Here is a 57,671-nt window from a genome sequence, read left to right as displayed (position 1 = left end):
CCCAAACTTCTATATAAAATTTATGTTTAATTATTATTAAGTTTGTATACATATATATTTTCCTCATCTATATCGTAAGTAGAGCTAATAAAATTTCTAACCTCCATTGATTTTTTATCTGTTGAAGAATCTTGATTGTCTACTTGAACTGACTCATCACCGATTTGTACCTTTTTTACCCTTTCCACTGAACCATCATTAATTCCTATCTCAATTCTTTCAATAAGAAAAATGCTGTTTTCATTGTCATAAGCTGCATTTACCTTTGCACTATACCGATCTCCCTTAAAATTTTTCTCTAAATCAGCTACACATTGTTTTTCTAAATTGTTTTTAAATCTTTCTAATGTACTATTTATGTTAGCCTGTCTATATTCTTCATAATTTCTCTCACCTCTATCATTGAATACTAAGTCTGCAGATTCTTCAATTATTTTGTTCACTTGTAGCTCTTCATTAAATATTTTTAAAATAGGACTTAATATAACTACAAAAACAATTAATCCAAGAACAAAATTACAATACTTTTTTAATGAATTATCTGGTAATATCATTTGTACTGCTGTAGAAAAAAATATTGCCACACATATGGTTATTATCCACTTTCCTAAAGCTTCTATCATTCCATCACCTACTTTTAACATAAATTAATCTAATATCTACATTAGAATAAATCCCTTACCTGTAGCAGCTATTATAGTAATCATTATAAAAAACATTACACTGACACATATAATGCAAGAACCAAGTAGCATCAAAGATCCTCCTGCAGCATCTATAATATTAGTTACCTTATTATCACTTACTGGTTGTAATAATGCAGAAGTTAGTTTATACATGAATCCCATAACAAAAATCTTTATTATAGGAAGTAAAATTATAGATATAAGAATTACCACACCTAATAGACTAACTGAGTTTTTCAAAAGTAAGGTGTAGCTGGCTACTGTTGCAAAGGCATCAGATAAAGTTTTACCTACTACAGGTATAAAACTGTCCATGGCAAATTTAGCTGTTTTTGTGGTCACAACATCAAAACTATTTCCTACAATTCCCCTAATTGTTATAATCCCAACGAAAATTGTTAGAAAAATACCTTGAACCCATAGAGCAAACTTTTTAAGTAAACTAGTTAAATTCTTAACGTTATATTCATTAGATATGTTATTTACAAAGTCTAGGACAAAACTCATACAAATTATAGGTATGATTATAGAAGAATAAAGCTTAGTTCCTAAGGTGCATACACCCATAATAATGGGGTCCATTACCACAGCTTGACTTACACTTCCTACACTTGCCAGTAACATTATAAGCACCGGCATTAGCGCTACCATAAAATCACTTATACTATTTATAACCTGTTGGGTTAATTCCACTCCTATATAAAATCCTCGAGCAATCAGTATAATCATCACAGAGAAGCAAGCAAAATATGCTACATTACACAACTTTTCATTGCTAAAGGCATTTTGAAGATTATTTAATAATGCACAAACTATAGCTATTATGATAAGTTGTCCTATTATTTTAAAAGATACTACTATTTCTTTAAATAAGTATCCCAAAGCCATCTTTAATATTTCTTTTCTTTCTAAGGAGCCTTGTCCATCTTTCATGTAACTTTGCACAAATTCCTTAGGCGACATATCCTTTAGTAATTCAGTTCCAGTATCCAGATTACTTATATAATCATATAGTCCATTTATTTTGCTCATTTGCTCATCATCTATATTTACTTCATCATTACCATAAGCTTTTATAGGAATTAAAAATATGATCATAACTATTAAAACAAATATACTTTTCTTCATATTTACACCTACATTATCTTTAATATTGTTTGCATTACAGCCATTAGTATTGGTATTGCAAGAGTAAGAATTAATATTTTACCAGCAAATTCAACCTTTGATGCAATACTACTCTCACCAGCATCCCTGCAAATTTCACTACAAAAGGATGATAAATATGCAATACCTAAAATTTTAAATACTGTATCCAAGTACACTATGTCTATATTAGCTTTATTAGATAAGGTTTGAAGGAAATTTACTATTATAGTTAGCTTGCTAACTAAAAACATAAATACTATTATGCCTGCTATTAAGCTAATTAAAAGTGCAATATCTGGTCTTTCCCTTTTTACCATTATCACAATAAGAAGAGTTATTAGTGCAAAGGATACTATTTTGATAATATCCATAGTTTCCTCCTAAAAGTAAAATAAAGTTTGTATTGCATTGAATAGCTTTGAAACCAAACTAATCACCAATATTAGTATTATTACTATTCCTGCTAAATTACTAATAACTGCATATTCCTTTTTCCCTCCACTATCTAAAACCTTATCTAAAACTATCATTACAATTCCAACTATACCAATTTTCACTATTATACTTATATCTAACAAAATCCACACGCCTCCTTACATTAAAATAATTCCTATCATGGCACCGAAGGAAAACCCTAGGTACCTATACATTTTCACGTTTTTATCAATGTTATATTCGGCATTCTTAATTGCTTTTCCCAAATTTTCTAGAGTTAGTGCAAACATATCATTATGTCCTTCTATATCCATCTCACCTAGGCTTTTAGTAAAATCTAAAAATATGCCTAGATCATCTTTAGTTAAGGATAATTTGTCCACTCTTTTATCTAGGCTATGAATAAAACAACTATTTACATCACATTCTTCGCTACTAATAATTAATTCTGACGCTTCCTTAAAAATTCCAGCTATGGGTTCTTCACATTTTTCATATACCTTATTAAGAGCCTCTGGAAGTAATGCATGGGTAAAATTTATTTCATTCTTTAATACATATACGCCTCGCTGAAATTCCTTTAACTCCCTAACTCTTTTTTTAAATTTTTCTCCATAAGAAAATCCTAAAATAGTAGATGAAACTACTATAAGAATAAACCCTATTACTTTTATCATTTATTACCACCCCCTTACTTTCTCACCTTTTGTAAAATCATATATATATTCTATGGTTGCAATGCCACACTTATTACTTAAAATTACAGCTCTTTGAAAAACTTTATTTTCTAAAATTTCTTTGAATACTGGTCTATTATAGAGATCCTTTTCACTAAATCCGTGGATAGTCGTTATTACATTTACACCTGAATTTAATGCTGCCACAATACTCTCCATATCTTTATAGGTACCTATTTCGTCACATACTATAAGATGAGGAGCCATACTTCTAATGGCCATGATTATTCCTTGACTTTTCGGGCAGTTATCCAATATATCTGTCCTAATGCCTACATCCATTTGAGGAACCCCTCTATAACATGCTCCAATTTCACTTCTTTCATCAATAATAGCTACATTTTTGCCACTTAACCCATATCTTGATAATCCATTAGATATCTCTCTTGATAAATCTCTTAATATAGTTGTTTTCCCACATTTAGGTGGAGATATTATTATAGTATTTAATATAGAATTATCTTTAATAATAAAAGGTAAGATTCCATCACTACATCCCTTTACCTCTCTAGCAATACGTATATTAATTGAAGATATGTGTTTTATAGTCTTAAGAGAGTTTTCTTCTAAAACACAGGTACCACAAATTCCAACTCTGTGACCACCTTGAATAGTTATATATCCTTGTTTGATTTCTTCCTCAAAGGCGTATATGGAGTAGCTACTTATCTTTTGAATAATTATCTTTATGTCCTCTAGTTTTGTATTATAACTTGTTCTTATCTCCTTATTATTGCTTATAAATATAAGCGGTTTGTTAACTTTCAATCTAATTTCTTGTAGTTTTCCACCATGGTCATAGTTTATAACTTCAGTTCTAATAGAAGGAGATAGTATATCCAAAACATCTTTAGTAATCATGCAACTCACCCTTTCTTACTTAATTGTTATTACCTTTCATAGATAATTATTACTATAATATTTTTATTTTTTTATTTTTTGCAAAAAAATAAGTGCTTCCTATAACGAAATATAATATTTCATTATAGGAAGCACTTATTAAAAACAGTATGTTTTCATATATCTCTGCAACCTATTAAATATGTATTCATAGAGCAAATAAAAACTAGCCTTCAATTATGAAAGCTAGCTCAATATGGACTAAACTCTTTCCATATATTCTCCTGATCTAGTATCAACTCTAATTGTGTCTCCTTCATTTACAAATAGAGGAACTGGAACTATTGCCCCTGTTTCTACTGTAGCTGGTTTTAACACGTTAGTTGCAGTATTTCCTTTAACTGCTGGTTCAGTGTTTGTAATTAATAGTTCAACGAAGTTTGGAGCTTCTACTGAGAAAGCTTCACCCTTGTAGAATTTAATTATTGCAAACATGTTTTCTTTTAAGAACTTTATAGCTTCTTCTACTTTATCGTAGTTTAAAGGAATTTGCTCGAAAGTTTCTTGATCCATGAAGTAGTATAACTCTCCATCAGAATAAAGATACTGCATTTCTTTTCTCTCTATTACTGCTTCTTGGAATTTAGCAGTTGGGTTGAAAGTTGTTTCTGTAACCGCTCCAGTTATAGCATTTTTTAATTTAGTTCTAACGAAGGCAGCACCCTTACCTGGTTTAACATGTAAAAATTCTACAACAGTGTAAACTTGTCCACCATCTTCAAAAGTTGTTCCTTTTCTTAAATCTCCAGCTGATATCATAATGTAACCTCCCAATATATAATAGCCTTTGTTAATAAAATTATTATAACCTATTTAAAGCACTTTAATACCTTATGTAGTTATTAATATGCATACTAAATTTTAGTAATAAATTAATTACCTAATTTAATAATTATAATTACTTACATTTACATTAACAATGATATTTTATCAAAACTATGTATTCTTTGCAAACAAATTATACCTTCATATTAAGAAACTTGCAATAAAAGTTTAAATATATTATTAAAAATACATATTATATCCATATATTCATATCTATTATATACATTTTGATAGATTTAAAACCCTGGAACAATAGCTCCTTTATAATTATCTTCGATGTATTTTTTTACTTCTTCAGAAGTGGCTGCCTTTGTTAAAGCTTTTATTTTATCCTTTTCTTTATCTTCAGTTCTAACAGCAATGATATTAGCATATGGACTATCTGTACCTTCAATTGCTAAAGCATCTTTCAAAGGGTTAAGTCCCCCCTCTAAAGCATAGTTAGTATTTATTACTGCTAATTCTACATCTTTTAGAACCCTTGGTAACTGTTCTGCATCTAGCTCTGTAATCTTAACATTTTTCGGATTTGAAGTAATATCTTTTGCAGTTACTAGATCCCCCTCTGAAATTTCAATTACTCCATTTTTAGCTAAAAGTTTTAAAGCTCTTGCTCCATTAGATGGATCATTAGGAATTGCTATTTCCGCACCATCTTTAATAGCCCCCATACCATCTAATTTTTCTGAATATACTCCCATTGGTTCTAGGTGTACCTTTGTTGTATAAGAAAGTTCATAAGATTTTTCCTTAACTGTAGCTTCTAAAAAAGGTACATGCTGAAAATAGTTTGCATCTATTTCACCTTCTTCAAGGGCAGTATTAGGTAGTACATAATCTGAAAACTCTACTACTTCTACTTTATATCCTTGATTCTCCAATAGTGGCTTTATAGCATTTTCCACTATAGCTTTATGCGGCTCTGGAGATACTCCTATAGCTATAACCTTATCTTCACCCTTAGCCCCTGAGCCTGCTTTCCCCTTAGAACCACAGCCTACTAAAGTCACCCCTAAAGCTAATGTTAACGTTAAACTTAATAATTTCTTTACTGATTTTTTCATGTATATATTCCTCCTTGATTATAAATTTCTAAACTTAAATTTTGAATACTAGCTTAGTTTCTTATATATGTAGTTTCCTAAGCTTTGAATAAGTTGAACAAATATAATTAAAACTACCACTGTAAATATCATAATTGGAGTATTAAATCTATTATATCCATAGGTTATAGCTGCTGCTCCAAGACCGCCTCCACCAATAGATCCAGCCATGGCAGAATAGCCTATAATGCTTATAATAGTTAAAGTAAGACCTGACGCAATAGATGGTAAGGCTTCTTTTATCATTATTTTAAATATTATTTGAGTCTTAGTAGCTCCTAAGGATTGAGCTGCTTCTATAACTCCTTTATCTACTTCCTTTAAAGAAGTTTCAATAATTCTTGCAACAAAAGGAGCTGCAGCTATAGTCAAAGGTACTATGGCCGCTGTAGTTCCTATGGATTTACCTACAATAACTCTAGTAACAGGAACTACTACCACCATCAATATTACGAAAGGTAAACTTCTTAAAGTATTTATAACCCCATCTAATATTTTATATATATATTTATTTTCCATTGGACCTTCTTTGGTTGTTAGTATTAAAGCTATGGCTAAAACCATACCAATAATTACTGCAAAGATCGTAGATATCACTACCATTATTAAAGTTTCTATTAGTGCACTACTAAGGATCCCTATAATTGCTTCTGCTGTCATAACTATAACACCTCCCATTGGAATTTATTCTTTTCTAAGTAACTAGTAACAACTTCCTTCCACTGTTCATCAACTCTTATGACTAATGATCCCAATATATTTTCCCTAAATCTTTCTAACTTGCCCCACACAATAGAAAAATTTACATTCAAATCTCTAGCCATGTTGGTTATAAATGAATTTTCACTTTTATTTGCCGGAAAATATATCTTAATATTGACTCCATCTTGAAATAAAATTTCTTCTTCTTCTCCTAAGAATTTTCTTAGAGAATATCCTGGTCTTAAGAACAGTTCATCTACATTTCCTTCAGCTTTAACTTCTCCTCCTTCTACAAGCACTATTCGCTGGCATATAGACTTTACTACTTCCATCTGATGAGTAACCATTACTATGGTAATCCCCATTTCTTTATTAATTTTAGATAACAGCTCTAATATGTCCTTTGTAGTTTTAGGATCCAGTGCTGAGGTTGCTTCATCACAAAGTAATATTTTAGGTTCTAAAGCCAAAGCTCTTGCAATTGCTACTCTTTGCTTTTCTCCGCCACTTAACTCTTTAGGCATAGACTTTATCTTGTGGAATAATCCAACAATTTTCAACAATTCTTCTACCTTTTTTTCTATATACTCTTTATCATATCCCCATAGTTGTAATGGTAATGCCACATTATTATATACATTAGACCTTTTAAGTAAGTTAAAATTTTGAAATATCATTCCAACATTTTTTCTAAACTCTCTAATATCTCTTTCTGTCATAGAGGAAACTTCTTTTCCCATAACTTTCAAACTGCCTTCATCATAACCTTCTAATCCATTTATACATCTTAACATGGTAGATTTTCCAGCTCCACTGTGACCTATGATTCCATATACTTGTCCCTCTTCTATGGTAAATGATACATTCTTTAGAACTTTTAAACTCTCAAAGCTCTTATTGATATGTGATACCTCTATCATTATCTAGCACCGCCCTTTACTGTAGATATCCTATTTACTTTAAATCTAGATTTAATTATTTGGGGTAAAAAGAAAAGCACTAGAGAATAAATCTCTAGTGCATAAAACTTCATGCATGCCAATTCATTCTCTTATCTTCCAGCTCAAAAAAGCTGCAGGATTTAGCACCATGACGCACATATAAAGATATATGATTCAATATATATACACAGGTTGCTGGGTTTCAAAGGGCCAGTCCCTCCACCGCTCGTGATAAGACAATATTTACTTTTACCTTGGCACTAATTATACATAACAATAAATAAATAGTCAACATAAAAATACCAAATTTTTTAGATTTTTTTGAATACAAGAATAAAGGTGCAAATATCTTCTTCCACCACCAAAGAGTTAATTTCTTTTATTTCATCCATCTTACCTAAATCACTAAGTAAATTTTTAAAAGTAGTAAAATCCCCCTTACACTTGATAGTTACTTCACCCCAAGAGTCATAAACAACAATGTTATTTAAAGAAATATCATTATAACTTCTTAATCTATTTAAAAATTCTCCAAGTTTAAACTCTTCCTTTTTATTTTCTTCTACAAGGTTACTTACAACTAAATTTCTATGATTTTTAGCATTATTTAAATTTATTTGTGTTTTACCATAGGCTATTAAGAGTATTATAGTTGCTATAACTATAGTAATATTAATTAATTTATATTTTCTAGTATCCATTAATCTTTACCCTAGCTGTAAAATATAGCTCTTCCTTCTCTTGAAGAATAGATGAAACTTCAACTATTGAAAACTTTTCTTCTAAAGTTTTAATACACATTGAATAATCTTCCTTATCTTTAATCTTTATATTAAATCCTATATTATTGTCATCTATATTCATAGAATTTATCTCAAGCTCTTCCTTTGAAATTATTTCATAAATATAGTTATATGCAAAGGTTGTAATACTTTTTCTGTCATTATTTAATTCTATGTTTTTGTTATACTTCACTTTACCTACAATATTTAATCTCTTATAATGATTCCCTAATATTCCCATGGAAATAATTATAAATAATATAGAGAAATATATCAAAGTCCTTATTATATTTTTCTTATAGATGTACCTTAAACTCTCTATATACCATTGAGGATAATATCCTTCTTTCATTGTCTCCCTCCCTTTCATAAATTAAGAATTTACAGGAAAACTCCTTTTCATCTCATATAAATTAGCGACCTTAACCTTTTCCTTTTTTTCATTTGTAATGATGTAAATTCCCTTATTATTATTATGTTCTTCTCCATTAATCTCTCTCAAAAATGCTAAGATTTCTATATTTACATTTTCTTTACTTCCATTTATAACTCTATTTGCTCTTATAGTCCCATTTTCTACTTCAATGATATAAACATATTTATTTCTATATATTATTAAAGTGAATTCTCCATTTTTAATCTTTTTGTTGTATTTATTTGTATATAACTGTTGTATAGGTATTATAGAGTTTATATTTGCTCCTAAAAACAATTCTCGATTCATTAAAAGTGAATCCTTTACATTTATGCAGTATATGGCTACCTCTAATTTTCCTCTTTTATTCCTAATAATTTCATAGTTAAATATTATATTTTCTATATCATAAAAAATTTTTATTACTTGATTTCTAACAATTAAATCTAGTTTATTTTTATTTACTTTAGGCACAAAAATATTATGTACAAATATCTCTTCTCCCTCTAAAATTATGTCCAAATTAAGCTTTCTTAAATTTTCCTCAACTGCTACATCAGTGTCTTTATAATTTTTCTTACAGCAATATGTGCAGTAAAAATTCTTATCCTTTTTTAAATCTTTAATCTTTTCTTTTACAAACTTTATTTCTTCTTCACTTATTTCAATCGTACACCTTTTCTTCATAACTCTCCCTTCTACTGTACTAAATTCCCCTTAAAAATATATTTAACTTCACTACCACTAATCTCCATAGCGAACCTATAAACTCTATTTAATCCATTGATTTGAAAATACTTATTACTTAAATCATAGGTTATATAACTATTATCATAGGTTATTAGTTTTTCACCAGCCTTCCTTTCAAAGTATTTCTCTGAAGTCTCTGCATTTATAGTTTCTATATTTTCTAGTACATAACTATTAAAATTAGCTATTAAGTGCTCCTTATAGCTATGGTCCTTATTTTCTTTCAAGTTATATTCCACATAATTTTTAATATAAGAATTTCTATTAATAAAGGACTTCATAGAATAACATATAGTTAGGGAAATAATCATTCCTACAATTACCACATAAGTTAATATCCATCCCCTATGAATTTTTCTATACTTGCTTAACCCTGTTTTATATTTTACCAATTGCTCTCTCTCCACTAATTCCTTTATTCGTAACTATTTTAATGAATAGAACCTTACCATTTTGCCTAACTTTAAATTCTCTCACATCATATAAAAGAGGCTGATTGGTGTGGCCTACTCCATGTTTATTCTTGAAAAAAAACCTAAGTTCATTCCCCTCTAAAGAAACATAACTTTCTCCTACAGATGTAGGTATAATTATATCCCCATCTTTTAAAAAACATCCTTCACCTCTATAATTAACATAATTTTCTATATACATAAGTGCTTCATAAATCCCTGTAATTTCACTAGAATAATATACGTTTTCCTTATAGCTTTTCATCCAAATACTATAACTGCTAATAATAACTGTAATTATTAAGGAGGAAATACTTAAGGCCGCTATTAATTCTAATATGGTAACCCCTTTAGCTTTTCTCATAATTACCCTTGTAAAATACATAATTTATTTCCTTTCCATCTTGAAACTTATATAAAACCTCTATTTTTATAATTTCTTTACCAGTTTCTTCAGTTCCCATTAACATTATAATTGGGTATTGCTTTACTTCATCCTTTATAATATATTTTATATTTATACTACCTAGAGCTTCCTCTGATAAATCACTAGTATTTATAAATCTAGTTTTTTCAACTATCTCTTTTTTAATATCACCATAATCCATATTGCATAAAATAAGCTTTTTAACTGCATCTATCTGAAAAGTGGCCTTCATTTCCTTTTGCTCTTCTTCTTCACACCTTCCCATTACACCATAAAAAGTAAGTGCTCCTATGAGAATAGTAGATATAACTAACATGCTTATTATAGTTTCTAACAGTGTAATTCCTTTATTTCTGCTTACTAACATAATCTGTTCCTACCTTTATGGTTATAACTTCTCTACGTCCATCTGGATCATATATATTTATAGACCTTCCCAAAGATGTATTTCCGTCAATATCTAATGGTATAGTTATACTAGCATCATTAGATATATGTATCCTTAGTGAATCTGGTAATAGATAACTGTGTACTTTTACAGTTCCATGATATAGGTTTAATTCTCTACTTTGGATAACTAATCTAAAGAGTTTCCTATTATCATAATTATTTCTTGCATACATCTTACAGCTATTTATAAATTCAATTGTGCCATTAACCCCATGTTCCATTTCCATGGCTAACTTCTTTTCATCATAGGAGTTTAAATGAGGATATATTATAAATGAACATATAGACAATATACCTAATACCACTATTAATTCTATTAGTGTAAATCCATTTTTCTTCATAGTTTTCTACCTTAATACCTTTTAAAACTTTGTATTGTACATATTAAACAATGGAATCATAATTGCAATAATGATAGATCCTATAAATAGACCTACAAAGACTATTAGTAGTGGCTCTATTAGGGATGTGATCCTATCTAATTTCCCTTCAAGTTCTTCTTCGAAAACTTCATTACAACATTGCAACACCTCTTCAACACTTCCATTAATTTCTCCTATATATATTGTTGATAGAAAATAATTTGAAAAAATATTGCACCTCTTAAGGCCCTCATAAAGGCTATCACCTCTTTCTAATCCTTCTATACATCTATTTAACCGCTCCTTAATGTAAATGGCATTTTCACAATTTCTCAGTAAGATTAAAGAAGATTTTATATCAATACCACTATCTATCATCATTGAAAGGGCCATAGTAAATTTACAACAAAATCTATTTTTCTCTAAATTTCTCGTTAGTGGATTTTTATATTTTAAATTATAGGTTATCCCTTTCCCCTTTAGATAGATATGTATAAAGCTTATGCCTATAAAAATCCCTATGCCTATTGGTACTACAAGTATACCTAGACTATTTATAACTCTAGATAATCCTAAATAAAATCTAGTTATATAAGGAAGTTTCATATTTTCTATATCCATAGAATTAAAAAATGTAGGTACTAACTTGTAAATAGCAATCATGCCCATAATTAATACAAATATAAATAATCCTATAGGATAAGTACTTACGCTAATAATTTTCTTTCGCCTTTTATATTCCTTCATATAGTACTTTTCCATGAAAGTTAGAATCTGCTGCAATCTACCACTTTCTTCTCCAAAATGAATTAATGTTATAAAAAATTCTGGGAATACACTTTTAAACTTCTCTAAGCTTTCTGAAAAAGATAAACCACTTTTTATATTATTTATAACTTTATTTAGAATTTCACATAACCTTTTATCCCCTAAATGCTCTTCTAATAGTTTCAAAGCATTAACTAAAGGAATTCCCGCCTTTAAATTATTCTTTAAATTTCTGCAAAAAGTAGATAAATTCTTTTCTGAAATCCTTCTTTTAAACAAATATGTATTTTCTTTATGCAACTCTTTGTAATTAATACAATATATTTCCTCCTCTTCTAATCTTTCCATTAAACTACAATGATCTTCTACTATAACTTTTCCTGATACAATTTTTCCCTTTACATTTATCCCCTTATACTTATACTCCATAATCCACTCCTAAGGCTTTTTCAATGTTATAAACCTGCATATTTCCATAATACTCTTCCACGGAAGTACTTCCCTCTACAACTAACTCCTTAAAATATTCATTCATAGTAACCATTCCCTCTTCAATCGCTATGTTTCTTAATATATCACTATCCCCACTATCCATAGACTCCTTTAATCTCTTTCCCATAATCATAATCTCATAGGCTACAGTTCTTCCTCTGTATCCAGTGCTATTACATTTAATACATCCAGTTCCTCTATAGCCTTCTTCAATCCTATCCATGGCTAGAAGCTTCTTTTCTTCCTTGGATAATTTATATTTCACCTTACACTTTTCACATATTAATCTTGTTAACCTTTGAGCAATTACAAGAACGAGAGAACTTTTAATTATATCTCCATCTATCCCCATGTTAGTTAGTCTATTTATAGCACTGCTAGCATCGTTAGTATGCAAGGTAGTTAAAACTAAGTGACCTGTTAAAGATGCTCTTATAGCTACTTCAGCAGTTTCCTTATCTATAATTTCACCCACCATTATTACATCAGGATCCTGTCTTAATACTGCCTTTAATATATTTCCATAGGTAGCACTACCATCTCCTATGGAAACTTGATTAATTCCCTCAACTTCACACTCCACCGGCTTTTCTACAGTGACTATATTCCTAGTTTCTTCGTTCAACTCATTTATCATAGAATATAAAGTAGTAGTTTTACCACTTCCTGTAGGACCTGTAATTATGATTAAACCTTGTTTGAACTTTAATATATTTTTTAAGAGTCGATAATCTTTAGGTGTAAAACCTAGCTTATTTATATCTAACAAAGGTGCATTTCTTTGTAATATTCTTATTACAAATTTTTCTCCATGAACAGTAGGCATTGTAGATATTCTTAAATCATAAATATTTTCCTTTACTTCAAGATTTATCTCTCCATCTTCTGGAGTATATTTATTAGTAATATCCATATTTGCCATAACCTTTATTCTTGTGGCTATAACCTCATAAAGATTTTTAGGTAAAGTACTAAAAATATTTAAAACTCCATCTATTCTATATCTTACAGTAATTGTATCCTTCCATGACTCTATATGTATATCACTTGCACCTTTTTCAATACCTTCTCTAAAAATCGAATCCACTAAAGAAATAATGGGTCCTTTTACTTCTTTATCACGCTCCTTTTTAGGATACTCTTCACCTTTAAGTCCCTTAACTATTTGCTTTCTATAAATTTCTTCATAATATTTATCTAAATAAATCTTAAATTGATCTATAGTACATAAGTTAAATACAATTTTTTTCTTTAAAATAAATCTTAATCTATTAATTTCTTCATTGGAATGCTCCGTAAAGGTAGCTAAATAAATCTCATTATTTTTTATGTCATAAGGTAAAATGCTATACTCTTCACACACTTCCTTGGAAAGCATAGACATAGCCTTAGTATTTATTGCTATTGAATCTAAATCTATTTTGTTGATCACCAGTTTATCTCCTTAAACATATTAAAAATATAGATTTCTTTTATCACAACTATAATTGTTACCATTTATTTCAAATATAATTCTATAAATAAATAAAAAAGGGTTTATATTAAAACAAATTTATAAATTGTTTAAATATAAACCCTTAATGTTCACTTATACTGCTATTTCACCCTTAAATACATTCTCCGCTGGCCCCGTCATCATTATTCCATCCTCAGTTATTTCTATAGTTAAAATACCTCCTGGAGCCATAACCTTCACAGATTTATCTACTAAATTTAATTTATTACAAACCACCACCGATGAACAACATCCTGTTCCACAGGCAAGGGTTGGCCCTGCTCCTCTTTCCCAGGTATTAACCTTTATTTCCTCTCTATTCACAACTCTACAAAAGTTAACATTGGTCCCCTGTGGAAATAATTCATGGGTTTCTATGGCTGCACCTTCTTCAACCTTAAACCCGCCCTCTTCAGTTAATAAAACAGTATGGGGAACTCCAAGTAATAATGAAGTTATATTATAGCTTTTTCCATTGGCACATATATCTTTTTTAATAATTTCTTCCTCTCCTAAGGCAGGAATAAACTTTGGATTAAAACTCTCTCTTCCCATATTTATCTTAACAGCTTTTACCTTATTATCTTCTATGAACAGATGACAAACCTTTATACCATCTCCTGTTTCTACGGTAAACTCACTTTTTCTTACCATGTTATTTTCATATACGTATTTTGCAAAGCATCTTATTCCATTTCCACACATACCAGCATAGGAACCATCACTATTTATTATTATCATTTGAATATCAGCAATTTTACTTCTTCTTACTACTAATATTCCATCTCCTCCTATGCCAAAATTTCTATCACATAACTTTTTAGCTAAAGTACCTAAATCATTGTATTTTACTTCCATATCTTCAAAAACCACAAAATTATTTCCTGCTCCCTGCATCTTTGTAAATTTTAAAATTTCCATAATATTCTCCTCTTAAAAGTAATTCTTAAGTATAACAGCTCTTATAGATTCATAATTAATTGTCTTAGGTAACTCTGCCTTTACCTTACTAACCTTATCATAGCCAACTCTTTCACAAACTTCCATGATAATTTTTTCTTCATCTTGGTTAAAAAACTTATTTAAAGGAATAGTAAACTTAGGTCTTCCATACTCCTCTATATACTCTGTAACGTATCCAAGTATAGTTGAAATTGATACCTCAATCTCTTCTGCAATATCCTCAAGTGCAAAGTCTTCATTTAACATGTCTAAAGCTATTTCCTTATTCTTTCTTTCATCTCCATCTATAACTAATCTTCTTTTCTTTTTTTCTTCCCATATAGGAGTTATTCCCTCTTCTTCTATGTATGTATTTACTGCTTCTATTAAAGTCACTCCATATTTTTCTATCTTCTTAGGCCCCATACCTCCTATATCCTTTAGCTCTTCTAAGGTTTTAGGATATCTTCCACTTATCTCTTTTAGAGTATTTTTTGCTATGATATTCTGTTCCATAGCACCTTCTATCCTGCTTAATTCCCTTCGCACTAAAACTAACCTTTCAAATAGTTTTTTATCAGTATTTACATAAAAATCCCCTGATTCCTCATTAATACTTCTACCTTCTTCTGATTTAGTTACACTAGCTTCTTCATAGCTTTTGTCAGGGTTATTCTTTTCCTTAACAGTTAGATTGTTAGCTTCAACATACTCTATAATAGCACCTTGAAATTCCTTACCATACTTACTATACTTAGTTTCTCCCACTCCAGATATCTCTAAAAACTCCTCCTTGTTTGTAGGATGCTTAACACTCATTTCCCTAAGGGTTCCATCACTAAAAATTATATATGGAGGAATTCCAGCAGCCTTTGCCATGCTATATCTAAGTTCTCTTAATATATCAAAGAGTTCATTTCTTACCTCTGCATTTACTTTAACTTTAAATTCTTTAAAGTGAACTACTTCCTGACCTCTAAGTACTTCCATAGACTTATCATTTAATGCAAGGACAGGATAAGTTCCTTCAACTTGATTTATATATCCATGAGAAATTAGTGTGTTTATAAAAGTTTTTAGATTTTCACCTGAATAATCCTTCATTATTCCATAGGTAGATAGCTCTTGAAAATTAAACTGTGTAACCTTTTTATTTTTTGATCCTCTAAGTACATCTATAAGCATAGTTGCACCATAGTTTCGTTTCATCCTATATATACAAGATAGTACCTTTTGAGCATCTACAGTTTTATCAACTATCTCTCCTTGATTTAAACAATTACTACAATTGTTACAGTCATCTTCATAACTTTCTCCAAAGTAATTTAAAATATATTTTCTATAACAATCATTACTATAAACAAAATCCACCATCTGCTGAAGTGCTTTATACTGATTGTTTTTTCTCTCTGGATTTTCTATACTCATCTCTATTAAATACTTTTGAACATGGATATCTCCTGGAGAAAATAATAATATACACTGACTCTTCTCACCATCTCTACCAGCTCTTCCAATCTCTTGGTAATAACCTTCTATATTTTTAGGCATATTATAGTGAACCACATATCTTATATTAGACTTATCTATTCCCATGCCAAAGGCATTAGTTGCCACCATAATCTTAACTCTATCATAAATAAAATCTTCTTGATTCTCTTTTCTTTCCTCATCAGATAAACCCGCATGGTATCTAGCTATATTATATCCCTTACTAGAAAGCTCCCTATAAATATTATCTACTTCCTTTCTAGTAGCTCCATATATAATACCAGAGTTTTCTTTATTGTCTTCCATAAATTTAAGAAGATATTTCTTCTTATTCTCAGATTTAACTATATTTATAGACAAGTTTTCTCTATCAAAGCCAGTAATAAATATTTTAGGACTTTGAAGCTTTAAAAGTTTTACTATATCTTGTCTTACTTCTTTAGAAGCTGTTGCAGTAAAGGCTGTAACTATAGGTCTCACCATAAGCCTTTCTATAAAACCTGCAATTCTTTTATAACTAGCTCTAAAGTCATGACCCCATTGAGATACACAATGGGCCTCATCTATAGCTATCTGGCTAATAGGTATCCTAGAAATTACATTATAAAATTCTATATTATCTAATCTCTCAGGGGCTATATAAAGTATTTTATATTTTTCTTCCTTTATTCCATCTAATACTTCTTTAAAATCTTTACTGCTTAAGGAGCTATTAATATAGCTGCAAGGTATTCCCATGTCCTTAAGTGCATCTACTTGATCCTTCATAAGGGAAATTAAAGGTGAAATTACTATAGTTAATCCCTGAAGGATTAAAGCAGGCACTTGATAACATATAGACTTACCACTACCTGTAGACATTATAGTTAATGCATCCTCTCCCTTTAAAATAGATTCTATAACTGGCTGTTGACCTGTCCTAAAGCTTTTATATCCATAATATTTTTCCAAAATTTCTTTCATTGCTTCTTTCAAAACTACACATCCCTTAGCTTGTTTAATTTAGTAAATTTATCTCAAGTTTAAATTATATCTTTTGTAAAAAAGTTCTTATCATACGTACATATACATCATGACCTATTATAAGTGATTCTTCATTAAAATCAAAATAGGGATTATGATGTGGTGCCACAATAGAAGATGGAATTATAAAATAGATTCCCTTTCCCCCTTGCTTTTCCACCTCTTCTAACATATAAGTTATATCCTCAGAAGCTCCAAAGGAAAATTCTTCAATAATTTCTATAGGTAAACTTCTAAGATTTTTTATTACTATCTTAGAAAATTCATTATCGGTGCTATTATATGCCCTTGCAGAACCAACTACTCTTATATTATATTCCACATTGTAGGAAATTGCTGCACCCTTAACTACTCGACAAACCATATCCATGATTCTATCATTAATTTCGTTAGTATCGCCCCTTGTTTCCAACTGTAAAACTGCTTTATCTGCTATAACATTTTTTCCAGTTCCTCCATGAAGAGTTCCTACGTTAAGTCTTCCTACTCCTTTTCCAAATTGCACTTGGCTATGAAGATTTAAAATACAGCTTGCTCCTGCTAAAAGAGCATTTCTTCCCTCTTCTGGACAAAGACCTGCATGGGCAGATTTACCTAAGAACTCTACCTCCACTTTATTAGTAGCAAGCAAATTTTTAACTTTAACAGCTATGGCATTATTTTTATTAATAAAGCCGATGTGACCAGAGAATAAATAATCTACATCTTTTAAAACTCCAGCTTCTACCATAGACTTAGCCCCTCTAACCTCTTCCTCTGCCGGTTGAAATATGAGCTTTATTTTTCCTGTTAATTTTTCTTTCATCTCTACAATAGTATTTGCAAGCTGAAGGCCCATAGCTATATGAGCATCGTGACCACAACAATGACATATTCCTGGATTTTTAGAAGAAAACCCCTCTTTAAAAGGTCTATGATTTTCCTTAGCTTCCTCAACCTTAAGACCATCTATATCAAATCTAAAAGCCATGGTAGGACCCTGAACTCCTGTATCTATACTTGCTACTACCCCAGTATAGCCTTGTAGAATTTCATCTACATTATAGGACTTGTTTTTAATTGCTCTACTACACTCTATCCTATGATTAGTAAGTATTTCTTCATCAGCCATACCCATTGGATTACTATGTATTTCCTTACCATATTGTAGATTATATCCAAGTTTTTTCAAGTAATCCATTATTTTTATGGTGGTTTCAAATTCTAACCACCCAGCTTCTGCACATCTATGAAATTCCCTTCTTAAGTTAATGATACTTTCCCTTAACTCCATTTATATCCACCCTGCCTTTATAATTTTTTCTATATATTCAACTCTTATGTAAATTCATTCTTATTACTTCTTAAACAACTACAGTTCCTTTAACTTAAATATTCCTTAAATGCAATATTACTTTTATTATATCATCTTCAATTAAGGAAATTATCCTTGTCCTAACTTATTTTGTATTTTATTTATAAAATAATAGTGATATACTGTAAAATATATGCTTAAATGAAAGGATGATTTATATGGCACTAGATGGATTATATTTGCGCTCTCTAGCCAATGAAATAAAAAACACTCTAATAAGCAGTAGAATAGATAAAATAACCCAACCTGAAAAGGATGAAATAATACTGAGCTTTAAAATAAATAGGAAACCTGTTAGACTACTGCTAAACGCTAACGCTTCTTATCCTAGAATAAACTTTATTGATTACTCTAAGGAAAGTCCACTTAAGGCACCTGTATTTTGTATGGTTTTAAGAAAATATCTAAATACTGCAGTTTTAAAAGATGTTACTCAATTAAATAACGACAGAATCCTACTTTTAGATTTTGAAAGTAGTGATGAATTAGGCTTTAACAGTATATATACCCTGATAATTGAAATCATGGGTAGACACAGTAACATTACTTTGATAAGAAAAAGAGATGGACTCATCATGGATTCCATAAAACATATTACACCAGATATAAATAGCTATAGAGTACTCTATCCTGGTATTGAATATGTATATCCTCCTGAAAGTAATAAACTTGATATATTCAACACTACCTTTGAATCATTTCAAGAAAAAACTTTTAGTCTCTATGAAGATGAAGAGCTAAATGAAAAATTCTTTACTAGAGTTTTAGATGGAGTAAGTAATCCTATAGCTAAAGAGATTTCTTTTAGGCTAAATAAAAGAAATATTCCTTTAAGTAAAAATAACCTAAAGGGAATCTATGAATTCTTAATAGAGTTTTTTGCTAAATCCAAAGATAATAATTATGACCTTTATAGCTATTCCATAAATGATGAACTAAAAGATTTCCACTGTATAAAGCTAGAGTATATTTTAGATTATGGTGGACAATGTGAAGAATATTCTTCTCCTAGTAGTCTTCTAGAAAGCTTCTATCATGCAAAGGATAAAATAAGTAGACTTCAAAGTAAAAGTCATGATATGCAAAAGCTAGTTATAAATAACATAGACAGAGTTGAAAAAAAATTAAACATTCTAAAAAAAACTTTAATTGAATGTGAAGAAAAGCAAAAATATAATCTATATGGAGAGCTTATAACTGCAAATATTTATAATATTAAAAAGGGTGATAAAGAGGTTGAAGCATTAAATTATTATAGTGAGGAAGAAGAATATATTAAAATTCCTTTAGATGTAAATAAAACCCCTTCTGAAAATGCTCAAAAGTATTTTAAAAAATACAGTAAATTAAAAGCTGCAGAAGAAAATGCTTATATCCAAATAGAATTAGCCGAAGAAGAGGATGAATATCTTCAATCAGTACTTAGTAATATTGAAAATGCTGATAACTATAAAGATTTAGAGGATATAAAAAATGAGTTAGTGGAAACTGGCTACATTGCTTTCAAAAAGTCTATGAAAAGTAAAAAGACTAAGCCTTCAAAACCACTCCACTTCATATCTAGTGATGGCATTGATATATATGTAGGTAAAAACAATCTAGAAAATGATTATTTAACTCTGAAGTTTGCTCATAACAATGATATTTGGCTTCACATAAAAAATATTCCAGGTTCCCATGTAATCATTAAAAACCTTGGAGAAGTACCTGATTCCACCCTTCTTGAAGCTGCAACCTTAGCCGCCTTCTATAGCAAGGGTAAAAACTCTACAAAGGTACCTATAGACTACACCGAAATTAGAAATGTTAAAAAAATGGCTAAAGGAAAGCCTGGTATGGTAACCTACTCCACAAACAAAACCATCTATGTAGATCCTATAAAACTTGATTTAAAGCAAGCTTAAAACAAAGACTATCTCAAATTTTTTTGAGATAGTCTTTAATTTATTTCTTCGGATTATATTGATAGTAGTAACACTGAATTCTTCCATTATAAAGTTTTCTGTTTTTATCAGCCTTTTTTCCAAATACCTTTTGAAAGTCATCATAGGATGTTAGTACATAGCAAGACCAATCCTCTAGTCCTGCATACACATTAGAAAAAGTTTTGTAGAGATACTTAACCTCATCTTCATCTAAAAGTCTCTCTCCATAAGGTGGATTAGTTATTATCATACCACCTTTTTTTCTATTTCTTACATCCTTCATATCAAGTCTTTGGAAGTTAACATACTTCTCTACACCTGCTTTTTTAGCATTATCCATGGCAGTTCTAAGTACTCTTCCATCTATATCAGAGCCTTGAATAACGAAGTCTTTTTTATTAACACTTCTTTTCGCTCCTTCGCGTACCTGCTCCCAAATTTCTTTGTCAAAGGTAGGCCAAGTTTCACTTACAAAGTGTCTATTAACTCCTGGTGCTATATTTTTAGCTATCAGTGCCGCTTCTATAGGTATAGTTCCTGATCCACAAAATGGGTCTATTAAAAGCTCATCTCCATTGAATTTGGCTATCAAAACTAAGGCTGCTGCTAAGGTTTCCTTCAAAGGAGCCATTCCTGCATTTTCCCTATATCCCCTCTTATGAAGTCCTATTCCAGAGGTATCTACTGCAAGGGTTACCTTATCCTTTAGAATTCCAACTTCTATCTTATATACTGGTCCATCTTCACTAAACCAATTAGTATCATATTTTTCTTTCATTTTTTCTACTACAGCTTTTTTTACTATACCTTGACAGTCAGGTACACTATGTAAAGTAGATTTAACAGATTTTCCTATAACATGCATCTTACCATCAATAGGTATTAAGCTACCCCAGTCAACTTTTTTAGTTCCTTGAAATAATTCTTCAAAGGAGGTAGCTTCAAATTCTGCCATCTCTAGAAAAACTCTCTCTGCAGTTCTTAAATGGATATTACAGATAGCAACATCCATTTCATCTCCTTCAAAGGTTATCTTTCCATTTTCTATTTTTAAGTCTTCATATCCTAAATTCTTTAGCTCCTTGCCTGTAATAGCCTCTATACCAAAGGTAGTAGTTACAATTATTTTATACATAAATTTTTTCTCCTAATTATTCTCGTATAGACTTACAGAGTCCACTCCATCTTTTTCTACTAGTTCAACAGATATATCCTCTTTTCTTGAAGTTGGTATGTTTTTCCCCACATAATCAGCTCTTATTGGCAGCTCTCTATGACCTCTATCTACAAGTACAGCTAACTGAATCATTTCAGGTCTTCCTCTATCTATGATTGCATCTATTGCCGCTCTTACACTTCTTCCTGTAAATAAAACATCATCCACTAGAATTATTCTCTTACCAGTTATGTCTACACCTAATTCTATACTATTATGTTCCTTTAAGTTTTCAGGTTTTTTTAGGTCGTCTCTATATTTAGTTATATCTACACTCCCTACTTCTACCTCTTCACCTTCAAACATGTTGATCAGTTCAGCAATTCTATTAGCTAGTGGCACTCCTCTACTTTTAATTCCTAATATAACTAAGTTTTCTGTACCCTTGTTTTTTTCTATAATTTCATGAGAAATTCTCGTCAGAGTTCTCTTAATTGCTTTATCGTCCATAAGTACTGATTTCAGTTCCATAACAATCCCTCCCTAAACTTCTTTTCTTAATTTATCTAATATATCCTGAAAATATTCTGGAAGTTGTGAATCAAACTCCATATACTCTCCTGTGGTAGGATGTATAAAGCCTAAATTTTTCGCATGAAGTGCTTGACCTTGCAATTTAAACTTCTGTTTTTTATATCCATATACTTGATCTCCAATTAGTGGATGATGTAAATGAGCCATATGAACTCTAATTTGATGTGTTCTACCTGTTTCTAATCTACATTCCACCAAGGTATTACTTTTAAATCGGTCCAGCACTTTATAATTAGTAATAGCTTCTTTTCCATCCTTAACTACAGCCATCTTTATTCTCTCTACAGGATGTCTTCCTATATTGTTTCTAACCGTACCCTCTTCCTCTTTTACTATACCTTCTACTATGGCATAGTAAGTTCTCTTCATGGAGTGGTCCTTTAGCTGCATAGCTAATGAATTATGCGATTTATCATTTTTAGCAACTACTAATACCCCAGAAGTATCTTTATCAATTCTATGCACTATACCAGGTCTTATAACTCCGTTTATACCTGATAAGTCCTTACAATGATAAAGAAGACCATTAACAAGAGTTCCAGTATAATTTCCTGGGGCAGGATGGACTACCATGTCCTGTGGTTTATTTATTACTATAACATCACTGTCCTCATAAATTATATCTAAAGGAATATCTTCAGCCTCTACTTGGAGCTCCACTGGCTCAGCTAGTTCTACTCGAACCTGATCCCCTACTCTTAATTTGTAATTACTTTTTCTTATCTGTCCATTGACTTTCACTTGTTGTTTTTCAATAATTCCCTGGACAAAAGATCTAGACATATCTACTTCATTTTCACTTACAAATAAGTCAAGTCTCTTCCCTACATTTTCTTCTTCTATAATATAATTTTTAAAATCCATTAAATCTCATCCTTCAGTATACATATTAATAGAAAAAATGTTCCTATACAAACTAGCATGTCAGCCACATTAAAGGTTGGAAAATAATATACATCCCTATAATGAACCATAATAAAATCTACTACATAATTATAACTTATTCTATCTATAAGATTACCTATTGCTCCCGCAATTATCATAGCAATAGATACATATACTAATTTAAACTTAGGCTTATACTTTAATAAATAGAATATCATTCCTATAACTACAACTATAGTAATAACAATAAATAACCACTGCTTATTTTGAAGCATTCCAAAAGCAGCTCCACGGTTTTCTAGATAATCAAGAGTAAAGAAATCCTTAATTACAGTTAATCCTTCTGAACCCTTTAATGTACCTATAGCCCACCATTTTGTTCCTCTATCTATTATTAGACCTAATACTACTATTATTATTCCTAAAGTCAAAACCACTCCCCCTTATCTTAACTCGGATAAAATATTTTTAATGGCATTAGACTTATTTATAATTTTTTTTAAATTTTCTACATTAATAGTTTGTCTTGCATCTGATACAGAATTATCAGGATTTACATGACTTTCTATAATTAATCCATCTGCACCAGCTGCCACAGCAGCTAAACTCATAGCTTCAACTAACTCACGCCTTCCAGTTCCATGACTAGGGTCCACAATAACAGGAAGTCTATAATTTTCCTTAATCACTGCTACAGAGTTTAAATCCAAGGTATTTCTAGTGGTAGTCTCAAAGGTTCTTACTCCTCTTTCACAAAGTACTACTTGATTATTACCTTCCTTTAAAACATATTCAGCTGCATAAATCCATTCAGCTACAGTTGCACTTATCCCTCTTTTTAGAAGTACAGGTAATTTAAGCTTTCCTAATTCCTTCAAAAATGTATAGTTATACATATTTCTAGAACCAACCTGTATCATATCTACATAAGGAAGAGAAATTTCTATATCTCTAGCATCCATTACCTCAGATACTACTGGCAAACCAAATTCATTTCCCACTTCTTTAAGTATTTTTAGTCCTTCTATACCGAGACCTTGAAAATCATAGGGAGATGTTCTAGGCTTGAAGGCACCTGCTCTCATCATATGTGCTCCCTGGTCCTTCAAGGCTCTTCCTATCTTTATCATTTTATCATAGTTTTCCACTGCACATGGTCCAGATATAAACACTAAGTCATCTCCACCAATGATTACATCCTTAACCTGTACTGTAATTTTTTCTCCACTATTTTTTTCTGCAAGTATTCTTTTCATATAATATCACCTTATAAAGTTTTTAACATAGAACGTAATATGGTATTTGAATTTTTAACTGATATTTCTTTAAATTTTTCATAGTCCATATGTGCTCCATTATTAGCATTGTCAGAAATTGATCGTATTATAACAAAAGGTTTGTTATTAAGATAAGCTGCATGAGCTATACTTGCTCCTTCCATCTCACAAGATAGCGCATTAAACTCGCTTTTTAACCATCTTATCTTCTCTATATCAGCTATAAATTGATCTCCAGATACTATTCTACCAGTGAAAATATTTATATCTTTTATACCTTCACAAGCACTTTGGGCTTTTTCTACTAATCCCTTATCACATTTAAAGTCAAAGACTTCCATATTAGGAACTTGACCTGGTCTATCTCCAAATTTAGTTGTGTCCATATCATGCTCCACTAAATCTGTTGCAATAACCACATCTCCTGGATATATATCTTCTCCAATACCACCAGCTATACCGACATTTATAACAGCATCCACATTGAAATCATCAACTAAAATTTGTGTACAAACTGCTGCATTTACCTTACCTATTCCACTTCTAACTATTACAACATCCTTATCATAAATAGTTCCATGATTAAATGTCATCATTGCTCTTGTAACTTTTTTCTTTATTTCCATATCAGCTATTAGAGAGCTTACTTCCTCTTCCATAGCTCCTATAATTCCTATCCTCATGCTAAAATCTCCTCTTTTCTTCCTAGGTACAAATAATTCTAGGTACTTTTCTTTAATACAAATTTAGGTCACCAATTATGTTAATACATATCGAAATATAATTTTTCACATTAATTGGGTACAACTACATCTATTATAATATACATGTTCCGGGATATGTCAATAGCTTTCAGCAGATAAAAAAATCTCACCCTAAAGTGAGATTAAAGAGCTGCTACGTCCCTGGATAATAATTTCCCCTAAAGGACAACGAATTATAAGTATGAATAAATTCATACTTATAGTTCTATTAATAACCTTCAGTGGGAGTAAAAACTCTCTCTAAAGCAAAGAATTCTATTTATACATTAATCATATTTACCAAAAATTACACAATATATGTAAATAAAATTTCAATATTACTTATCTACAAAAAAACTTTTTATATCCTCTAATTCAGCTGTATTATATTCAAAGCTTTCTACATCCTTCTCAGAAGCAACTTCTAATACTGGCTCATGTACCTTCTCTTCCATTACAGTTGAAATATTATAATTTTTATCAAAATCTTTTTCTAGCGCTTCAAACATTTCCATTTGTGTAACTATAAAGTTTCTAAACTTGCTCCTAAACTTAGCAAATTCCTGTTTTGTTCTATCGAATTCATCATTGATATTTAAAACATCAGTGTGAGCTTTATCTAAAATTCTTTTAGCACTTTCATTTGCATTTTTAATTATAAGTTCAGCTTCTGATTGAGAACTTTGCTTTGCCTGTTCTGCAGCATTTTGTGCTAATAACAAAGTGCTTTGAATAGTAGTTTCCATCTTTGAATAATGATCTAATTTATCTTGAAAAACATCTAATTTTTCCTTTAAAATAGCATTTTCCTTATACACGGTTTCATAATCCTCAGAAATTTGTTCTAAAAATTCATCCACCTCATCCATGTTATATCCTCTCATGGCTTTTTTAAAATCTTTGTTCATAATGTCCATAGCTGTCATCTTCATATCCTTCACCCCGCATTAAATATATTTACCTATTAATAATTTAATTCGTCCCTTACTAGTTTCTCCTTCAATTGAATTAATTTTATACTTTCCAAATCCCCTTATGGTAATAGTATCCTTCATTTCTATTAATTTATCCTTTCTATTACATTTAAGATAATTTAATAATACAGACCCATTACTTATAAGATCTGTGCCCTTAGCCCTAGACATATTGCAAATACTAGGTACCACATTATCTAGTCTAAGGGATGTAACCATTATAATCTTTTCTTCAAATTCAATCTTTGGGATATCTTCACTATTTATATCTATTCTATCAATAGTACATGGACAATTTCCAATGTTAGTTAAATTATATTGAACATATTGAGAAACTGATCTTGTCATTGGAACAAAGCAAGCATCTCCTTTTACTACTAAGTCTCCAAATAAGCTTCTCTTAACTCCTAAAGCCATTATAGAGCCTAAATAATCTTTATGCTTAAGATCTTTAAACTTTGATTTATTTTTTATCTTTACAATATGAATATCATAGTCCAGAGTTTCATATGTATTAGTAGAAAAACATAACATCTTTCTCTCACAATCCGCAAACACACCAGTACCATGAACAAAAACCCCAAGTTTACTTTGGTTGTTTTTTATATTCATATAGATATCCGGAGTCACAAACTCCTTTGTATATATAGGAATTTCTATGTTCTTACATAGTTCTATGTCCTCATATATACTTGAAATATAATTTTTATCGTGGTCTTTAAATATATCTAAAAATGCCTTCTTCTCCATAGCTTTCCTCTAATTCATTATATATTATTATAATTCCTCTTAATACTGTTCATGTTTTTTAAGCTATATTCTACCACTCAAATATATATAAAATTAACCACGTAATACTTTACTAAGTTCGAGTACTAGACTTATTTGAAGGAACTAAAAATTCCTTTGTTTGTAAGCTCATTTTTTAATTCATTACTAACTTCAATATTAGATGGAGTTAATATAAATACTCCCTTTTCTACAGGTTGAAGTCCTCCCTCTAATGCGTAAATAGCTCCTATTAGGAAATCAAGTATTCTTTGACCTTCCTTAGGCTCTACTCCATTTAAGTTAACAATAACTATTCTTCTAGACTTTAAATTGTCTACAATAATTTTTCCCTCATCATAATTTGAAGGCTTACTAATTACAACCTTTGAGGATGATGCAGTATGAATATTAACTATTTTATTTTGCTTCTTGCTTACGAAAGGTTCAATTTCAATCTCCTCTTCACCTTCATCATAGTTTTCTTCCCTGTTCTCTAATAATTCTTCATCATCTTCTTCATCAAATCCCATCATTCTACTTATTCCTTTGAAAAATTCCATAATAAACCTTCCTCCTACTTTAATTTGTTATAATCTCTTTTCCCAAAAACCCCTTCACCAATTCGAATCATATTTGATCCTACTTTTAAAGCTTCTTTATAATCTCCACTCATTCCCATAGATAAAATCTCCATGGTAATATTTTTATAGCTTTTAGTTTTCAGGGTATCAAATACTTCTTTAGTCTTAGTAAAATAGTAATTACAACTTTCAGTATCTCCTTTTGGAATAGTAGCCATAATACCTTTCACCTTGACGTTTTTACACTGTTCACAAGCATTTATAAGTTCATCTAAATCCTCCATCATAATCCCAGTTTTAGACTCTTCTCTACCTATATTAATTTGAATTAATACATTTGCAATAAGTTCCTTACTTGAAAATTGTTTTTCAATCTCCTGTAAAAGTCTAACACTATCTAAAGAATGTATTAAATAAACTCGTCCAACTAAATATTTAACCTTATTTCTTTGAAGATGACCTATTAAGTGCCACCTAATATCCTTAGGTAAGATTTCTTGCTTTTCCATTAACTCTTGAACTTTATTCTCTCCAAAATTTCTTTCCCCTAAGTCATATACATTTTGTATTTCAGCTATAGATCTAGTTTTTGATACTGAAATCAATGTCACTTCTTCTGGCAACTCATTCTTCAATTTTATAAAATTTTCTTCAATAGACAATTTTATTCCTCCCGTCTCATATACAAACTCTAGCTTATAATGGAAAATATATGCCCATATAATTTATTCTCGATATAATCTAAAAAACCTTTAATATTATTAATTTTTTCTAGTTTTTTATTTTAATTTTAGATACTCACTTTTTAACTCTCCATTATAGGCTGGCAACTTTTCATCATAAACTGATTCAATATCTACATAACAGCCTCTTGCCTTCAAACTCTTAAGTTGATTTTGTTGATTTTCAAGAAAACTATTTATTACATCCTGATTTCCAATAGCTGTAATGTAAAAAGGAGCTATTACTTTTATCCCATCTAACTCTATGGTTGCTCCAGCACAAAGTCCAGCTGTTGAACCTATTATTCTATATCCATTAATAGCTATTGCCTCTGCTCCTGCAGCTCTTAAATCATTAACAACCATTGTTAAATCCGAATCATGAATTAACATATAAAGGGGTACATCTTGCCCTAAAATTGTAGCTTCCGGTGCATCATTTAAAGTAATCTTTACACCATTTCCCACCACTGGAAGCAAACCTAATGCAAGTTTATTTTTGCTTATCTCTCCAATCATCTCTTTTCTAACTTCATCCTCAGATATACTACTTCTTTCATATTTATTAATTTTATCATTAGTTTCAACATATTGGTCTTCTAAATTACTTATTTCATTTTGTAACTTTGTCCTACTATCATATGCCTTTTGATACTGCTCTACATCTAAAAATTTAGTTTTTCCTCCTAAATTTACATTCATAGCTATTAAAATACCAATTATAATGGTAGCTATAAGTAAAAATATATTAGCTTCATTAACTCGCATTTAATTATCTCCTTAATGATGTGTTTTTATTCTATCCATCAATAACCTTCTTATAACAGCAAAGTTTGTAAATATCCTCTGTCCAAATATTATAATTGCTGCAATATATACAGGTATACCCAGCTTATCCCCTAGATAAACCATTCCTGCTGCTAAAAATGCATTTCCAAAGAATCCTGATATAAATATATCTGGTCTAAAATCCTTATTTAAGGTAGCTCTAATAGCCCCAAAAGTGGAGTCTATACAAGCAAATATTGCAACAGATATATATGGTGATAATTTAAGTGGAAAATTTATGTTGAAAGCTATTCCTAATATAATTCCTATTATAAGTCCTATTAATGCAATCATTTCATCACTCCTACTTTTAGTTTTCTTGTACTTCTTTTATGTGTTCATATTTTACTGGTATACTTGCCTTTTTAATTTTAATATTATCCTTTGTTTCCGATGTAACCTCACAGATTCTTTTCACTCTATTAGGAATGAACCATCCCATAGCCCCTTCTAATATAGTCTTATTTCCTATAGCTTTTATAACTATACGCTCCTGTTGTGAAATTCTTTCACCATTAATTCTAATACTATTTCCTGCTATCCTTATACTGCTGTTTCCAATAAGTCTTATATCATTTATAGATACAGCTTCAGCCCCTGCAGCATATAATTCATTAACGATATACAGTAACTCATAATCTTGTATAGGATCATCTTCTACTTGTGGAGTGAATAAACTAGTTTTAGGATCAATATATATTGTAATACCTGGCCCCTCAACATTAGTTAATCCGGCTCTAAGTCTAGTATTATTTAGCTCTTCAAGGAGCCTTTGATTCTTTGTATCTTCTGTTGCTTCCTTTTCGTATTCAGCCGCCTTCACCTCTAGTTCCTCAACAGCCTTTTCCAATTCTTCCTTTTGTTTTTTTAATTGCTCATTTTCTAATAATATTTCTGGACTTTGTGAACCCTCAACTTTATCTGTACTTTGCTCTCCTATAGTATTAAGTTGAGTGATTATAACAAATCCAAACATTAAAAATATAAGTCCGGTACATAGCTTGGAAATAATACTTTTCACTTACCCTACCTCCCAATAAAATCTTTCTTGAACTATGATGCTTTTACTTTTTAATCTTTTGATCTATTTTTCCTTATAAATAACTGGATTGCCTTCAAAACTTACATCCACATATCCCTTCATCTCTCCAAGGGTCCCACTTTCTATTATGCTAAACCCCCTAGCAACTTTGCTATTAATTTTATCAACAGTTCCAAGTTTCATGTGTAAATTATTTACGTATAATTTTAAGTCTACAAAGTCATTAACTTCCAATTTTATTATGTTATATTTTTCAAACAAACTATTTTCTTTTATAAATTTATGAATATTGCAAATTGCCTTTATTTTATCTTCGTCTATATTTTTAATCTGTTCGCCTATTTTTAAACATGTTTCATCAATTCCTTCAATCTTTAAAGCTTCTATACCTTCGATAGATTCCTTTTTTTCCAAAACCACACCCTTATCATCAATCACATAGAAACCTCCTGATATTTCTGTGTAGAAAGCAATCTTTCTCTCATTGATAGCAATAGAGAGTTTGTTAGGGTATTTTCTAATAATGGTTGCTTCTAATATGTAAGGGTTTTTCTCTAACTCTTTTTCTATTTTTTTTGTTTTTATCTTGAATATATTGGTACCCTTTTGAAGCTTTGTAGTTGTTTTAACACCGTCTTCAGATAAATTTACCAACCCACTAACTAAAATCTCTGATAAATTAAAAGTAGGTAAAGTTAAAGCCAAAGTTATTAAAATAGAAATCATTACTACAAGTAGTAACATGGTCTTTTTTAATTTAATTATTTTTTTCTTTCGCTTTAATATCTGTTCTTTATTATCTATTATATAATTACCATAACTCTGTTTAGTTTTTTTTGCCACATCTTCACCACCAAATTACAATATATGAACATGAAAGTAAATTAATACACCTTCTATCATACCATTTTTATATTACAAATTCATTACAAAAATATTAAATATTATGGCTCTGTTGAAAATTACAGTGATAGAATATACATGCTATGAGAATATTGGTGGACGTCCCTTAAAGTTCGTGCTGAAACAAGGCTTTGTGCCCCTAAAAAAATATAGGCGTAGCCTCATATTTTGACTCTATGTATTTAAAAAGAAACATATAATTACTAAGATACTTAGTTGAAACACCTTTATAGGGCCTCATAAAACTTTTTACCTTGCTATGAAGGTTATTAATTCTTTGGATATTATATGAACCTACTCTGCGAGAACCCGTAGGGATTGCTATATGTTTTGATTTACTTATAGGAAGATAGTGTGCTTGTAACAAAACAGTGAATCTGTTACAAGCACACTATCTTTTTTATTACTCTTCCTAGTACTCTTAAAAGATCACTACTTTCTGGACGTCCCATACAGCTAGGCTCAATATTAAAACATCATTCATTGTTTTACTTATTTCTAAAATTAGTTTTAATCTTTCATTTTCTTTTACTTCTCTAGCTAACGCTAACACTTCGTGATAATTTGGCGAACTCATTATCAAACCTCCATAATTAATGTTCCTATAAATCGTCTCCATGATTTATCACTTTAATCAACAACAGAGCCAAAATAATAGGACTGAAGATGCTTTCTATTCTTCAGTCCTATTATTTCTATGAAGTTTTTTTATTGTTCTGCCGAGTTATATTAAGAAGTATTCCCATAAATAGCATATTAATTACTAAGGAAGACCCTCCATAGCTTATGAATGGTAGAGGAACCCCTGTTACTGGCATAGAGCCTGTAACAACAGCAATATTGATTAAACTTTGAATAACTACTACAGAAGTTATTCCTGTAGCTAATAGGGAACCGTACATATCCTTTGCCTTAGATGCTGCAATAACTCCCCTCCATAGAAACAGTATAAACAATATAATTATAAAGGCACAGCCTATAAAACCTAGTTCTTCACCTATAACTGACAATATAAAATCATTATGAGGTTCAGGAATATAAAAACACTTTTGTCTTGATTGACCTATTCCAACACCAATAAGTCCTCCAGAACCTAATGCTAAGAGAGATTGTACCAATTGATATCCATCTCCTTGAGAATCACTCCAAGGATTAGTAAAACTTAAAAGTCTTCTAAGTCTATATTCCTCTGTTAAAATAAAAACAGCACCTAAAACTCCTACAGTTCCTATTAGTCCTCCCATATGAATAACTTTAGTTCCAGCTACAAATAACATTATAAGACTAACCACCATGGTGACTGTGGCAATACTAAGATTCTTTTCAAGAAGAATCATTCCTGCTATAAAACCTGCAAATAAAAGGTTAGGCACTACGCCCTTCCAAAACTTTTTTATATTTTGGGGATTGCTTGATATATATTTTGCTACAAAAAGCACTACCACGTACTTTGCAATCTCCGATGGTTGAAAGGATAGAGGTCCAAGTCTAATCCACCGCTGAGCTCCCTTTACTGGTGGAAATAAAAACACTAAGCAAAGGGCTATAAATGTAAAGATTATTAAAATTCTTGTATACTTTTTATACTTATGGTAATCGATATTCAATGTGATCATCATTCCAATAAGTCCAAGTCCAGCCCACTGAAGCTGTTTCCATAAAAAGAATTCTGCATCATCATATTTAAAGGCTGAAAAATATGAACTAGCACTATATACCATGACAACTCCCACTGTAACTAACATAATAATTACAGCAAAAAGTAGAAAGTCCACATCTCCCAATTTCATTTTGGGTTTTTTCATATTAAATTCCTCCTACGCCATTTTAATAAGTTAGTGCAAGGAATCCTATTAAACATAGTATAACTGTTATGATGGAAAATACTGCTACTATCTTACTTTCATGCCATCCCTTTAATTCAAAGTGATGATGTAGAGGTGCCATCTTAAATACTCTCTTTCCAGTAAGTTTAAAGGAAGCAACCTGAATAATTACTGAAAGAGTTTCTAATAAATAAACTCCACCTACAATTATTACTATAAGCTCTAGCTTTAATATCATAGCAATAGCTGCAACAGCTCCTCCAAGAGCTAATGAACCACCATCTCCCATGAAAATTTGTGCTGGATACGAGTTGTACTTTAAGAATCCAAGAATAGCTCCAGCTAGAATTCCACAGAAAATTGCTAAAGTATAATATGCCATGCCAAAACTTACAAGAGCAAAGAAAGTCATAATTAAAAGGGTAATAGAACTACAAAGCCCATCTAATCCATCTGTAAGATTAACCGCATTAGTTACTGCTGCAAAGTATACTACTATAAAAGGTATAAATAGCACTTTTAAATCCCAAGTTACTGTACCTAGGAAAGGTATCATAATATCCGTTCCTATTTTATCCTTAGCATAATATCCAAAGACTATAGATACTATTACCAAAAGCAACATTTTTTGATAACTTTTTAAGCCTTCATTCTTCTTCTTGATTATCTTTAGACCATCATCTAAAAATCCTATAGCTCCAAAGGCGATAAGGGCATAAAGAGCAAGCATTGCTTCATCATGAGGATTTCTAACCATTAATATCATAGTAATACAAGTAGAAATAATAAATATTATTCCTCCCATGGTTGGAGTTCCCTGTTTTTTTAAATGACTTTGTGGTCCATCTTCTCTAATGTTTTGGCCAAATTTCAACTTGTGTAATCCTGGTATTATAAATGGTGCTATTGCAAAAGATATTATAAATGCTACTAAAATAGAATATATTAACTTATTCATATTCCATCCCTCCCTATATATTTTTCTTTTGTAATTCTTTAATTATATTTTCAAATTTCATAGATCTAGATGCCTTTATTAATAAAATATCATCACTTTTAATAGTTTTCTTTAATTCTGCTATTAGCTCCTCCATGGAATTAAAATCCATAAAATTTTCACTGCCATAGCCCTTTTTAAAGTTCTCATTAAACTCTCCTAGGGTAAATAATAAATCTATGCCCCTTGCCTTTGCATAAGCTCCTACCTGCTCATGAGCTCTAGCAGAATCCTCACCTAGTTCCTTCATGGTTCCAAGTACAGCAATTTTTCTTCCATTATATTGTTTTAAGACCTCTAGAGCAGCCTCCATAGAATCTGGACTTGCATTATAAGCATCATTTATTATAGTATAGTTATCTAAATTTAAAACATCCAATCTCATAGATGTAGCCTGTAAATTTTCTATTCCTCCTTGGATTTCTTCATAGGTAACCTTAAGCTCTCTAGCTACAGCTATTGCCAATAATGAATTAAGCACATTATGTTTTCCTGGTACTGGTACTTTTATAGTAGCATTTACATCCTCACCATTTTCCTTAACACCAAACTCTATACTGTCCTTATTTATAATTATTCTACAACCTTTAAAATTATAATCACTATCTATACCAATTTTTACAATTTTATATTTATCTGTGTAATAATTGTGAAGCATATCATTATCTCCATTTATAATTAACACATTTTCTTCTGTAAAATTATTTGCTATTTCTAGTTTAGCTTTTAAAATATTTTCTCTAGTCTTTAAGTTTTCTAGGTGAGATGTACCTATGTTAGTTATGACCCCTATAGATGGTTTTGCTACTTTTGCCAAGGTATCAATTTCTCCCAAGTCACTCATACCCATCTCTAAAATTGCAACCTGGTAAGTTTTATCTAATTTAAATATCATCAAAGGAAGTCCAATATCATTATTAAAATTCCCTTGGGTTTTAAACACCCTATATTTTTTGCTAAGAGCTGCTGCCATTAAATCCTTTGTGGATGTCTTACCAGTAGAACCAGTAATTCCTACCACATTTATATCTAAAGTACTAATATAGTAGGATGCTAAATCAAGAAGGGCCCTCTTAGTATCCTTAACTAAAATTATAGATAAATCTTTTTCATCTAAATCTTCATATTGTTCTTTTTCATGTACTATACAAAGTTTAGCTCCACTATCTATAGCTCCCTTTACAAATTTATGACCATCAAAGTTTTCTCCCTTGATTGCTATAAAAATATCTCCCAAAGAGACATTTCTACTATCTATGGTTACATTAGAAAACTCTTCTGTAGCTCCACTAATTAATATTTCTCCGGATATAGCCTCAGCTATTTCCTTTAACCTTATAGTTTCCATCTAAAGCTCCAACTCCTCTATCAATTCTAATACAACTTCCTTTTCATCAAAATGAATAGTTTCATTTTTAAGGATTTGGTAAGTTTCATGTCCTTTTCCTGCAATTACTATAATATCATCTTTTTCCCCGAGGAGTAAGGCTGTTTTTATGGCTTCTCTTCTATTTTCAATAAGTTTATAGTTAGATTTCTCAACCCCAGCCTTAATATCTTCTAATATCATATAAGGATCTTCGCTTCTTGGATTATCAGAGGTTATTATGGCTATATCACTGAGTTCTGTTCCTATTTCACCCATGATAGGTCTTTTGGTTCTATCTCTATCACCACCACACCCAAAGATACAAATCAACTTTCCTTTAGTAAGTTCTCTAAGATTTTCTAAGATATTTTTTAAGCTATCTGGAGTATGAGAATAATCTCTAATTACTTGAAAACCTAAGTTCATCCCTAAAGTTAAGTTCTCACATCTTCCAGGCACAGTAACCTTAGAAAGTCCTTCAACAATAGTATCCATATCTATACCTTCATCTAAGGCAGCTCCAATACAACCTAGTGCATTGTAAACATTATATCTACCTGGTATAGGCAACTGAACTTTATATGTTTTTTCATTTCCTTTTAAATTAAATATAATTCCCGTAGATTCTAAATTAATGTCTGTTCCCCTTAAATCACTTTCTTTTTCAATAGAATAAGTTGTTACCCTTGAATTTATTTTTTCAAGAAGCTTAATTCCATAACTATCATCTACATTTACCACAGAATGTTTACAAATTTTAAACAACTTGCTTTTTGCATTGAAGTAGTTTTCAAAGGTTTTATGGAAATCTAAATGGTCTTGAGTTAGATTTGTAAATATCCCTTGTGAAAATTCAATCCCATAAACTCTATCTAAGTCTAAAGAGTGAGATGAAACTTCCATAACACAATAATCTATATCACTGTCTACCATATCCTTAAAAAGCTTTTGCAATTCCAAAGATTCTGGAGTAGTTTTTTCTGTATGAATCTCCTTATCCCCTATATAGTTAGCTATGGTACCTATTAGCCCAACTTTATACCCCTTTGCCTCTAATATTCCCTTTAACATAAAGGCAGAAGTAGTCTTGCCATTGGTACCAGTTATACCTATTATTTTCATCTTTTTGCTTGGATTATCATAAAAGTTTGAAGCTGCTATAGCTAATGCCCTTCTACCATTTTCAACTTTTATAAACGTTATTCCTTCAACAAGAGTCACATCTTTTTCAACCACTACAGCTTTAGCACCATTTTCTATAGCCTTTGATATAAAATTGTGTCCATCTACATTAAATCCTCCTATTGCAAAAAACATATCTTCACATTTTATCTTTCTACTATCATATTGAGGATCATTAATTTCTATACTCTCATCTCCACTTAACACTGTATAGGTTGATCCCTTTAATATCTCTTCTATTTTCATCTTGCTCACATCCTTAAAATACTTTTCTTTCTAATTAAAACATTGTCCAAAATTTAATTTTTATACCTTATAGCATATAAAATCCGGTAGCACAAGTCAACCTGTAACTACCGGATAATCTAATCTACTAAGGTGCCAAGATGGAAGGTTACCGTGGTTCCTTTTTTAATTTCTTGGTTTCCTGCAACACTTTGTTCTACCACTAGACCTTCACCTATAAATTCACTCTTTAATCCTAAATCATTGAAAAGCTTTATGATACTTTCCTTTGTAAATCCCTTTAAATCAGGAATTATAACTGTATCTGCGCTTCCATTACTGCCTCCTGCATATAGGATTATCTCTTTACCTTCCTTAAGAGTAAACCCTGGTTTTGGATTTATATCTGTTATAGTGCCTCCACTACCTTCTACTCTAATAGTTAACCCTGCATCAGTTATTACTTTTTTAGCATCTGCAACTGATAGTCCCCTAACCTCAGGAACAATTACATCTGCTTTTAAACTTTCATCAACTTCCATATAGCTTCCATTAGGCTTCATTTCTGTATAATTAAACAAATCATTAAATAACTTTTGTCCAACTGGGGCAGCAATTTGTCCCGCATAGTACCAAGATGGATTTGGTTCATCAATAGATACAAATACTGTATACTTTGGATTATCAGCAGGAGCCATCCCTGCAAAGGATGATAGATACTTACCATTTGCATATCCACCATTAACAGTGTCTACCTTTTGTGCTGTACCAGTTTTACCAGCAATTCTATATCCATCAATTTTAGCCTTTGATCCTCCACCTGCACCAACTACTTGTTCTAAATGAGACCTCATTTCAGTCATAGCCTCTGGAGTAAAACGTTGTTGCTTTTCTATCTTATAGGTTTCATCAACTACTAGCTCTTTTTTATCATCATAATGATTTATTTCCTTCATTAAATGAGGTGTTATCAAATATCCACCATTGGCAATTGCATTGAAAGCTCTCATAAATTGAACTCCTGTAGTTGTATTGCTTTGTCCAAAGGATATAGTAGCTAAGTCTGTTACAGATATATCTTTTGTGGCTTTAACTATACCAGCTGATTCACCAGGTAAATCAATTCCGGTTTTATGTCCTAACCCAAACTTTTCAATATATTCGTTAAGATTTGCAGCACCTAATCTTTCTCCTAAAACCATAAATCCAACATTACAAGAATTTTTTAATATTTCTTCAAAGGTTTGAGGACCATGACCTGAAGTCTTCCAACAGTGAATATTTCTTCCCCCAATATTAAGGGAGCCTCCACAATTAAAAGCTTCTCCCTCTGTAAGAATCCCTTTTTCTATGGCCGCCGTGGCTGTAACTACCTTAAAAATAGAACCAGGTTCATAGGCATCACTGACTAATCTATTTCTCCACATCTGCTGAATGTCATCATCTGATGTTCCCCCAACCCACGGATTATTAGGATCATAATCTGGCTTATTTGCTAAAGCCAATATTTCTCCTGTATTAGGATCCATAACCATAATTGATACTGCTTTAGCCTCATTATCTGCCAAGGCCTCTTCAGCTAACTTTTCTGCAAAGTTTTGTATATTTTCATCAATGGTAGTAACTACGTTTCTTCCATCAATAGGTTCTGTAAATTCTGAGATTGTATATGGTAATCCCTCACTCTTTTGGTCAATTTCAGCAACTTTAATTCCTGGAACTCCAGATAGATACTTATTATAATACAGTTCTAACCCTGTGAGTCCTTCTCCATCTGAATTAGTATGACCTAATATATGGGCAGCAAAATTACCATTTGGATAATACCTTTTCGTATCAGGTGATATTACTATACCATTTATGTTATTATTTTTACAAAACTCTCTTATGGCATCTGTTGCATCCTTTTCTATTCTTCTCTTTAATATTGCAGAGCCTCTAGGTTTTCCATTGGGAAGAGGATTAGTTAATATGTGTAACACGTCAGCCTGTTCTTCTCCAATTATTCCACTTAGAGTTGTTGCAACTTGTTCCATGGTCATTCCATTATTTTCTATATCTTTTCTTAAAGTGTTCAAATCTAAGTCCGCTCTATAAACATTAGCACTTATTGCTAGCTCATTACCATTTCTATCTAATATCTTACCTCTTTTAGCATTTATCCTAACATCACTGGTCCATTGCTGTTTCGCCAAAGACTTATAGGTTGATTCTTCAACAAACATAACATAACCTAATCTTATACTTAATCCTAGGAAAACTAAGAAGGCTAATAGCATAGCTAACATCATTCTCTTTTTCATTAACACCTTATCAACAAAATATTTCTTTGCCACCTACAATTACCTCACTAACTAATTAAATAATAAGTTTTTAATTTTATTTAATAAACTAACCCCTTTTTCTTCATTAGTGCTACTTGTAGCTATCTCTTTAATTGCATCAATATCACAATAGATTGCATTAGTACTCTTTGGTTCAATCATTTTTAATTCTTTAGTGGCAACTTCTTCTATGTAGGAAAAATTGTTAAACTTAAGTAGTTTTATTCTCAAATCTTCACTCTCTTCTGTTAGCGTTTGTATCTGCTCTTGAAGAACTATTATTTCCTTTTGATTATTATATATAGCACTGTATCTAGATACAATAATAGCCCCAACTAGTCCTACTGCTACTATACTTCCATTAAGCTTTAAAAATTTTGCTATCTTTTGCTTTCTAACTTTTCTTAATTCTTCTTTACTAGGGCCTTGTTTAGTAGGAGTTTTTACCCTTTCTCTAGGTAACGGATTTACCTGAGAAGCTAAAGCTGTATTCCCACTTACCGTATTTTTTCTATTTTCTACTACCATTTTACTACCCCCATCTAGTTTTTAGAACTAAATCTTTTTACATCCCCTTAACTTGGCGCTTTTACTTCTTGAATTATTAGCAAGTTCTTCCTTAGTGGCTTCTATAGGCTTTTTGTTAATCAATTTAATTATTGGCTTTTTCCCACAAACACACATAGGAAGATCCTTAGGACATTTACATGGATCCACTAAATCTCTAAACTTATTTTTTACAATTCTATCTTCTAAAGAATGGAATGTAATTATTGCCATAACTCCATCCTTATTTAAAGCTTCTATGCCATCTCCTATGGCTCTATCTAAAATACTCAATTCGCTGTTTACTTCTATTCTAATACCTTGAAATGTTCTTTTAGCAGGGTGTCCACCCTCCCTTTTAAACTTGGCAGGTATGCACTCATCTATAATTTTTACAAGTTCAAGGGTAGTTTCAACAGGTTTTACTTTTCTTTTTTCTACTATCCTGCTCGCAATTCTTCTTGAAAACTTCTCCTCCCCAAAATCTCTAAGAATTCTAAAGAGTTCATCCTCACTATATTCATTCACTACATTATAGGCTGAAAAAGCTTCTTCCCTATTCATTCTCATATCTAAGGCCGCTTCCTTCATATAACTAAAGCCTCTTTCACCTTGATCCAACTGATAAGATGAAACTCCTAAATCCATGAGTATACCATCAACTTTTTCTATTCCTAAAGACTCCAATATGTCCTTAATATTATAAAAATTATTGTGTACATAGGTAATGTTATTAAAATCCTTTAGCTTTTCCTTTGCAGCCTTAAGAGCATCTAAATCTTGGTCTATTCCTATTAATCTTCCCTTTGGTGAAAGTTTCTTTAAAATTTCCTTTGAATGACCTGCTCCACCTAAAGTGCAATCAACATATATACCATCTTCTTTAATATCTAACATTTCTATGCATTCTTCTAACATTACTGAAAAGTGTTTAAATTCCATTATATATTCTCCTTTGTTTCGTCTATGGTTTATAAAATATAAACTATAGAATCCATTTATACACTTTTCATTGTACCATAAATAATTCTATAAGTTTACATAAATTCCTTTTAAATATTCCCTAAATGAAAAACTTTTTTTAAACAAATTTATAGATATATATAAAGAATCTCCAACTAATTTCAAATATATTACATTTATATAATATAGTTCCTTATTTTTCTACGGTTTTTTCTCTATTACTCTATATAACTTGTAGAATTATTGAAATTCCCTTTTCTGTAGAGTATAATTTAAAAGAATGAAATTTTTAAGTAATAAGCCACATGGTTTACATAGAAAGGACGAGTATTATATGAAATTAGGAATAGTAGGTTTACCTAACGTAGGAAAAAGTACATTATTTAATGCCATTACAAAAGCAGGAGCAGAGTCTGCTAACTATCCCTTTTGTACTATAGAGCCAAATGTAGGAGTTGTTAGTGTACCTGACAACCGTCTTGATGTATTACAAAAATTATATAATTCTAAAAAACAAGTGCATACTGCCATAGAATTCTATGACATAGCAGGATTAGTTAAAGGAGCAAGTAAAGGTGAAGGACTTGGAAACAAGTTTTTATCTCATATAAGAGAAGTAGCTTCAATTGTTCATACTGTTAGATGTTTTAAAGATGATAATGTTGTTCATGTAGAAGGATCTGTATCACCTATAAGAGATATTGAAACTATTAATTTAGAATTAATTTTTTCTGATTTAGAAGTCCTAGAAAGAAGAATGGAAAAGTCTATAAAACTAGTACGCTCAGGGGATAAGACTGCAAAGGTTGAATATGCAATTATGGAAAAAATTAAAAAACATTTAGAAGACAATATGCCAGTTAGAACTTTAGAGTTTACAGATGAAGAAGATGAATTTGTTAAATCTCTTTTCTTAATAACTTCTAAACCTGTATTATATGCATGCAATGTAAGTGAAGAAGACTTAATGGAGTGTGGCGGAGAAAACGAAATGGTAAAAGAAGTAGAAGCCTATGCTGCTAAGGAGAAATCTGAAATTATCATAGTATGTGCTAAATTAGAAGAAGAATTATCTACATTAGATGATGAAGAAAAGAAAGACTTACTTTCAGAGTATGGTCTTGAAGAATCAGGTCTTGATAAACTAATCCATGCAAGTTATAAACTTCTTGGACTAATGAGCTACTTAACTGCTGGTGTTCAAGAGGTAAGAGCTTGGACAATTAAAATAGGTACAAAGGCACCTGCTGCTGCCGGTAAAATTCATACCGACATTGAACGTGGATTTATCCGTGCTGAGGTAATTTCCTTTGATAAGTTAGTTGAATGTGGTTCTGAAGCTGCAGCTAAAGAAAAAGGCTTCTACAGACTTGAAGGAAAAGAATATATAATGCAAGATGGAGATGTAGTAAACTTTAGATTTAATGTATAATTATTCTAAAATTAAATTCTTTATATAATTTGAAAATGTATGAGTGAAATTCACTCATACATTTTTTATATAATGTATTATTCAATTATAAACTTTGAAATCTCAAATTTTAAAGTTTCAGATAATTCATTTAAATTTTGAGTATATCTTGAAATTTCATCCATATTAGCAGTAATTTCTTCTGTAGAAGCTGATATTTCTTCTGTGGCTGAAGCAGTGCTTTCTGAAATTGATGTAACATTTTCTATTTCTTTTACTACATTAATTTTTTCATATTGAATATTCTCAATAGATTTTTTAATTTCACTTATCTTACTTGATAACTCAAGTACACTTCCAGATATGTTTTCAAAAATTTGTGAGGTTTCACTTACCATTTTTCCTTCTTCATCTACCACTTGTTGAGAGTTATTTATAGCAGATACAGCTAACATAGATTTTTCTTCTATCGCTTTAATCATAACATTTATTCTATCAGTTGAACTCTTTGATTGATCTGCTAATCTTCTTATTTCATTAGCTACTACAGCAAATCCCTTACCTGCCTCGCCAGATCTAGCTGCCTCTATAGATGCATTCAAAGATAATAAATTAGTTTGTTCTGTTATATCAGAAATTGTTTTAGATATAAGATTTATTTGATCCATACTTTCATTTACTTCTTTCACTATATTTCCAACAACTTCAAAAGTATCTTTTATTTTCGTTGAACTGTTTATTAGCTCTGAAACTATTTTGCTTCCTTCAATACTATAATTCTTTGTATCTTTAGATATACTATCAATTTCTGTAGAGGAGTTTTCTATATTATCAATTCCTTGGGCTAAATCCTCCATATGGCTTGCACATTGAATAGTACTTTCAGCTTGATTAGATGCACCTGAAGCTATTTCATCCATGGCTATATGCGTTTGTGAAAGGGCAGTAGTAGTTTCATTAGACATTATAGCTAAATCAGCTGCAGTTTTTAATACCACCTGAGATGACTTGTCCACATTTTTCATTAACAGTGCAATTGATTCCATCATATTGTTAAAGTAATCTCCTAATTCTTTAAAGTCATCTTTGGACTTAATTTCTACTTTACCTGTAAAATCTCCTTTGGCAGCTTTAGATATTACGTTCTTAACCTTTTTCATATTTTTAGCGATGCCTTCTCCTAAAATTATGCTTATAATTATTGCAACTATTCCTATTACAATTATCCCTATTATTAAAAAGCTTCTAACTGCATTAGTATCTTTTAATAATTCTATTTCCGGTATAAATGCCACTAATTTTATGTTTTCTAAGGAATTCAAATTATAAACTACAAAATTTCTTTTTCCATTATTACTTAATTCTATAAAACCTGAATTATCATCTACTACAGATTTAAGTTCCTCATCTACCTCTATTAAATTTTTACCTATTAAGCCTTCATCTGTATGAGATATAATATCCCCATTACTACTACATACAACTACAACCCCTTCATCACCTATTTTTATGTTAGATATACTTGAACTAAAAACATCTAAAGATAAATCTAATCCAACAACTCCAACAACCTGTCCATCCTTTACCACTGTCCTAGCCAGTGTAACCGTAGTTTTTTGATCTTCAGCACTAGTATATGGAGATGTAATTATATAGGAGTCCTTATTTGCTGTAGCTAAAGTATACCATTCCTTCTCCTTATGATTATATCCATCTGGAAGATTAATTTTGTGGGAAGTATAAAAATCACCATTCTCTGTTCCATAAAACACTGTACTAATATTAGAATCTGATACTTCTACATTATTCATATGACTTATTATATCTTTAATGCTTTCACTACTATTGTCCAACTCAATAAACTTACTGTTAAGTGTTAGTGAATTTATTTGATTCGCTACTGTATTAAAATAATTTTCTATCCCTCTATTCACCTCTACCAGTGTTTGACCAGTGGAGTACTTTAAGTTATCCTTAAGTAAACTATAACATTCATTATAAACCAATAAGGCTATAAAAATTAAAGGGATAATAGATACTCCTAGCAACGAAATTATAAGTTTACTCTTTAAGCTGTTTAAATTCTTTTTCATATACCCATCCCCATTCAAAATTTATTAATATAAAGTTTTTCAAACTTTATATTTTAATTTTCGAAACATTCATAAAATTCTTTATATAGAATAATTATACTAATATACAATTATTAATTAGGTATGTAGTTGATTGAAGTTATAAAACTAAAATGGATGTTTCGAAGAGCAAAACCTATATAATTAAACTTCTCTTCCAAAGGCAATCGCTCTATTTTAAATAACTTAATTAAATATAAATGGAGGGTATTATTACAACTCATCACCTTAAAAGTTGCATAATACTCTCCACTTTACACTTATTGTATATTTATTCCCTCAATATTGAAAATATATGATATGCTAATACATTCCCATAAAACTAGCTAGTTATATAACAATATACCTATATTACTATTTCACTATATACCTATATTAATTTTTACATATATAAATAGTTATATATGAATATAGTTAACTATTTGTTCTATTCATGGGGGTTTCAAGGAATTTGCACCATTCCTTTACCATCATTTCTTCTCATATTCTATACACTGCTTACTTATTAACTCCATTATATTATCCATAGTAATTTCTTCAGCATCAAATATTAACTCCATGGCATCTTCCACAGTTTCTATAGTATATATTTTAAATTCACCTTCAAAAATTGCTCTCTCAACTTCTCTTGAAAGTACTAAATCATCTTTATTAGATAGAGGAATAACAACTCCCTTTCCTTCCGTATCATCCATGATTTTACACACTTCGAAGAATCCTTCAATTTTTTCATTTACACCACCTATAGGCTGTACTTGACCAAATTGATTTATGGATCCAGTAATTGAAATATTTTGTTTGATAGGAATCTTGCAAAGAGCAGATATTATAGCTAATGCTTCAGCTACTGATGCACTATCACCATCTATAACTCCATATAACTGCTCAAAGCTAAGATTGAAATCTACTGGTAGAGTTTTATATCCTCCATTGATATTATTAATATATCCTTTTAAAATATTAATTCCCTTAGTATGAATTTTACCACTTAGGTTGGATTCCCTTTGAGCATCAATGATTTTTCCTTCTCCCTTAAAACAGGTACAGGTTATTTTAACAGGTTTACCAAAACTTGTATATCCCGTATCAATGACAGAAAGCCCGTTAATTTGCCCCACCTTGCTTCCCGAAACATCTATTAACAATCTTTTTTCATCATATAACTCTAGATATTCTCTTTCTATAGGTTCTTTCCTATAAGCAATGTTCTCTATATTATCTCCATCAATAAACTCCCTTGCCTCTTCTGCTGCTTTATAATTAGCTTGTATTATAAGGTTTGATAATTCATCATGGTCAAAATGTATCTTATTTTTATTTTCTGCCTTTCTAGATAAAAATTTTGCAATTTCTCTTATGCCACTAGATGTTATAGGTTTAATATTATTTTCCTTAGACAATCTATTTATTTCTTTTATTAATACAGTTTTAACCTTATTCTCAGCCTTCAATACTCCTCTATAATCAGCCCTCGTCTTAAATATTGTTCTGAATTCTTTATCATAGTTATACAATGCGTCATAAATATCATAATCCCCAATTATTATTACTTTAGTATTAATTGGCATAGGTACTGGTTTTAAACTACTTAAAGTAAATAGTTCTATATATCCTCTGTTGTAATCCAAGTCTACTTTTTCTGATATTATAGCTCTTTTCAAATAATAATAAGACTGAGAATTACTAAGTAGACTACTGGCTCTAAGAATTAGGCATCCCCCATTAGCTCTTAAATAACTACCTGCTCTTATGGATTTTACAGTAGATACATATATATTATTATGATTTTCATAATCTATAGATCCAAAAAGGTTAGATACACTAGGATCTTCTTCAAAGATTACTGGTGGATATTCAATATCTGAATTATCAACAATTACATTTACATCATATTTATATATAATGTCTCTTATAGCTTCTTCATCATCCTCGTAGCTTATAGAATAGTTTTCCTCAAGTTCACCCTTAATCTCAGTAATTAAGTAATGAATATAAGCCTTAGCCTCACTATCATCATTAAATTCTTCTTCTATTATTACATTTAACTCTTCCATTTCTTCTTTAAAAAAGTTATCCATTATCTCTCTAATTCTATTTATTTCATCATTTTTCATATTTCTTAACTTTTCTAATATGTCATTAGCATTTATCTTTAACTCATCCACTTTATTTAATATTTCAAATTTTTCTTCTTCCTTAAGATTATCGAATTCATCCTCTGTCATTTCTTTTCCATCAACTAGGGGTATAAATGTAAATCCATCCCCACTAGTTTTTATATCAAAACCATATTCTTTAGAAAGTTTAATTAAATCTCCAACTATTTTGCTACGCCTATCTTTAATAGTACTAATAAGGTGCTCTTTTTCTTTATTATCTATACCATTATAAAATTTAAATATACTTTCTGCATAAAATTCTTGAATTTTGTCTACTACCTTTTTAAGCTTATTTCCATATCCATTGTTAACAAACAAAGGAACAGGTTCCTTTACATTTCCTTTTATAACATAACATATATCCTTTGGTGGCTTTCCATCCGTCAATATATGTTTTACATAGCTAATAATATGTTTTACTCTATCCTTGCAAAATTCATCAACTAAGTAAATATTATATCCTTCCCCATTTAAAAGAAGTGAGGTTTTTATTTTATTATATGCATCCTTATATTGTGGCAATATAAATTCGCCTTCTATTTCTCTATCTTCAACAATTTCAAAATCGTACAAAACTTCACTGGGTTTTAAAACTCTTTTCATACTGTCCTCCCAAATAAAATCATTTAGTATATTAATATTCTTATAAAAGGACTTTTGGAACAAAAACATAAAAATTCATATTATAATTTTAAAAAATTCATGATATATTTTTAAAAATTAAACATAAACTTGTTATAACAACTTAATTATTATATAATAATGATATTGTGTAATATTATACACTTGAATACAGTCAGATATTATACGTAGTTATTTATTCTTCATGTAAAGGAGTTATTCATATGGGATTCAAAGACAAATTATCACAAAGTTATTCTAATGCTTTTATAAATAGATATGGTGATAGAATAACACAAGTTCAAGGAAGGGCTTTATCTGTTAAAACAGAGGAGAAATCTTTTCTTGGAATTTTAAATACTATTATTGTTACTATTGTAGTGAAACAAGACAGTGCTAGAACTATAGCAACTTGTGTTTATAAGAAAAAGAGATGGTTTAAAAAGCCAGAATTCATTCCTGTATCTCAAGGCCATTCTTTATTAATCCAAGGTTTAAAACCTGATTATTCTAAAAAGAAAAAGAAGAAAAAGAAAGTTAAGGACTACATAAGCATAATGAACGTTATGAACCTTACTAATAAGAGAGACTTAGTTCCTGTTGAAGGTGGTCAAAAGAAGATACAGAGAGTAAGACAAGATAGAAGATTTAAATAAGTAATGAAGCTCCCTTGGCTGGGGCGTAATTGGAAAACTTAACTTTTTAGTTAGCACAGGATACTATTTGTATCCTGTGTTTTTTGACATACCTATAAAAAAGATGTACAATTCTAAATTGGTAGTACCAATTTAGAAAGGGATGTTTATATGAAGTATTTTCGTCAATTTGGAATTATTTTGGCAGTAACTTTTATTGGAGAAATATTAAAATATATTATTCCATTACCTATTCCTGCTAGTATATATGGTTTAATTCTCATGCTTATAATTTTAAAAACAAAAATAATTTCCCTTGAACAAGTGAAGGAAACTGGAACTTTTTTAATAGAAATTATGCCTCTTATGTTTATACCAGCAGCAGTTGGTTTATTAGTTTCTTGGGATGTACTAAAGAATATTTGGATTCCTGTTATTATAATAACTATTTTAACCACAGTTATTGTAATGATAGTGACAGGTAAGGTTACCCAGTTTATGATTAAGCTAGAGAGGATGAATAGAAATTGAAGGATTTATTATGTAATTCAGCATTTTTCGGAGTAGTGGTCAGTATTCTAGGCTATGAAATAGGGTTGTTTTTAAAAAAGAAATTTAATAATGGGATCTTTAACCCCTTACTTATTTCAATTCTTTTTGTAATGGCAGCTTTAGTTATTTTTAAAGTAGATTTTGAAAGTTACAATAATGGAGCAAAATATTTAAGCTATTTACTAACTCCTGCTACAGTATGTCTAGCAATCCCTCTATATGAGCAACTGGATTTATTAAAAAACAATTTTAAAGCTATTATAATAGGAATTTTTTCAGGAGTAGCAGCCAGTCTTATAAGTGTATTTTTATTCGCCTTGCTTTTTCAGTTTACCCATGAACAGTATGTAACCTTGCTTCCAAAGTCCATTACCACAGCTATAGGAATGGGAATTTCAGAAGAGCTAAATGGAATTGTTACAATTACAGTAGCTGTCATTATTGTAACTGGTATTATTGGTAATATCCTTGCTGAAGTTATTTGTAAGGTATTTCATATCCATGAACCAATTGCTAAAGGAATTGCCATAGGAACCTCTTCCCATGCCATAGGAACTTCAAAGGCAATGGAAATTGGAGAAATAGAAGGTGCTATGAGTGGTCTTGCAATAGCAGTGGCAGGTTTATTCACAGTAATTGGTGCCTCCATATTTGCTAATCTTTTGTAATTGTTGGGCTCTGCTTAAAATTACAGCAATATATTTGTACAAGCTATAAGCATATAAATAGCCAAGGCATCTACAGTGATATGCTTCCCTTATGGTAGACAGTTTAAATAATAAAATTGTCTATTATAAGGATGAGAATATCAGAAAGTACCATGGCTATTTTTCACTTAAAATATTCTTAAGTTCTGTTTCCTACAAAAGTAGCAATGCTATTAATAAAGGATATTATTCCTGAGAAAAATACAATGATTGCCCACTGTCCAATACCTATAGACATGGTATGGAATATACCTTGTAACATAGGAACATATATTACTAATAAAAGTGCTGTCACTGAAATAATAACAGAACCCAATAAATACATATTGGTAAATGGATTGATTTCAAAGAGAGAATACTTTTCACTTCTACATTCAAATACGTGAATTAACTGTGAGCAAATTAAAGTTCCAAGGGCTAAAGTTCTACATACTCCTAATCCATATCCATAATACTTACCCGCTAAGAATGCAAGAACTGTACAAACACCAATTAATGCACCTCTAATTAATATCTTTTCTTTTAATCCCCTTGCAAAAACACTTTCGCCTTTTTTTCTTGGCTTTTCATACATTATATTTTTATTTGGTGGGTCTACTCCAAGAGCTATAGCTGGAAGTCCATCAGTAACTAAATTTACAAATAAAATTTGAATTGGAAGCAGTGGTACTTCTAAATAAAACAATGAAGCTAAGAACATAGTCAATACTTCACCTAAGTTACAGGATAATAGATATCTTATAAATTTTCTAATATTATCATATATAACTCTACCTTCTTCTACTGCAGTTACAATAGTAGCAAAGTTGTCATCTAACAATATCATAGATGCCGCTTCCTTAGTTACATCTGTTCCTGAAATTCCCATAGCTATTCCAATGTCAGCTTCTTTAATAGCAGGGGCATCATTAACTCCATCCCCAGTCATAGCTACAATATTACCTCTACTTTTAAAAGCTTTTACTATTCTTAATTTATGTTTAGGGCTAACCCTTGCAAATATTCTATAATCGTCTATGGATTTTTCAAGTTCTTTATCATTTATTCTATCAAGTTCAGCTCCTGTAATTACTTCCTTGCTTTCATTACATATATTTAGATCTTTCCCTATGGCAAAGGCTGTATTTTTGTGGTCACCTGTAATCATAACCGGTCTTATTCCTGCAACTCTGCACTTTAAAACTGCATCCTTTACTTCTTTTCTTGGTGGGTCTATAATTCCAGCCACCCCTACAAAAATTAAACCATTTTCCACCTTGTCTCCCTTAATTAAGTTATTATCTTTATATGCACCTGCAATGCATCTAAGCGCTCTAAAGGACATATCATCAATAAGCTTTTCTACACTTCTTCTATAAGGTATAGTTAATGGCTCTACCCTTCCATTTACTAATATATGTGAACATCTATCAAGTACTCGCTCTGGAGCTCCTTTAACATAACATACATCCTTCTTAGTAGTTACGTCCTTCACAATTACTGTCATCATTTTTCTTGTAGAATCAAATGGGATATCAAAAATCCTCTCTACTTTACTATTAAATCTTTCTATTTCAGAAACCTTTTTAAAGAAGCCTTTTATTAAAGCAGTCTCTGTTGGGTCTCCCATTAAAGCCTTTTCCATGGAATTAGAAGAATAATTATAGTTACAATCATTACAATATACAAATATCTTTTTTAAAATATCATGGTCAAAACTTTTATCTTCATCAATATCATGAATTTTTCCATTATGAAGAAGTGCTGTTACCGTCATTCTATTTTCTGTTAAAGTTCCTGTTTTATCACTACATATTACAGAGGTACATCCTAGGGTTTCCACTGCTGGTAACTTTCTTACTAGGGCATTTCTCTTAAGCATTCTTGATACCCCTAAAGCAAGGGCAACAGTTACTATAGCTGATAACCCTTCTGGAATAGCAGCAACGGCTAAACTAACCCCAGATAAAAACATGTCATAGACATTTTCACCTCTATAAATACCTAAAAAGGTTACTACTGCACATATAGTTAAGCAAAGAACTACAAGTACTTTTCCAAGGGAATTTAATCTTTCCTTTAGTGGGGATGGTTCATCTTCTATAGAGTGAAGCATATGAGCTATTCTCCCCATTTCTGTATTCATTCCAGTTCCATATACCTTTGCTTTTCCCCTACCTGTCAATACGATAGTTCCCATATATATATTATTATCACTGTCCTCTGGATTCTTGTGCACTCCTACGGATTCACCAGTTAGAAGAGATTCATCCATCATAAGATTATTTCCTTCAACTAAAATACTATCAGCAGGTATCCTATCCCCACTTTCTAATATAACCAAATCTCCTGGTACTAAATATATGGAATTAATAACTTCAATTTTTCCATCCCTTATTACCTTAGCAGTAGGTGATGATAATTTTTTTAACTGTTCTAAGGATTTTTCAGTTTTATATTCTTGTACAAAACCTAAAATTCCATTCATTACTATAATTATTAGAATAGTTATAGCGTCTGCTTTATCCCCCATAAAACCCGATATAACGGTTGCCACCATTAGTATCCAAATAATCAAATCATTAAATTGTGACAAGAATATTTTTATAGGTGACACTTTTTTCTTACTCTGTAACTCATTTAGTCCGTATTCTTTCAGCCTATCTTCTATTTCATTGGTAGATAGCCCTCTATATTCTTTAGCACTCACATTTTTTCCCCCTTACAATTTTTTTATTTATAGTTAGAAATAATCTATCATTAAAATATATGTACCATCCTACCAGTATATGAAAACTTTAACTTTACATAAGGTAAATAAACCTTTAAAATACTAATTATAAATAAGAATAGATATTATAAAGGAAGGTTATTCATGGTAAATAAAGTATACATAACAGGTCATAGAAATCCTGACTCTGATTCTATTTGTGCAGCCATTGCTTATTCAGAGTTTAAAAATAAAACCCAACGAATCAATGCAATTCCAATTAGACTAGGGGAAATTAGTAGAGAAACTCAGTTTATCCTAGATTACTTTGGAGTTCAGCCACCACCGCTTGTTCAAACTGTAAAGCCTCAAATTATAGATTTAAAAATAGATACAGTAGCTCCTATTGCTTCAGACATATCCTTAAAAATGGCTTGGTCTATAATGAAGCAAAAAAACATTAAAACTCTCCCAGTTATATATCCTAATGAAAAATTAGCTGGAATTGTATCTGTATCAAATCTGGCAGCTAGTTATCTAGACATTTGGGATAATTACGTTTTAGCTAAAAGTAAAACAAGTCTAAGTAACATTTTAGAAACTCTATCCGCTAAAATTGTTTACTTATCAGATGAAAACTTAGAACTTAAGGGGAAAGTTGTAGTTTCTATGATGGAACCAAATGATAGAAATTTAATAGAAGCGGAAGATATTTGCATCTGTGGAGACCGTGAGTTAGTTCAAGAATTTGTATTAGATTGTAATGCTAGATTAATGATAATCACTAATAATACAAATCCCTCTGAAAAAATTATTGACCTAGCTAAAGAAAAAGGATGCACTATAATCACTACTCCTTATGACTCTTTTACTGCTGCTAGACTAATACCTCAAAGTATTCCTATAGAATACGTAATGACTAAAAATAATTTAATTACCTTCTCTACTAGTGACTTCATTGAGGAGATTAAAGATATTATGCTAGAAACTAGATATAGAAGTTATCCAGTTTTAGATGAAGATGGTTCCGTGGTTGGAAGCATTTCTAGATATCATTTAATAACCCAACAAAGAAAGAAAGTAATTTTAGTGGATCATAACGAAAAGACTCAGTCTGTAGACGGTCTTGAAGATGCAGACATTTTAGAAATTATCGACCACCATAGAATAGGAGATATTCAAACAGGTCAACCAATATACTTTAGAAATGAGCCTGTAGGAAGTACTTCTACCATTGTTGCTAATATTTTCTTTGAAAATGGAATTAGACCATCTAAGAAAGTAGCTGGATTATTATGTGGAGCTATTATTTCCGATACTCTACTATTAAAATCTCCAACAGCAACTATTGTAGATGAAATCATACTAAAGAGATTAGCTGAAATAGCAAGTATAGATATAGAAAAATTTGCTCAAGAGATGTTTAAAGCTGGAACTTCATTAGAAGGAAAAAGCTCAAAGGAACTTTTATACCAAGATTTCAAAATCTTTAATATGGGTAATTTTAAAGTAGGTGTTGGACAAATAACAACTACTTATATGGATGGATTTACTCCACTAATTAATGATTTAAAAACTGTAATGAATGAAAAAGCAAGTCAAGGAAAGTTTGACCTAATTATTCTTATGGTTACTGACATATTTAAAAGTTCTTCTTTATTCATTGTGTGTGGCGAACACAAAGAAGTATTCTCAAGAGCCTTTAACATTAAGTTAAACAATGGAACAGCATATATTGACCAGGTAGTTTCTAGAAAGAAACAAGTTATTCCACCTCTTACAGAGGTTATAAACCAAATTAAGTAATTCTTTAGCTCCAAAGGAGGCTGTCCCTAAAGACTGCCTCCTTTTGTTTACTGTACCACTAATTTTAGAATTGATCCCTTATTAATAATATAAATCCAAAATATAACAAAGAAAATAAAACACACTCCATATATCACAGTTAAAAAATCCTTAACACATAAATCATCAATCTTTCCTTGATACACCCCATAACTTTTTAGATAATGTACCCCCTTATCTTCTATGTAGTAAAAATTAACTGATTCAATATATGCAGCAAAAATATAAATGTTTAAAAGTGGATTAGTAAATAGATTTTTTAAAAAATCCCCCTTGAAATTAATTTTAAAGGTTTTATTTCTAATAATATAGACAATATATAAGAACATTCCACCTATTAGAGTTGGAATAATATTTAACACATTTAATATACCATTAATAAACTTTAGACTCTCATCGTCACTGATATAATATATTAATGTATATATTACTCCTCCTCCATTACCTATGATTAGAATATAAATTAAGGGTGCTAAAAAACCACAAATCAATGATTTGCTAATTAAGGATAAAGTATTGTAAAACTCCTTTTTTTCAGTGGATTTTTTAATTACTGTTTTTCTTTCACTATTGCTTATCTCAATAACGAAGAAAGCTACAATAGCATTAACAATCTCCCTATTAGATATAAGACTTATAATTATCCCTATGGTAGGTATAAGTATAAAGTATACCCATCGTAAAACTACTTTGCTTCTTATTTTAGCACTAAATTTCTCATTGACTTTTATTGCTAATCTATGTCTATCAAACTTCCAAAATAATATACTTAGCAAACATCCAAATAAATATCCTACCCCATAATATCACCCCTTCTATTTAAAATTTATCCTTTGTTAATGTTATATTATATGTTTGAAAATATAAAAAAAGAATGAAAAACTATGTCTTTCATTCTTTTCTATTTCCATTACTATCTTAAGTTATTTATCATTCCCCACATATCATCTGCAGTTTTTAATGCAGAGGAGCTTAATTGAAAAGCTCTTTGGGCTACAATCATGTCAGTCATCTCAGTAGACATATCTACATTAGATCTTTCCGTAAACCCTTGATAAATATCTCTATCCGTAGTCTCCAATACAGTAGCTCCTTCTATTGGAACAAATAAGCTTTGTCCTGCAGAAATAAAATCTGTATCACCTATGGTCTTATAAGTTTTAATATCTCCAACTTTTATAGAGTTTCCATCATTATCTAAGGATAAAGCCCCATTTGCATCTATAGAAAACTTATCTTTAGCAAAGTTAATTGGACCCCCTGGCACATTTATCTCATTACCATTAGCATCAGTTATAGATAATCTATATCCATTATTATCTACTAAAATTCCTGAAGCATCCACTTTGAAGTTTCCATTTCTAGTATAGGCTGCACTTCCATCTTGTTTATATACTTTAAAGAATCCTTCTCCATCTATAGCTAAATCTGTAGATATCTTTGTATTAGTTAAGCTTCCTTGAGTTTTTATTCTAACTTCATTAGTAGATTTAACCCCTGTACCAACATAAAGTTCAGTATTTGCATTCTTAGACCATGGTACTCCTAGTCTCTCTAATGAACTGGTATAAAGGTCTTGGAATGTAGATGTTACTTTTTTATATCCAATAGTACCGGAATTTGCTATATTATTTGATACTAAGTCTAATTTATTCTGTTGTGCTTCCATTGCACTTCTATTGGTGTAAAACATACCGTACATAAACTCACTCCTCAAATTTTTCTTTCTCTATTAATTCTATCTAGCTTTACCTATTTCATTTACAGCCTTGTCCAAGGTAGAATCTAAAACCTTTAAAATAGTTGCATTACTTTCAAAGTTTCTCATAACAGTCATCATGTTACTAGTTTCTTGAACTACGCTAACATTAGATCCTTCAAGGGATTTATTAACTACATAAGGATTATTAACAAAGGTAGGATTAACTCCTTCATAAAGATTATATGTAAATTCATTTAGATTTTCATATTTACCTTGGTTATCCTTTGGAAAATTAACTACAGCTAATCTGCCAGCGTCTCGTCCATCTACAGATATATTCCCAATATTGTCTGCAGAAATACTTCCTTCACCTATATATATAGGTGCTAATCCATTCCCACTCCTACTAAGTACCCTATCTCCATTAGAGGTCACTAAATATCCTGAAGTGTCTACAGCAAAATGACCATCTCTTGTATAATAATTTGTAGCTCCATTAGCGGTTTGTCTTTGAACTACAAAAAATCCTTCTCCCTGAAGGGCAAAATCAGTTGTTACTCCTGTATCCTTTATAGTTCCTTGTGAGAAATTAGTGGTTCGATCATTTATTTCTACTCCATTACTCATAGCTCCAATGGTTACTCTTTCATTGTTTTTTCCATCTTTATTAGAAATATATACCTCATCAAAACTCTTCATGGACAAAATCTGTGATTTATATCCTGTAGTGTTTATATTTGCTATATTATTCATAATAGCACTTTGATTTTTTTCACTGGTAATTATTCCTGAAGCTACTGTATACAATCCTCTAATCATTGTTTGCACCCGCCTTTATATCAATTTTAATCTGGTCTGGATAGGTCATTCCTAATTTTTTTGCTCTTATTTCAATTTCACCATCGCTAAGTTTATAATCTATTTTTGCAGGGATACTAAAAAATATTCCTAGTATTATGCCAATGCCTATACCAAATAAAATTTTTCTATCACTTAAAACTTTAATAAATTTTTTTATTTTAAATATAATTCCTTTATTAATAAGACCTCACCCTTTCCTATATTCAGCCGTTGTGCTATGCCTTCTTCACTTAAGCCTTCAGCTAATAAGGCTTTTACCTCTTCTACTTTTAAGCTATTACCCTTTATATCTTTTTTAGGATTACTATCTTCTTTTTCTTTTTTAGGATTACCGTCTTTTTCTTCTTCTTTTAAATCGTCCATTAATTCATCCATATTTTCTCCTTGAAGAAGAATATCATCATCTAAGGAATCAATCTTATCTACCAAGGTATTTATGTACTCATCATTACTAATATTTTTATCTGAATCATCCCTTTTTTCTAATAATTCATTTTTAACAAATACAGTATGATTTACTTTTTTTAAGTCATTTATTTCTCTTTGTAATTCTGTAATTGTTTTAGCAAACTCACTTCTTATTTCAACAAGTCTCATGTCTACTTCATCTATATTAGATTCTGCATCTATCATAGCTTTACTAAAGTTATTTTCTTCTCTCATTATAGCCCTTATATTTGTAGCAATTAAAGCCACTCCAATAATAATTAATAAAATATACATATTCTCACCTATCTTCTATGACTTAATATCATATTGGAGTTTCTCAATTTCTTTTCTTAAATTTAAAATAGCTCTACTATGAAGTTGACAAACTCTTGATTCTGATACTTCTAACACTGCTCCTACTTGTTTTAAAGTAAGTTTTTCAAAGTAGTATAGATTTAGTATAAGTCTATCTCTTTCCTTTAGATTATCCAGGCCTCTCCTCAAGTACTCTAGCATTTCTTTTTCTTCCAAAGACTTTTGTGGAGAAGGACTTTTAGTATCCTCTATGGAATTGATTAAAGACATTTCCTCATCATCACCAAATAAAATAGTTTCTAAGGACATCATTGAAATATAGTTTACATAACCTTGTATATCTGTAAGCTCCTTTAAACTTATTTCCATTCTTTCAGCTACTTCAATATCTTTTGGTTCTCTGTAAAGTTTATTTTGTAATTCTTCCACTACCTTATTGTATCTATTAAGCTTATCGATGGCTCTTTTAGATATAGGACTATTTTTTCGTATTTCATCTATAATACTTCCATTTATTCTTATGGCAGCATAGGTGGAAAATTTCATACCCTTAGTGTCATCAAACTTATTTATAGCATCCATAAGCCCAATCATTCCATAACTTATTAAGTCTTCATATTCAACATATTTATTTTTTCCTACGATAATCTTGGAAGCAATATACTTTACAAGAGGTATATTTTTTTTAATTATTTCTTCTCTAACATCTACATCACAAGCTACAGACACATCATTTCCCTCCTACTTTGTTTTCATTAACTTTCTCATATTCTTAAAAATAAACTGTATTATATTTTCCCTTACCTTATCATCAATAAATTGAAATTTTACTCCATATACATATTCATTTTTATTTTGTGTTTCATCTCTAACGATTTTACCTAAGGCTAATATATCTTCGTTATTAATCTTAGTATTCAACATGACTAGTTGCCCTAAATTAAGACTTTCCTTTACCTTTATTCTAATACCTCCACCACTTAAATCTAAAGTTTGTCCTTCCCTATAATCGCAGTTTTCAATATCCCTGAGGACACTTTCATTATACTTATCTATTGGTGAATATTTCATAGCATTTATAAATGGCAATCTTACATAG

General features: G+C 30.5%; 59 protein-coding genes and 1 riboswitch (1 of these 60 cut by a window edge). Of the genes, 6 read left to right on the top strand and 53 right to left on the bottom strand.

Annotation, left to right across the window (positions count from 1 at the left end; all coding sequences use genetic code 11):
* Positions 1-26 precede the first annotated feature (26 nt).
* From spoIIIAF to B3B03_RS11725, 22 genes are all read right to left on the bottom strand, one after another.
* Positions 27-644 carry a stage III sporulation protein AF gene (spoIIIAF, locus tag B3B03_RS11830; protein ID WP_346847947.1) on the bottom strand — a complete coding sequence of 206 codons (618 nt, stop codon included), beginning with the start codon at positions 642-644 and terminating at the stop codon, positions 27-29.
* A gap of 15 nt (positions 645-659) precedes the next feature.
* Positions 660-1,814: a stage III sporulation protein AE gene (gene spoIIIAE, locus B3B03_RS11825; protein WP_150844940.1), complete on the bottom strand. Its 1,155-nt coding sequence runs from the start codon at positions 1,812-1,814 to the stop codon at positions 660-662.
* Positions 1,815-1,822: 8 nt separating this feature from the next.
* Positions 1,823-2,206: a stage III sporulation protein AD gene (spoIIIAD, locus tag B3B03_RS11820; RefSeq protein WP_035129356.1), complete on the bottom strand. Its 384-nt coding sequence runs from the start codon at positions 2,204-2,206 to the stop codon at positions 1,823-1,825.
* Between the two features lie 9 nt (positions 2,207-2,215).
* Positions 2,216-2,413 carry a stage III sporulation protein AC gene (gene spoIIIAC, locus B3B03_RS11815; protein ID WP_035129354.1) on the bottom strand — a complete coding sequence of 66 codons (198 nt, stop codon included), beginning with the start codon at positions 2,411-2,413 and terminating at the stop codon, positions 2,216-2,218.
* A gap of 15 nt (positions 2,414-2,428) precedes the next feature.
* Positions 2,429-2,947, bottom strand: coding sequence for a stage III sporulation protein SpoIIIAB (spoIIIAB, locus tag B3B03_RS11810; RefSeq protein ID WP_035129352.1), 519 nt, complete (start codon positions 2,945-2,947; stop codon positions 2,429-2,431).
* A 3-nt stretch (positions 2,948-2,950) separates the two neighbouring features.
* Positions 2,951-3,868: a stage III sporulation protein AA gene (gene spoIIIAA / locus B3B03_RS11805; protein ID WP_346847946.1), complete on the bottom strand. Its 918-nt coding sequence runs from the start codon at positions 3,866-3,868 to the stop codon at positions 2,951-2,953.
* Positions 3,869-4,108: 240 nt separating this feature from the next.
* Positions 4,109-4,666 carry an elongation factor P gene (gene efp / locus B3B03_RS11800; RefSeq protein WP_035129348.1) on the bottom strand — a complete coding sequence of 186 codons (558 nt, stop codon included), beginning with the start codon at positions 4,664-4,666 and terminating at the stop codon, positions 4,109-4,111.
* 302 nt (positions 4,667-4,968) lie between these two features.
* Positions 4,969-5,796 (bottom strand): MetQ/NlpA family ABC transporter substrate-binding protein, encoded by an 828-nt coding sequence (locus B3B03_RS11795; protein WP_346847945.1) that lies wholly within the window; start codon positions 5,794-5,796, stop codon positions 4,969-4,971.
* A 48-nt stretch (positions 5,797-5,844) separates the two neighbouring features.
* Positions 5,845-6,495, bottom strand: a complete 651-nt coding sequence (locus B3B03_RS11790; protein WP_414632280.1) for a methionine ABC transporter permease — start codon at positions 6,493-6,495, stop codon at positions 5,845-5,847.
* A 2-nt stretch (positions 6,496-6,497) separates the two neighbouring features.
* Entirely contained in the window at positions 6,498-7,457 is a 960-nt protein-coding gene (locus tag B3B03_RS11785) for a methionine ABC transporter ATP-binding protein (protein WP_346847944.1), read from the bottom strand.
* A gap of 128 nt (positions 7,458-7,585) precedes the next feature.
* Positions 7,586-7,716: riboswitch (SAM riboswitch) on the bottom strand.
* Between the two features lie 73 nt (positions 7,717-7,789).
* On the bottom strand, positions 7,790-8,179 hold the full coding sequence (locus B3B03_RS11780; RefSeq protein ID WP_035129332.1) for a hypothetical protein: 390 nt from the start codon (positions 8,177-8,179) through the stop codon (positions 7,790-7,792).
* The gene (locus tag B3B03_RS11775) at positions 8,169-8,612 is read right to left on the bottom strand and encodes a hypothetical protein (protein WP_346877411.1); all 444 of its coding nucleotides are present in this window, start codon (positions 8,610-8,612) and stop codon (positions 8,169-8,171) included. Before B3B03_RS11775 ends, B3B03_RS11780 begins: the two co-directional genes overlap by 11 nt.
* Positions 8,613-8,633: 21 nt before the next feature.
* Positions 8,634-9,362, bottom strand: a complete 729-nt coding sequence (locus tag B3B03_RS11770) for a hypothetical protein (RefSeq protein WP_346877410.1) — start codon at positions 9,360-9,362, stop codon at positions 8,634-8,636.
* Positions 9,363-9,373: 11 nt separating this feature from the next.
* Positions 9,374-9,817 (bottom strand): hypothetical protein, encoded by a 444-nt coding sequence (locus tag B3B03_RS11765; RefSeq protein ID WP_346847941.1) that lies wholly within the window; start codon positions 9,815-9,817, stop codon positions 9,374-9,376.
* Positions 9,804-10,241: a hypothetical protein gene (locus B3B03_RS11760; protein WP_346877409.1), complete on the bottom strand. Its 438-nt coding sequence runs from the start codon at positions 10,239-10,241 to the stop codon at positions 9,804-9,806. The genes B3B03_RS11765 and B3B03_RS11760 overlap by 14 nt, the downstream gene beginning before the upstream one ends.
* Positions 10,228-10,671 (bottom strand): hypothetical protein, encoded by a 444-nt coding sequence (locus B3B03_RS11755; protein WP_346877408.1) that lies wholly within the window; start codon positions 10,669-10,671, stop codon positions 10,228-10,230. The genes B3B03_RS11760 and B3B03_RS11755 overlap by 14 nt, the downstream gene beginning before the upstream one ends.
* A complete protein-coding gene (locus B3B03_RS11750) occupies positions 10,652-11,095 on the bottom strand; it encodes a type II secretion system protein (RefSeq protein ID WP_346847938.1) in 444 nt (147 codons plus the stop codon). The genes B3B03_RS11755 and B3B03_RS11750 overlap by 20 nt, the downstream gene beginning before the upstream one ends.
* Before the next feature lie 21 nt (positions 11,096-11,116).
* Positions 11,117-12,313 (bottom strand): type II secretion system F family protein, encoded by a 1,197-nt coding sequence (locus tag B3B03_RS11745; RefSeq protein ID WP_346877407.1) that lies wholly within the window; start codon positions 12,311-12,313, stop codon positions 11,117-11,119.
* Positions 12,303-13,808: a GspE/PulE family protein gene (locus B3B03_RS11740; RefSeq protein ID WP_346877406.1), complete on the bottom strand. Its 1,506-nt coding sequence runs from the start codon at positions 13,806-13,808 to the stop codon at positions 12,303-12,305. Before B3B03_RS11740 ends, B3B03_RS11745 begins: the two co-directional genes overlap by 11 nt.
* A gap of 156 nt (positions 13,809-13,964) precedes the next feature.
* Positions 13,965-14,792, bottom strand: coding sequence for a diaminopimelate epimerase (dapF, locus tag B3B03_RS11735; protein ID WP_346877405.1), 828 nt, complete (start codon positions 14,790-14,792; stop codon positions 13,965-13,967).
* 12 nt (positions 14,793-14,804) lie between these two features.
* The gene (gene recQ / locus B3B03_RS11730) at positions 14,805-17,279 is read right to left on the bottom strand and encodes a DNA helicase RecQ (RefSeq protein ID WP_414632834.1); all 2,475 of its coding nucleotides are present in this window, start codon (positions 17,277-17,279) and stop codon (positions 14,805-14,807) included.
* Positions 17,280-17,331: 52 nt separating this feature from the next.
* Positions 17,332-18,600 (bottom strand): amidohydrolase, encoded by a 1,269-nt coding sequence (locus tag B3B03_RS11725; RefSeq protein WP_346877404.1) that lies wholly within the window; start codon positions 18,598-18,600, stop codon positions 17,332-17,334.
* 239 nt (positions 18,601-18,839) lie between these two features.
* Between B3B03_RS11725 and B3B03_RS11720 the strand changes: the two genes are divergently transcribed.
* Positions 18,840-20,585 (top strand): Rqc2 family fibronectin-binding protein, encoded by a 1,746-nt coding sequence (locus tag B3B03_RS11720; RefSeq protein WP_346847932.1) that lies wholly within the window; start codon positions 18,840-18,842, stop codon positions 20,583-20,585.
* Positions 20,586-20,625: 40 nt separating this feature from the next.
* Here B3B03_RS11720 and B3B03_RS11715 read toward each other — a convergent pair whose 3' ends face one another.
* The 22 genes from B3B03_RS11715 to rsmH all read right to left on the bottom strand — a co-directional run bounded on the left by B3B03_RS11715 (position 20,626) and on the right by rsmH (position 40,493).
* Positions 20,626-21,741 (bottom strand): class I SAM-dependent RNA methyltransferase, encoded by a 1,116-nt coding sequence (locus tag B3B03_RS11715; RefSeq protein ID WP_346847931.1) that lies wholly within the window; start codon positions 21,739-21,741, stop codon positions 20,626-20,628.
* 12 nt (positions 21,742-21,753) lie between these two features.
* Positions 21,754-22,293 (bottom strand): bifunctional pyr operon transcriptional regulator/uracil phosphoribosyltransferase PyrR, encoded by a 540-nt coding sequence (pyrR, locus tag B3B03_RS11710; RefSeq protein ID WP_035129314.1) that lies wholly within the window; start codon positions 22,291-22,293, stop codon positions 21,754-21,756.
* 12 nt (positions 22,294-22,305) lie between these two features.
* The gene (locus B3B03_RS11705) at positions 22,306-23,220 is read right to left on the bottom strand and encodes an RluA family pseudouridine synthase (protein ID WP_346847930.1); all 915 of its coding nucleotides are present in this window, start codon (positions 23,218-23,220) and stop codon (positions 22,306-22,308) included.
* Complete coding sequence (lspA, locus tag B3B03_RS11700; protein ID WP_346847929.1) at positions 23,220-23,672, bottom strand: signal peptidase II; 453 nt, start codon at positions 23,670-23,672, stop codon at positions 23,220-23,222. The genes B3B03_RS11705 and lspA overlap by 1 nt, the downstream gene beginning before the upstream one ends.
* A gap of 12 nt (positions 23,673-23,684) precedes the next feature.
* The gene (gene aroF, locus B3B03_RS11695; protein ID WP_346877403.1) at positions 23,685-24,497 is read right to left on the bottom strand and encodes a 3-deoxy-7-phosphoheptulonate synthase; all 813 of its coding nucleotides are present in this window, start codon (positions 24,495-24,497) and stop codon (positions 23,685-23,687) included.
* Positions 24,498-24,508: 11 nt separating this feature from the next.
* A complete protein-coding gene (locus B3B03_RS11690) occupies positions 24,509-25,201 on the bottom strand; it encodes a 5'-methylthioadenosine/adenosylhomocysteine nucleosidase (RefSeq protein ID WP_346877402.1) in 693 nt (230 codons plus the stop codon).
* Positions 25,202-25,599: 398 nt separating this feature from the next.
* Positions 25,600-26,193: a DivIVA domain-containing protein gene (locus B3B03_RS11685; RefSeq protein WP_346847926.1), complete on the bottom strand. Its 594-nt coding sequence runs from the start codon at positions 26,191-26,193 to the stop codon at positions 25,600-25,602.
* 15 nt (positions 26,194-26,208) lie between these two features.
* Positions 26,209-26,985 carry an RNA-binding protein gene (locus B3B03_RS11680; protein WP_346877401.1) on the bottom strand — a complete coding sequence of 259 codons (777 nt, stop codon included), beginning with the start codon at positions 26,983-26,985 and terminating at the stop codon, positions 26,209-26,211.
* 131 nt (positions 26,986-27,116) lie between these two features.
* The gene (locus tag B3B03_RS11675) at positions 27,117-27,566 is read right to left on the bottom strand and encodes a cell division protein SepF (protein ID WP_035129307.1); all 450 of its coding nucleotides are present in this window, start codon (positions 27,564-27,566) and stop codon (positions 27,117-27,119) included.
* Between the two features lie 14 nt (positions 27,567-27,580).
* Positions 27,581-28,249 carry a YggS family pyridoxal phosphate-dependent enzyme gene (locus B3B03_RS11670; RefSeq protein WP_346877400.1) on the bottom strand — a complete coding sequence of 223 codons (669 nt, stop codon included), beginning with the start codon at positions 28,247-28,249 and terminating at the stop codon, positions 27,581-27,583.
* 117 nt (positions 28,250-28,366) lie between these two features.
* On the bottom strand, positions 28,367-29,077 hold the full coding sequence (locus B3B03_RS11665; protein WP_346877399.1) for a DUF881 domain-containing protein: 711 nt from the start codon (positions 29,075-29,077) through the stop codon (positions 28,367-28,369).
* 12 nt (positions 29,078-29,089) lie between these two features.
* Complete coding sequence (locus B3B03_RS11660) at positions 29,090-29,431, bottom strand: small basic family protein (RefSeq protein WP_035129303.1); 342 nt, start codon at positions 29,429-29,431, stop codon at positions 29,090-29,092.
* Positions 29,432-29,447: 16 nt separating this feature from the next.
* Positions 29,448-30,158, bottom strand: a complete 711-nt coding sequence (locus tag B3B03_RS11655) for a DUF881 domain-containing protein (RefSeq protein ID WP_346847922.1) — start codon at positions 30,156-30,158, stop codon at positions 29,448-29,450.
* A 63-nt stretch (positions 30,159-30,221) separates the two neighbouring features.
* Positions 30,222-31,022: a cell division protein FtsQ/DivIB gene (locus B3B03_RS11650; protein WP_346877398.1), complete on the bottom strand. Its 801-nt coding sequence runs from the start codon at positions 31,020-31,022 to the stop codon at positions 30,222-30,224.
* 481 nt (positions 31,023-31,503) lie between these two features.
* A complete protein-coding gene (locus B3B03_RS11640; RefSeq protein ID WP_346877397.1) occupies positions 31,504-31,659 on the bottom strand; it encodes a hypothetical protein in 156 nt (51 codons plus the stop codon).
* 118 nt (positions 31,660-31,777) lie between these two features.
* Positions 31,778-32,887, bottom strand: coding sequence for a stage V sporulation protein E (gene spoVE, locus B3B03_RS11635; protein WP_035129299.1), 1,110 nt, complete (start codon positions 32,885-32,887; stop codon positions 31,778-31,780).
* Positions 32,888-32,909: 22 nt separating this feature from the next.
* A complete protein-coding gene (mraY, locus tag B3B03_RS11630) occupies positions 32,910-33,866 on the bottom strand; it encodes a phospho-N-acetylmuramoyl-pentapeptide-transferase (protein ID WP_035129292.1) in 957 nt (318 codons plus the stop codon).
* A 13-nt stretch (positions 33,867-33,879) separates the two neighbouring features.
* Positions 33,880-35,253 (bottom strand): UDP-N-acetylmuramoyl-tripeptide--D-alanyl-D-alanine ligase, encoded by a 1,374-nt coding sequence (locus B3B03_RS11625; protein WP_346877396.1) that lies wholly within the window; start codon positions 35,251-35,253, stop codon positions 33,880-33,882.
* On the bottom strand, positions 35,254-36,702 hold the full coding sequence (locus tag B3B03_RS11620; RefSeq protein WP_346877395.1) for a UDP-N-acetylmuramoyl-L-alanyl-D-glutamate--2,6-diaminopimelate ligase: 1,449 nt from the start codon (positions 36,700-36,702) through the stop codon (positions 35,254-35,256).
* A gap of 119 nt (positions 36,703-36,821) precedes the next feature.
* Positions 36,822-39,017 carry a stage V sporulation protein D gene (locus B3B03_RS11615; protein ID WP_346877394.1) on the bottom strand — a complete coding sequence of 732 codons (2,196 nt, stop codon included), beginning with the start codon at positions 39,015-39,017 and terminating at the stop codon, positions 36,822-36,824.
* 18 nt (positions 39,018-39,035) lie between these two features.
* Positions 39,036-39,533, bottom strand: a complete 498-nt coding sequence (locus tag B3B03_RS11610) for a septum formation initiator family protein (protein WP_346877393.1) — start codon at positions 39,531-39,533, stop codon at positions 39,036-39,038.
* Positions 39,534-39,560: 27 nt separating this feature from the next.
* Positions 39,561-40,493, bottom strand: a complete 933-nt coding sequence (gene rsmH, locus B3B03_RS11605) for a 16S rRNA (cytosine(1402)-N(4))-methyltransferase RsmH (protein ID WP_346877392.1) — start codon at positions 40,491-40,493, stop codon at positions 39,561-39,563.
* Between the two features lie 355 nt (positions 40,494-40,848).
* On the opposite strand from rsmH, the gene ychF reads away from it, so the two are divergent.
* Positions 40,849-41,946, top strand: a complete 1,098-nt coding sequence (gene ychF, locus B3B03_RS11600; protein WP_346877391.1) for a redox-regulated ATPase YchF — start codon at positions 40,849-40,851, stop codon at positions 41,944-41,946.
* 77 nt (positions 41,947-42,023) lie between these two features.
* Here the strand turns inward: ychF and B3B03_RS11595 are convergent, their stop codons facing one another.
* Together B3B03_RS11595 and B3B03_RS11590 are read right to left on the bottom strand one after the other, a co-directional pair.
* Positions 42,024-44,018: a methyl-accepting chemotaxis protein gene (locus tag B3B03_RS11595; protein ID WP_346877390.1), complete on the bottom strand. Its 1,995-nt coding sequence runs from the start codon at positions 44,016-44,018 to the stop codon at positions 42,024-42,026.
* 509 nt (positions 44,019-44,527) lie between these two features.
* A complete protein-coding gene (locus tag B3B03_RS11590) occupies positions 44,528-46,819 on the bottom strand; it encodes an AAA family ATPase (RefSeq protein ID WP_346847913.1) in 2,292 nt (763 codons plus the stop codon).
* Positions 46,820-47,061: 242 nt separating this feature from the next.
* Between B3B03_RS11590 and B3B03_RS11585 the strand changes: the two genes are divergently transcribed.
* From B3B03_RS11585 to B3B03_RS11575, 3 genes are all read left to right on the top strand, one after another.
* Positions 47,062-47,493, top strand: coding sequence for a hypothetical protein (locus B3B03_RS11585; protein ID WP_035129279.1), 432 nt, complete (start codon positions 47,062-47,064; stop codon positions 47,491-47,493).
* A gap of 150 nt (positions 47,494-47,643) precedes the next feature.
* On the top strand, positions 47,644-48,003 hold the full coding sequence (locus B3B03_RS11580) for a CidA/LrgA family protein (RefSeq protein ID WP_346847912.1): 360 nt from the start codon (positions 47,644-47,646) through the stop codon (positions 48,001-48,003).
* Positions 48,000-48,692 carry an LrgB family protein gene (locus B3B03_RS11575; protein WP_346847911.1) on the top strand — a complete coding sequence of 231 codons (693 nt, stop codon included), beginning with the start codon at positions 48,000-48,002 and terminating at the stop codon, positions 48,690-48,692. Before B3B03_RS11580 ends, B3B03_RS11575 begins: the two co-directional genes overlap by 4 nt.
* 178 nt (positions 48,693-48,870) lie before the next feature.
* On the opposite strand, the gene B3B03_RS11570 is transcribed toward B3B03_RS11575, so the two are convergent.
* Positions 48,871-51,420: a calcium-translocating P-type ATPase, PMCA-type gene (locus B3B03_RS11570; RefSeq protein WP_346877389.1), complete on the bottom strand. Its 2,550-nt coding sequence runs from the start codon at positions 51,418-51,420 to the stop codon at positions 48,871-48,873.
* A gap of 165 nt (positions 51,421-51,585) precedes the next feature.
* Between B3B03_RS11570 and B3B03_RS11565 the strand changes: the two genes are divergently transcribed.
* On the top strand, positions 51,586-53,226 hold the full coding sequence (locus B3B03_RS11565; protein ID WP_346877388.1) for a putative manganese-dependent inorganic diphosphatase: 1,641 nt from the start codon (positions 51,586-51,588) through the stop codon (positions 53,224-53,226).
* Positions 53,227-53,273: 47 nt separating this feature from the next.
* On the opposite strand, the gene B3B03_RS11560 is transcribed toward B3B03_RS11565, so the two are convergent.
* The 6 genes from B3B03_RS11560 to B3B03_RS11535 all read right to left on the bottom strand — a co-directional run.
* A complete protein-coding gene (locus tag B3B03_RS11560) occupies positions 53,274-54,041 on the bottom strand; it encodes a hypothetical protein (protein ID WP_346847908.1) in 768 nt (255 codons plus the stop codon).
* A gap of 137 nt (positions 54,042-54,178) precedes the next feature.
* Positions 54,179-54,967, bottom strand: coding sequence for a flagellar hook-basal body complex protein (locus B3B03_RS11555; protein WP_346847907.1), 789 nt, complete (start codon positions 54,965-54,967; stop codon positions 54,179-54,181).
* A 36-nt stretch (positions 54,968-55,003) separates the two neighbouring features.
* Entirely contained in the window at positions 55,004-55,786 is a 783-nt protein-coding gene (locus B3B03_RS11550) for a flagellar hook-basal body complex protein (RefSeq protein WP_346847906.1), read from the bottom strand.
* 195 nt (positions 55,787-55,981) lie between these two features.
* Positions 55,982-56,551, bottom strand: a complete 570-nt coding sequence (locus B3B03_RS11545) for a hypothetical protein (protein ID WP_346877387.1) — start codon at positions 56,549-56,551, stop codon at positions 55,982-55,984.
* Between the two features lie 15 nt (positions 56,552-56,566).
* Entirely contained in the window at positions 56,567-57,301 is a 735-nt protein-coding gene (locus B3B03_RS11540) for a FliA/WhiG family RNA polymerase sigma factor (protein WP_346847904.1), read from the bottom strand.
* A gap of 12 nt (positions 57,302-57,313) precedes the next feature.
* On the bottom strand, positions 57,314-57,671 hold the 3' portion of the coding sequence (locus B3B03_RS11535; protein WP_346847903.1) for a flagellar brake protein. Its footprint extends 302 nt past the window's final position; only the last 358 of its 660 coding nucleotides appear in the window; the start codon falls outside the window, past its right edge; the stop codon is at positions 57,314-57,316.

The sequence above is a fragment of the Clostridium sp. UBA5712 genome, assembly GCF_002419845.1.
Taxonomy (GTDB): Bacteria; Bacillota; Clostridia; order Clostridiales; family Clostridiaceae; genus Clostridium_J; species Clostridium_J sulfidigenes.
This window is presented reverse-complemented; position numbering and strand designations above follow the sequence as displayed.

Excerpts from the sequence above, each read along its gene's own strand:
- spoIIIAF (WP_346847947.1), bottom strand. The coding sequence starts at position 644 with ATGTTAAAAGTAGGTGATGGAATGATAGAAGCTTTAGGAAAGTGGATA.
- spoIIIAE (WP_150844940.1), bottom strand. The coding sequence starts at position 1,814 with ATGAAGAAAAGTATATTTGTTTTAATAGTTATGATCATATTTTTAATT.
- spoIIIAD (WP_035129356.1), bottom strand. The coding sequence starts at position 2,206 with ATGGATATTATCAAAATAGTATCCTTTGCACTAATAACTCTTCTTATT.
- spoIIIAB (WP_035129352.1), bottom strand. The coding sequence starts at position 2,947 with ATGATAAAAGTAATAGGGTTTATTCTTATAGTAGTTTCATCTACTATT.
- spoIIIAA (WP_346847946.1), bottom strand. The coding sequence starts at position 3,868 with ATGATTACTAAAGATGTTTTGGATATACTATCTCCTTCTATTAGAACT.
- efp (WP_035129348.1), bottom strand. The coding sequence starts at position 4,666 with ATGATATCAGCTGGAGATTTAAGAAAAGGAACAACTTTTGAAGATGGT.
- B3B03_RS11795 (WP_346847945.1), bottom strand. The coding sequence starts at position 5,796 with ATGAAAAAATCAGTAAAGAAATTATTAAGTTTAACGTTAACATTAGCT.
- B3B03_RS11790 (WP_414632280.1), bottom strand. The coding sequence starts at position 6,495 with ATGACAGCAGAAGCAATTATAGGGATCCTTAGTAGTGCACTAATAGAA.
- B3B03_RS11785 (WP_346847944.1), bottom strand. The coding sequence starts at position 7,457 with ATGATAGAGGTATCACATATCAATAAGAGCTTTGAGAGTTTAAAAGTT.
- B3B03_RS11780 (WP_035129332.1), bottom strand. The coding sequence starts at position 8,179 with ATGGATACTAGAAAATATAAATTAATTAATATTACTATAGTTATAGCA.
- B3B03_RS11775 (WP_346877411.1), bottom strand. The coding sequence starts at position 8,612 with ATGAAAGAAGGATATTATCCTCAATGGTATATAGAGAGTTTAAGGTAC.
- B3B03_RS11770 (WP_346877410.1), bottom strand. The coding sequence starts at position 9,362 with ATGAAGAAAAGGTGTACGATTGAAATAAGTGAAGAAGAAATAAAGTTT.
- B3B03_RS11760 (WP_346877409.1), bottom strand. The coding sequence starts at position 10,241 with ATGAGAAAAGCTAAAGGGGTTACCATATTAGAATTAATAGCGGCCTTA.
- B3B03_RS11755 (WP_346877408.1), bottom strand. The coding sequence starts at position 10,671 with ATGTTAGTAAGCAGAAATAAAGGAATTACACTGTTAGAAACTATAATA.
- B3B03_RS11750 (WP_346847938.1), bottom strand. The coding sequence starts at position 11,095 with ATGAAGAAAAATGGATTTACACTAATAGAATTAATAGTGGTATTAGGT.
- B3B03_RS11745 (WP_346877407.1), bottom strand. The coding sequence starts at position 12,313 with ATGGAGTATAAGTATAAGGGGATAAATGTAAAGGGAAAAATTGTATCA.
- dapF (WP_346877405.1), bottom strand. The coding sequence starts at position 14,792 with ATGGAAATTTTAAAATTTACAAAGATGCAGGGAGCAGGAAATAATTTT.
- B3B03_RS11725 (WP_346877404.1), bottom strand. The coding sequence starts at position 18,600 with ATGGAGTTAAGGGAAAGTATCATTAACTTAAGAAGGGAATTTCATAGA.
- B3B03_RS11720 (WP_346847932.1), top strand. The coding sequence starts at position 18,840 with ATGGCACTAGATGGATTATATTTGCGCTCTCTAGCCAATGAAATAAAA.
- B3B03_RS11715 (WP_346847931.1), bottom strand. The coding sequence starts at position 21,741 with ATGTATAAAATAATTGTAACTACTACCTTTGGTATAGAGGCTATTACA.
- pyrR (WP_035129314.1), bottom strand. The coding sequence starts at position 22,293 with ATGGAACTGAAATCAGTACTTATGGACGATAAAGCAATTAAGAGAACT.
- B3B03_RS11705 (WP_346847930.1), bottom strand. The coding sequence starts at position 23,220 with ATGGATTTTAAAAATTATATTATAGAAGAAGAAAATGTAGGGAAGAGA.
- aroF (WP_346877403.1), bottom strand. The coding sequence starts at position 24,497 with ATGAAAAGAATACTTGCAGAAAAAAATAGTGGAGAAAAAATTACAGTA.
- B3B03_RS11690 (WP_346877402.1), bottom strand. The coding sequence starts at position 25,201 with ATGAGGATAGGAATTATAGGAGCTATGGAAGAGGAAGTAAGCTCTCTA.
- B3B03_RS11685 (WP_346847926.1), bottom strand. The coding sequence starts at position 26,193 with ATGAAGATGACAGCTATGGACATTATGAACAAAGATTTTAAAAAAGCC.
- B3B03_RS11680 (WP_346877401.1), bottom strand. The coding sequence starts at position 26,985 with ATGGAGAAGAAGGCATTTTTAGATATATTTAAAGACCACGATAAAAAT.
- B3B03_RS11675 (WP_035129307.1), bottom strand. The coding sequence starts at position 27,566 with ATGGAATTTTTCAAAGGAATAAGTAGAATGATGGGATTTGATGAAGAA.
- B3B03_RS11665 (WP_346877399.1), bottom strand. The coding sequence starts at position 29,077 with ATGCGAGTTAATGAAGCTAATATATTTTTACTTATAGCTACCATTATA.
- B3B03_RS11660 (WP_035129303.1), bottom strand. The coding sequence starts at position 29,431 with ATGATTGCATTAATAGGACTTATAATAGGAATTATATTAGGAATAGCT.
- B3B03_RS11640 (WP_346877397.1), bottom strand. The coding sequence starts at position 31,659 with ATGAGTTCGCCAAATTATCACGAAGTGTTAGCGTTAGCTAGAGAAGTA.
- spoVE (WP_035129299.1), bottom strand. The coding sequence starts at position 32,887 with ATGAAAAAACCCAAAATGAAATTGGGAGATGTGGACTTTCTACTTTTT.
- mraY (WP_035129292.1), bottom strand. The coding sequence starts at position 33,866 with ATGAATAAGTTAATATATTCTATTTTAGTAGCATTTATAATATCTTTT.
- B3B03_RS11625 (WP_346877396.1), bottom strand. The coding sequence starts at position 35,253 with ATGGAAACTATAAGGTTAAAGGAAATAGCTGAGGCTATATCCGGAGAA.
- B3B03_RS11620 (WP_346877395.1), bottom strand. The coding sequence starts at position 36,702 with ATGAAAATAGAAGAGATATTAAAGGGATCAACCTATACAGTGTTAAGT.
- B3B03_RS11610 (WP_346877393.1), bottom strand. The coding sequence starts at position 39,533 with ATGGTAGTAGAAAATAGAAAAAATACGGTAAGTGGGAATACAGCTTTA.
- rsmH (WP_346877392.1), bottom strand. The coding sequence starts at position 40,493 with ATGGAATTTAAACACTTTTCAGTAATGTTAGAAGAATGCATAGAAATG.
- ychF (WP_346877391.1), top strand. The coding sequence starts at position 40,849 with ATGAAATTAGGAATAGTAGGTTTACCTAACGTAGGAAAAAGTACATTA.
- B3B03_RS11595 (WP_346877390.1), bottom strand. The coding sequence starts at position 44,018 with ATGAAAAAGAATTTAAACAGCTTAAAGAGTAAACTTATAATTTCGTTG.
- B3B03_RS11590 (WP_346847913.1), bottom strand. The coding sequence starts at position 46,819 with ATGAAAAGAGTTTTAAAACCCAGTGAAGTTTTGTACGATTTTGAAATT.
- B3B03_RS11585 (WP_035129279.1), top strand. The coding sequence starts at position 47,062 with ATGGGATTCAAAGACAAATTATCACAAAGTTATTCTAATGCTTTTATA.
- B3B03_RS11580 (WP_346847912.1), top strand. The coding sequence starts at position 47,644 with ATGAAGTATTTTCGTCAATTTGGAATTATTTTGGCAGTAACTTTTATT.
- B3B03_RS11565 (WP_346877388.1), top strand. The coding sequence starts at position 51,586 with ATGGTAAATAAAGTATACATAACAGGTCATAGAAATCCTGACTCTGAT.
- B3B03_RS11555 (WP_346847907.1), bottom strand. The coding sequence starts at position 54,967 with ATGTACGGTATGTTTTACACCAATAGAAGTGCAATGGAAGCACAACAG.
- B3B03_RS11550 (WP_346847906.1), bottom strand. The coding sequence starts at position 55,786 with ATGATTAGAGGATTGTATACAGTAGCTTCAGGAATAATTACCAGTGAA.
- B3B03_RS11545 (WP_346877387.1), bottom strand. The coding sequence starts at position 56,551 with ATGTATATTTTATTAATTATTATTGGAGTGGCTTTAATTGCTACAAAT.